Below are 55983 nucleotides of genomic sequence, written 5' to 3'. Positions count from 1 at the left end.
GTACTGGTGACCGGTATCGGCTGGGTACCGCCCTTCGCGGCGAAGAACGTCTTTGAAGATCTGTCGACCTTCGGGGCGACGGCTGATTCGCTGGGAAGTTCCTCGAACCCGGCCCTCGTCCCCGCATCTGAGTTCAAGGGCAAGGTTTACGCTGTTCCGTTGATCGCAGGCCCTAAGCCACTTGCATTGCGTAAGTCGCTTTTCGAGAAGGCTGGTCTGGATCCGTCCAAGCCGCCGACAACAATGGCTGAGATCAAGACCGCTGCCGAGAAGCTGACGGTCAAGGACGGGGCCGGGAACATCACCCAGGCCGGCTTCGACTTCTGGGCCGCTCCCGGCGGATACCGACAGGACTTCGTGGCCCTGCTGGGATCCCTTGGAAAACCGCTCTACAACGGTGATGGCGATGCGCAGTTCGCCGGCTCCGAAGGCGTCCAGACACTTGAGTGGATGAAGAGCATGGTGAACAACGTCCAGAAGTATGGCGCCCAGAACGCGGCCAAGTCCCCGCTGGTCAACACTGGTGAGGCGGCAATGGGGTTCACCGGCGGTTACATCGACTGCTCCGACAAGGGCGTCGGCAAGGCTGTCTGTGACGATCTTGTCTACTTCAACCTCAAGGACAAAGAAGGCTCGATGTTCACCGGCGGACAGCTCGCCTCTGTCGGCAAGACCAGCAAGCTCAAGGCCGCGGCATGGGACTTCATCCAAGAGCTGAGCAAGCCGGAAGCAGAAGCCGACATCGCTGCCCTGAACTTCGCAGTCCCGGCAGCCAAGGACGCCTCGAACTCCGAGGTCGTGAAGTCGAACCCGGCCAGCACATTCGTGGCCGCCAATCTGGGTGATGCCAAGTTCGAAGGCGGAGCGGCAAACTGGCTGGAACTGCGCGGAACATTTGGCACCAGCCTCGATGACGCCCTGCTCGGAAAGAAGTCAGCACAGGACACGCTGACCGCACTGGAGCAGCAGTCCAAGTGAGCACGCTCCAAGAAAAGACGCCTCGGGTGCGCGCGGTACGTGGGGACAAAGCCCACACCGCGCGCCCCAGAGGGCGGAACGGTTCGCGCCTGACCCGTCAGCAGTCCCGGGCAGGTTGGTTGCTGCTGACGCCCGCATTGCTGCACTCTTCGTTCTTCCTCGCAGTTCCGGCCCTGGCCGCCGTCTTCCTGAGCTTCACCAACTACGATTTCTCGGGCGCCTGGCAATTCATAGGTGCCGAGAACTACGTGGAGCTCTTCCAGGACGCCCGCTTCCAAGCTGCGCTGAGAAACACCATCCTTTACACGATCGCGGTCGTTCCCCTCGCCATGATCCTAGCTTTACTCATCGCCCTTGGCCTGAACCAGAAAATCCGTGGACTGGGCTTCTTCCGGACGGTCTACTACCTGCCGGTCGTTACCGCCACCGTCGCTGTCGCGTCCGTGTGGTTGTGGATCTACCACCCAGGCGCCGGCCTGGCCAACGCCGTCGGCAGTCTTTTCGGGATGGCACGATCGGAGTGGCTGAATGACCCCGGAACCGCGTTGCCGGCCCTGATGGCCGTCGGTATTTGGCAGGGCCTTGGCGCCAAGATGATTGTGTATTTGGCCGCACTGCAGGGTGTCTCCAAGGAACTGCTGGAAGCGGCATACCTTGACGGCGCCAACCGGTGGCAGGTATTCCGCAACGTGATCTGGCCAGCTCTCGGCCCGGCCCACTACTTCGTGCTGATCACAGCGATCGTCCAGACCTTCCAGGTCTTCGACCTCGTCTTTGTCATGACCAAGGGCGGCCCCGTCAATTCCACCACGGTACTAACCTTCGATATTTACAACAACGCCTTTGAAGGTCTCCGGCTGGGCTACGCGTCCGCTGAAACCGTCATCATGCTCATACTCGTAGCGGCCTTCATCTACCTGGGCGGTCGTTCGCAAAGGAAGAACCAGGATGCGTAAGAAGAACCTCACGCCCGGCCGAGTGGTCCTGTACGCGGTGTTGCTGCTCGGCAGCGTACTGATGGTCTGCCCGTTCATCTGGATGGTCCTCACCGCGCTGAAGTCCACCGGCGAAGTCAGCACGTTCTCATGGCTCCCCACCGAGTTCCACTGGAACAACTTCATTGAAGCGATGAACGCCGCTCCCTTCCTCCGCTATTTCTGGAACAGCCTGATCCTGACCGTCGGCGAAACGGCCCTGACCCTGGTGTTCTGCACCATGGCCGGGTACGCGCTGGCGAAAGCACCGATCCGGGGCGCGAAGGGCATCATGAACTACTTCATCGCCCTGATGATGGTTCCATTCCAGATCATCCTGGTACCGCTGTTCCTTCTGGTGAAGTCCATCCCCCTGTTCGGCGGAAACGACATCTTCGGCCAGGGCGGTACCGGCTGGTTGAACACGTGGTGGGCGCTGATCATCCCGTTGGCCATCGCACCGCTGTACACGTTCTTGGCTCGCCAGTTCTACGTCACGCTTCCCTCGGAACTTGCCGACGCGGCACGGGTCGATGGGCTCGGCGAGTTCGGGATCTTCTTCCGGATCATGACCCCGCTGATCAAACCGGCGCTGGTCACCATCGGGGTGTTCCAGATCGAAGCGGCCTGGAACAGCTTCCTGTGGCCCTTGATCGTGACGAACTCGGACGAGCTCAGGCCTTTGCAGGTCGGGCTGGCCATCTTCTCCCAAGACCCGTTGAACGTCCAGTGGCCGTATCTGATGGCTGGCGCTACCCTGGCGACCCTGCCCATGATCATTCTGTTCATCTTTGCCCAGCGTCGCTTCGTTGAAGGCATGGCAAGTGCCGGCCTCAAGGGCTGAGACAGCTTCCCCCATCACACAAGGAAACACATGATCACGCCGTCGGCCTCCACCTTGGGAGCGCCCGGAACACCACTGCCCGTTGTGCTCGGCTGGTTCACAGACGTCCAATTCCCCGGTATCGAACTGAGGTTGGCTACCGGCGAACCCGCCGACCCGGAGCTGGACGTTGCGGGCCGCCGAGCACTTCGAAACACGATTGACGCTGCCGGGATGGAAGTCACCTCCATCGCAAGCTACGTCAGGGTCGCTGCAGCCGGTGACGATGAAGCCGTTATCGCCGAACTCATCCATGCAATCGACTTCGCGCGGGACCTGGGGGCAGCCATGGTGCGCGTGTTCCCCGGTGCCGAGACAATGCCTGCTTCATTCACCACCTCACCGGCGTTGTTGGACTCCGTGGTCGAGGTGGACGAACGTGCTGCCCGCCGGCTCACCGCGGTGGCCGGATACGCCGAATCGTTGGGCGTCCTTCCCGTTCTGGAAACGCACGATTCCCATCCCTCCGGCGCGGACATCGCCCGGATCCTTCAGCGCGTCGAGGGAAACGTCGGCGCCGTATGGGACCTTCTGCACCCGTGGCGGGTCGGCGAGACTCTCGCGGAGACCTGGAAGTCGCTGGGGCCGTGGCTTGCCTCGGACCAATGCACGGTGCAGGTCAAGGACGCAGCTCTTCCGGCAAGTGTGCCCGTACTTCTTGGCGAAGGAAATCTTCCCCTTGAGGATTTCGCCCACCTGCTGATCAGCCGGAAGTATCAAGGAGTCCTCACGCTCGAGTGGGAAAAGGCATGGTACCCCGAAGCCCGCCCCCTGGATATGGCATTGAAATCCACCCGTACCTGGCTGGACCGGCACTGGCGAGGAGAAGAAAAGTGAACGCAGCATTGCATAGCAGAGCCCAACCGGCCCCGGCCCTGTTTCGACCGAGAATAGGTCTGGCAATGCAGGATGCCGGCCTGAGGGACGCCCTGTTTTCCAAGCGCCTGCAGGCCCGCCTCGAATCCATCGGAGACTGCGATTTCAGCCACGTCATTCAGGACTTCTCCGACGTCCCGGACAGTGTCCTCAAAGAGATCGACGTTCTTCTCACCGGATGGTTTTCCCCTCGGATTGATGCCCCGGTTCTGGCTCGCATGCCACGCCTGCGCCTCATCACCCACGCAGGCGGAAGCATCAAGGGCCATGTGGCCCCTGAATGCTGGGAGCGTGGCATCGTCGTCACGACCGCAGCGGAAGCCAATGCCCTGCCCGTGGCCGAATTCACCTTGGGTCTGATCCTCATGGCCGGCAAGTCAACCATGGCTGCCAGCCACCTCTATACCAGCCGGCAGGCAAAAATCGACCGCGAACTGGAGTTCCCGGACACCGGAAACTACGGCAGCACGGTGGGAATCGTGGGTGCTTCCACCATCGGTCGCCTGGTCCTGGAGCGCCTCCAGCCTTTCGACTTCGATGTGCTGGTTTACGATCCAACCATTACGGCCTCCGAAGCCGAGCGCCTCGGTGCCCGCCTCGCCGGGCTCGATGAGCTGATGGCGGGCAGCGACGTCGTTTCCCTCCATGCCCCTGCCCTCCCGGAAACGGAAAAGATGATCGGCACTGTCCAGCTGACTGCCATGAAGAACGGCGCCACCCTTATCAACACTGCCCGCGGCGACCTTGTCGATCAGTCCGCGTTGGTCCGCGAGCTGGAGACCGGACGCATCAATGCGTTCCTTGATGTCACCAACCCGGAACCGCTTCCGGCCGGCCACCCCTTGTTCGAACTGCCCAATGTCCTGCTCACCCCTCACATCGCCGGGTCGATGGGCAACGAACTGCACCGGATGGCCGCCTACGCCCTGGATGAAATCGAACGTTTTGCCGCAGGCGAATCCCTGCGATTCCCAGTACAACTCAACGACCTCGCAAGGATGGCCTGACGTGGAAACCAACATGATCACGTGGTCCAACGGAACACTGCACGTAGCACTGACAGCCGGCCCCGATCAGCCCGTGGGCATCACCCACCTTCATCCGGGCGAAGCACCGGCAGAGCCTTCCTCCGCCGGTACTGCACTGGTTGAAATCCTCACCACGGAGGAAGGCCGGGCCAGAGCCAGTCAACGTTACGGCGAATCCGCGCTCGGCAAACGGCTGCGCCATACCGGCCACCGAAGCAGCGTGGACGGCGTGTGGCACACCCTCGAAGTGCAGCAGCGCGACCCGGAGACCGGTGTCGAAACCGTCACTGTTCTCCGGGCTGTGACCGGAGCCAGCGCGCTCCAAGCGAGGACCACGGTGCGAAACACCGGCAAGCATCCTCTCCACCTGCAGGCCGTCACGTCCCTGGCACTGCCGGTTCTCGCCGGCAACCGTGCCGTGATTCCGGACAACCTGCGACTTGCCTCGGGGACCTCCCAGTGGCTTGGCGAAAACCAATGGACCCTCGAGCCCGTTCCTGCCATCCTGCCGGACCTGAATCTGCGCTTCCACGACCAGGACCAGCGCGGCCACTACCTGCGTGCCTCAACCTCCTGGTCAACAGGTGGCCCCCTTCCAACCGGCGCTCTCGTAGACGAGGACGATAACTGGTGCTGGATGTGGCAGATCGAACATAACGGCGGGTGGGCCTGGGAACTTAGCGAAACCCGCCATGCTCTGAACCTGACCCTGCTCGGACCCTCCGATGACCAGCACCAATGGTTGCACCGTTTGCTGCCCCAGGAGTCCTTCACTACTGTCCCCGCCACGGTCGCCCTGAGCAGAACCGGACTCGAGGGTGCCCTGGAGGAAATGACACGTCATCGCCGGGCCCTTCGCGGGAACGCCGCGCTCTTAGGCCCGGCCGTGGTCTACAACGACTTCATGAACACCCTCATGGGAAACCCCAGCACTGAAAAGCTCCTGCCCCTGATCGAGGGCGCAGCCGCAGCCGGCGCGGACGCCTTCTGCATCGATGCCGGATGGTTCGACGATCAGACGGACTGGTGGGATTCCGTCGGCGAATGGGAGCCTTGCGCTGATCGTTTCCCGAACGGCCTGAGCGAAGTCACTGACGCCATCCGCGCCCGGGGGATGGCCGTCGGAATGTGGCTCGAACCCGAAGTTGTCGGCGTCCGAAGCCCCATGGCCCAGAGGCTCCCGTCCGAAGCGTTCCTGCAGCGCCACGGCCAGCGTGTCGTCGAACACGGCCGATACCACCTGGACTTCCGCCACGCAGAGTCCAGGGCACACCTGGATGAGACCGTGGACCGGCTGGTCCGCGACTTCGGCGTTGAATACCTCAAGCTGGACTACAACATCACCTCAGGCCCAGGAACAGACCTCGACGCCGGCTCGGCCGGTGACGGGCTCCTGGGACACAACCGCGCCTATCTGGAATGGCTGGACGGCGTTAAAGCCCGCCACCAACTGACCATCGAAAACTGCGCGTCCGGAGCGATGCGTCAGGACTACGCCCTGCTGTCCCGCCTCGACCTGCAGTCCACCTCGGACCAGCAGGACCTGCTGCGCTACCCTCCCATCGCTGCCAACTCGTTCTTCAGCGTTCTGCCCGAACAGGCAATGCACTGGGCCTACCCGCAGCCGGAAATGACCGACGAGCAGCTCCGCTTTACGCTCGCCACCGGCATGCTCGGGCGGATGTGTCTCTCCGGTTTCGTGGACCGGGTTGACGCCAGTCAACTGGACATCATCCGCACCGCCGTGACCGCACACAAACAACTGCTTCCGGAGATCACCACCTCTGACGCTTTCTGGCCATCTGGGATTCCGGCCTGGGCAGATCAATGGTTGTCCGTCGGGCTTCAGACAGCGAACAGGGACCTGGTCACGGTGTGGAACCGTGGCGGGCCGGCGAGCGAAGCGACCCTCCATCTTCCGCGCTGGGCCGACCAGGAGATTTCGGTTGAATGGATCGGAGCTTCCACGCCGATGGAGACCAAATGGGATGGCTCCGGATACCTTGTACTTTCAGCTCCCACCGGAACCCTGACCGCTGGCACCTTCGCTGTGACTGGCAAGAAGGCCTAGCGGATGTACAGACTGAAAAACACCGTCCGGGACTACGCGTGGGGCTCGACGTCGCTGATGGCCGACTATCTTGGCCTCACTCCCACCGGCAGGCCGGAGGCGGAAATGTGGCTCGGAGCCCATGCTGGTTCGCCGTCGATCGCGCTGACGGGCAGCGGTGACACCAGACTCGATGAGCTGATCGCTGCCGAACCTGAGGCGACTCTCGGCGCCGCGTGCCGGAAAGCCTTCGGCGATCAGCTGCCATTTTTGATGAAGATGCTCGCCGCCGGGTCCCCGCTCTCGCTCCAGGTTCACCCGACGCAGGAACAGGCTGCGGCAGGGTTCGCAGCTGAAGAAGACTCCGGCGTCCCGTTGACCGCCACGCAGCGCAACTACAAGGATCCGAACCACAAACCCGAAATGATCGTTGCCCTGACCGATTTCGAGGCACTGTGCGGCTTTCGTCCGGCAGCCCAAACGGCGGCGATCTTCGACGGGTTGGCAGCTCTCTGTACAACCTCCGCAATCCCGGTTCCGGAGGTCATCGACCAGATCCGGACAACGCTTCGCGGACACGACGAACATACAGCGATCAAATCGGCCTTCAGCCAGCTGATCCGGGGCGGTCCGTCGGTGACCGAAGCCGTCCGCGCTACAGCAGAAGTGATTGCAACAGGTGTTCCTGAGGGCCCGTTCGTATCGGCCCTCAAGACGGCGCATCAGCTCAACGACGCCTACCCTTCAGACCCCGGGGTCCTGATCTCGCTGATGCTTAACAGAGTCTCGTTGCGGCCCGGCGAATCGGTCTACCTGCCTGCAGGAAACACCCACGCTTACCTCCACGGGCTGGGCATTGAGGTGATGGCCTCCTCGGACAACGTCCTGCGCGGCGGACTGACCACCAAATACATCGACGTCGACGAACTCCTGCGGACAGTGGATTTCACGCCCCTGCCCGTTCCGCGGCTCGAACCCGACAGTCCCCGGAACGGCCACCGCGTCTGGAGCCCGCCCTTTGACGAATTTCAACTGCACCGTATCGAACTGCAACCGGGAGCGGACAGCATTGATCTACCGGACGGCACCCCGGCGGTGATCCTCGTCGTGGCCGGCACCAGCACCCTGCACACAGCACAAGCTTCGATGGTCTTGGGCGCTGGGGACAGCGCCTTCCTCACCGCAAGCGAACAGTCAGTCAGCATGACCGCTGCCAGCGACGAACCTGTCGTGGCGTTCCTGACGACCTCGGGTCCCCCATGCTCCACCGGACCTCTGGCCGCCATGTGACCGGGTTCCACACCCCCATTCAAGGACAGCCGTGATTTACACCAAAGACCAAGCCTTCCAGGCACCGATTTCCCCTACCCGCAGCAGCCTCGCCGGAACAGTGATCGGGCTCGATATCGGAGGCACCAAAACCCACGGAGTCCGCTTCCATAACGGCCAGGCGGTGCAGGAAACGATCACGGGCAGCGCCAACGTCCAGAACGTCAGCCTCGAAACCGCCCGGGCAAACCTTGGGGAACTCTTCAGGGAACTCGGGCACAGCCCTGTTGACCGTGTCTGCGTCGGAGCCGGCGGGATAGACACGGCCCATGACGCCGACGAGCTGAGCGCACTGATAGCCCCCTTCGTTCCGGAAGCCCGGATAACCGTGGTCCATGACTCCCGACTGCTCCTGGCTGCGGGGCAGGTCAGCACAGGAGTGGCTGTTATAGCAGGAACGGGCTCCGCTGCCTGGGGCCGGAACCCCCGAGGAGATGAAAGCCGGGCCGGGGGCTGGGGCTATCTGCTCGGGGATGAAGGAAGCGGCTACTGGATTGGCCGCGAAGCGGTGCGCCATAGCCTGCGCCGGATGAATCAAGGCCACCAACCCGACCCGCTCACCCGGGCGCTCCTGAGCGCATCCGACCTGACGGAACCAAGCCAGCTCATTGCCTTGTTCCACTCGATCGGCACAGGCCGCCGCTTCTGGGCCCAGCAGGCCCGATTGGTCGTCGACGCCGCTGAGGCCGGTCATGCGCCGAGCCGGCGCATCCTGGAACAGGCCGGAATCGATCTGGCGGACCTGACCTCCCAGACGCTCTCACAACTCGGAATCTCCGGCCCCGTCATCCTCGGTGGCGGACTCGGCATGCACGTCCCCCGGCTGCAGTCAGCATTCCGTGACGCCTTGGCCAACAAAGGGATTACCGATGTCCGCCCCGTGACGCAGGACCCGGTGTACGGGGTAACCCACCTCCTTTCAGAGCCCGGCAGCTCGTAGCGTTTCGCATATAGGAAGAGGCTGGGTGAGACGGTTTATACCGTCTCACCCAGCCTCTTCTGTTTGGGTCTGAGCTAGCTGGTCTTCAGCAGTACCAGTGCCTGGCGGGCTGCGACATTCGCTGTGGTTCCATTAAGGGATCCGCTCTCGGCCGCTGTGGCGGGAGACCACTGCCCGGGAACATCCAAGGAGGTCTGGACGCTGGAGTCTCCACTGTTGAGGAACACCATGGCTCGTTCTCCGTTGGCGGCGACCAGTTCGAAGGCCTTCAAGGTAGCCGAGCCGGTCCGGTGTTCGATGGTTTCGATCGCTTTGGCGTCCGCGGCCCGGGGGTGCATCAGGACGGTGTGGTCGGTCCCTGCCGCTTGGCCCAGTTGGATCCATTGCTGGTTTTTTTGCGGCCAGTCCCCGGACACGCGTCCGGTGTCCAAGGTGACGGTGGGCTGTGCGGCACCGAGCAGGTGAACATCCAGATCCACGCCCTGGTAGCCGTGGGCCGTGAGCTTACCCGGTGCCTGGTCGACCGAGGTGGTCAGGGTGTGGAGGTTGAACCGGCTCGGGGCTGCGGACTTGATGCGGTCCCAGACCAGGTAGGAGTTGAAGCCGCCTTTGAGCTGGATGACGTTGCGCTGGTAGTCCGTCGCGCCTGGTGTTGCCCCGCCGGTCTGGATGACGTCCACTTTGTCAGAGTAGTAACGGATGGGCGTGGTGACAGTCGGGGCCGTTCCCTGCCAGGTGCCTTCGGTCTGGAACTGGACAACATTGTGCGCGGCCGCGCTGTTGAACCAGACGTTGTCACCGTTGAAGTAGCCTCCGGTGCCTGAATCCAGGGCCAGCGGGACCGACTTTCCCCAGAGCGAGAACCCGGTACGGTCATCGTGGTTATGGCCGAGCGGGCGCGGGGTGTCGGACATGATTAGGTAGTTTTCGTCAGCTGTGCCTCCCTTGTCGCGGAGAATGTCGTAACCGACGCTCTCAATAGCCGAGGATGTCAGGTTCGGGGCCTTGGCCGGCAGTCCTGGGTCGGTGTTCAGCAGCGGCGGCAGAGCCCAGGGGTTGGCTCCGGTGTCGGCTACCGGTGAGCCGGCCCGCTGCCAGGTCCATTGCATGGTGGCTGACAATTCCGGGTCCGATTCCTTGTACAGGGAGGCGTTCCAGCCGAGGATGCGGTACGGCTTCTCGTTGTAGTCCGCGTCTCCGATGGCTGGCATCAGGACGGTTCCAGGAGCTGCGGTGTTGGTCGAGTCCACCGGCGTCTGGACGTTGATCAGGAAGGAATGCATCTTTTTCAGCTTCGGATCGTTGACCATGTCGGTGCCTCCTGCCCGTTTCAGCGCCTGGACGAAGGGCACGAGCCTCACCAACGGAGCCGCGTGGTAGCGGATGGTTTCAGGGAAGGCTCCGTCGTCACCAACGACGTTATCCAGCGTCCAGCGGACTTCTCCTTGGGCGTGGCCCCGGTAAACGGAAGACGAGGTGAGGTTGGGCAGAGCCATGCTGACCATTCCGACGCCGATGGCGCGGTCAAGGTTCCAGTTGGAGATCCGTCCAGCGTCCGTGGAGTGGTCGTAGTAGGCCAGGTTCATCTGGGTGTCCTGCATCCAGCCGAGTCGGTCTGTGAGCCATGCGCGGTCAGTCTCGCTCATCGACTTGGAATTGATCACCAGATCGAGTGCTTGTGCGAAGCCTCCCATGGCGCGGCCGAAGTGGACTGCTCCGTACCCGTCTTCGCCGTTCGGTTTGCCACCTGTTGTCAGGGCGTAGGTCATGCCCCACACGGATTCACCAACCAGGTATTTCAGGCCAAGAATCGCTTTCTTCGCCGCTTCCTCGTTGCCCGTGACGAGAAAGACGTTGGCACTTGCCTGGGTTGCTTCGAACAAGGGCGAATCCCACCGGGTGTGGGTGTCCCAGTTGTAGGCGGGTGCCTTATAGGCAGCACCTACACTCGCTCCCGCATCGTTGGTGCAGGAAACCGTCCATACCAGGCCGGTGCCTTCGATCAGTCCGCGCTGGCTGATCGTGGCGGCCAGCGAGTAGCGTCCGCCCGGCGTGGCAGGCAGTTCCTGTGTAAGGGCCACGGATGCCTTACTGGCGGCCGAAGCACCGGCGTACTGCAAGGACGCGGCATCGGCGAAAGCCCATTCGGTGGTCTTGGTCACCACTGCGTCGGTGGTTCCTGAAGTGGCCGCCCAGCCGCTTGTACCTGATCCGAAGTTTTCAAAGCTGTTGTCAGGGATGGTCAGGGGCTGGTTGTTGGCCAGGGACGTGAGGCTAACCCCGTCGACCATCATCGATCCCTTGCCAGCAAACTCCGCCGAGAGGCGCATCTTCGTGGCCCCGGCGGGGACAGTGTAGATGTTGCTTTGCGCGCGGAGGGGATTGGCCAGGTATGACGGGTCGGTCAGTTGCTGCGTGGTCCATTTGTCCGACAGGGACAGTTGCCGCTGGTACTCGTCCCCCACGACTCCATTCTTCACCCGGTCCTTCAGGGCATTGACGTCTTTGGCGCCCAAGAGCAGGGAGGGGCGTGCGATATTGGGGTTGATGGCGGCATTGATTACTGTGCTCCGGATCAAGGAGATGTCATCGAACCATGCCTGCCCTTTACCGGCGAGGCGGACAAATGCTTTGGCGTCGGTAGCCGCCGCCGGCGGGAAGGCCTGTACCTTTGCGCTACCCCAGTCAGTTGTGCCTTCCACGGGGCCGGTGAGTTGTTCGCTGAGGGTCCGTCCGTTGGCGTCGAGGTATTTCAGGCCGGCAATTGCCTTGGCACCGGTCAGGGCGGTCTTCACCGCGGCCGACAGGTCATATCCTGCGAGTCGTTCGACGGGGAAGGGAGCCGATTCCAACACGGACTGGTCACCCTCGGACTGGTTGATCAGGGTCAGGGAGTTCTTTCCCGCTTTGGCCGTCCCTGAATCCGCTCCGGCGGTATTGCCCTGGGCAACCCCATCAGCGGTCACCTGCCGGGCGATCGAGACGTCGTCAAACCAGGCGGTTCCGCCGTTGTACAGGCGGTAGTCGATTCGGACTGAGACTGCACCGGTTGGAGCTGTCAGCACGGATTCGACGTAGGTCCAGTCAGAGTTGGTCACAGTGTTCTGGACAATTTTGTCCCCTCCCACTGTCTGGCCGTTTGCGTTCCGGAAAATAACGATCGGGCGGATATCCCCCGCCGCGACGTTCTGGCCTTTGACCCAGAACCCGAACCTATACGTTCCGGGTGTGACGGGCGCATAGTTGATCTGCTGCCAGTCCCCGATACTTCCTGGTACTCCGTCGATCCGCAGGGACTTGGACCCGGTGTGCGCCACGCTGGTGTCCCACACCATGGCCGCTTTGGTAGTGGCGTAGTTGAACGTCTTCCAGTTCTCCGGCGTCGAAGCACCCGCTTCGGCCGACGGGTTAGGAACCACCAAAGGCTCCCACTGTGTCGATGCCGCTGTCCAGCCGGTCGGTGCAGCCGGCGCCGGTGCCGTCAGGGTTTCGGCGCCACCGTTCGGCACTAGCTCGCGCCTCTGGCGTACATCGGACGAGACGTCGTCAACGTCAACCGAACCGGCGCCCAGAACCTGCACAAACACCTGCACGTTCTTGGCATCCGAGGGGATGGCCGCCGTCGTGCTCAGCTCAGCCCAGGCGCCGGTCTTCAATGCCGTCGCCCTGGCTACCTGCTGGTTGATCTCCGTGCCGTTCGCCGCCGTAAACCTCACATGCAGTTCTACCCGCGGAGACCCTTCAACAGGGCGGAGCATCGCACGGAAATACACGACGTTACTGGCCTTCTTCAGCTTCACCTCGGGAGAGGACAGGATCGTGGGATCCGTGTCCGATACCGAGGCTATTCGGGCCCCGTATTGTCCCGTTCGCGCGGACGCCGAGTCAGTAAGCGCCGAGCCTGGACCACTGGCCGACCACCCACCGGACAGGGCGGGGATGGCCGCTTCCTCGAAAGAGCCTCCCGGTATCTCCAAGCCGGAGGACACATCGGTCCCCGGCGCTTGCGGCATCGCCGCCGTAGCGGCAGCTGTTCCTGGGCCGATCAATAGGCATAGTGCCAAGGCTCCGCCTAATGGGCGGCATAAGGCTGGGTATCTCAAAGGTGAACCCCTTCGTTCGTGATTCGGGACGATATTCGACGCAGGCTGGCCTAAGCGCATCCAAAACATGACTTGGATCACTGATATCGATATCACAGTAGTGTGGAGACCGCGCCTGGGCAAGGGGCAGTGAATTTAAGTCCTATTGGTTCCGGTCGACGACCTAGTCAGCCCCGTGAGACCTTACCGACTTGGAAAGGACCCCGTGGAATAAATGGAGGTCAATATTGTTCCGGAACCGGAGTCGCCTTCCGGCCCTGGGCCAGCATTTCATCCCGACGTCGCCGCAGGTGTAAGAGGCTCTCCTCCAAAGCGCTCACCTCGCCGAGCCACTGGTGCTGTTTGGCCTCTTCCATACGCTCTTCCGCGTTAGAGGTCATCGCTTCTATCCTGCCGCTTTGAGCCGGGTCGACTTGCAGGAACCGGCATTTGATACAGGCGTGCGCTGAGGGAATGTCCCAGCATGAATGCGTACCAATTCTGAGGAAATGGGACACCGCAGCCCGGCGAACATAGCGGACTACTACAGGGATGTTGTGCCACCGTGGATGTGTCAGGACTCGTGATGCTCTCACGCCTTTGCTGAGCCGTAGCTGTAGTTCGCTCTGAAGTAGGGTCAGGTCGTTTCTCAGTCTGCTGCTCGCGGGCTAAGCCAGAAGTCCCGCCTGGAATTGGGGGAAATCAGGCGGGACAGAAACCTGCCGTACCAGCCCGGCCTCCGGGACGGCTTGCAGTTGATGTAATAAGCGCCTGCCCATGCGGTTGTCTGCACGTCCGTTCGTCGGGGTTCCTAGCGGCTTTCCAAGAAGAAAAGAGGCCGGCACCAGATTGGATCTGGTGCCGGCCTTTCGCCCGTTCATGGTCCTTGCATTCGGTCTAGTCGCGGTAAGCGTGGGCCAGCGTGGATCGTCGCGTGGGCTGCACCGTCCGGTCCTCGGCGGCCTGCTTTTCACGCCGGTCGATAATGACCTCGTTGATGGAGAAGGGGATCAGCACGATCAGGGGCAGCAGGATCCCCTGCCAGAAAGGCCATAGAGACAGCACTAGCGGGAGGAAGGAAGCGACGAACAAGACCTTGTCGACGTATCGATACCACTTCATCTTGTCCGTATCTTCACCGTTGAGTGTTCAAGTTGTAGCCGTTGGTGTTCCGGGCCCTCAGACTTGGCGTGCGCGCAGATTTCCTAGGGCAAGTGACACGGCTGACCAAGCGGCGAGAACCAAGAGGGCTACGAGTGGGTATTGAATAGTTCCCGGGTCAGTGTTGGTGGTTGATCTCGCTGCTGTGAGCAGCGCACCGGGGAAGTATGCGGCTAGTTTCTCGGCCCAGGCGATTCCCATGAGACTGGCTGATGCCAAGACTATGGGAACGCCCCACATGAGACCCATGAAGGAAAAAATTGAGCCCGCCCCGGAACGGGTAAGGTATCCCAGCCCGGTCCCGAATACGGACAACAGTCCTGCCGCCAGCGCAGCTGCTGCTACTGAGCCCCAGAGCTCGGGGTTTAGGATTGTGCGGTCGTAGTCGGAGCCGACGATGAGGGCTGTGATGCCCAGGGAAATGAGGCAGGCCAGGGCTGCGGTGCCGAATGCGATGAGGAAGCCGACGGTAGTTTTGGCCAGAAGAGTCTGCCCGCGTTTTGGCGCGAGGGTGTTGGTGAAGTTGATGCTTCCATGGGTGTATTCGGTGGTGATGGCGAGGATGGCTGCTATGACAAGGAATACGGACCCCAGTTCGACTCCCGCAGTCGGGGCCACGGCCACCGTTTCGGCAATGCTGGTTTGGCTGATGTTTTCGGAGCCGTCCGCGAGGGCCTTGATCGCCCATGCCGTGATGGTACTGGTGGCGATGGTGAGGACGAAACTAAGGATCAGCAGAACTCTGATGGCTGTGAGTGAGAGGTATTTCTTGAGTTCCGCTTGGAGCAGCCAGGCGAAGCGTTGGGGCAGCAGGACCCCGGCGGATGTCAGGCTGATGGGCGCTTGACTGGTTGTTTGGCTAGACATGGCTTGCCACGTCCTCTCTGGCGTTCGTGTGTTGTGTCATCTGGCGGTACACGGATTCCAGTGACACTCTTTCGTTGCGGAGTTCATCCAGGAGAACGCCGGCGTCTCTGGCCTTCGTGAATACTTCGCGTGTGGAGGTGTCGTAGATCGCAAGCCCGTCATTGGTGTTGGGAAGGTGTTCTACGAGGTCTCCGGGAAATGCAGCTGCGAGGCTTCGTGGGTCATTTGCGCGGACGATGACTTTGCTTCGGGCAAGTTTTTGGAGGCCGCTGAGATCGGTATCGGTGAGGATTCTGCCTTGGTGGAGGATCACGATCCTGTCGGCTGTCAGTTCCATTTCGGACATCAAGTGTGATGACAAAAGGATCGCTGAGCCTTCGGAGGCGAGTTTCTGTGCGAGTTCCCGGAACCAGATGATGCCGTCCGGATCCAGTCCATTGATGGGTTCGTCGAAAATGTAATTTGTGGGCCGGCCCAGCAGTGCCAGGCCGAGCCCGAGACGCTGCCGCATTCCCAGGGAGAGTTCCCTGACTCTCCGTCGCGGCACTGAGCCGAGTCCGACTTCTTCGAGCATTGTTTTGACGTTGGCGGAGCTGACGCCGAGGCTCTTGGCCACCACCTCAGCCTGGTGCTGGATGCTGAGGCCGGGAATGAGCCATCTGGTGTCCAGAAGGGACCCAACTGTTCGGAACGGGTTGCTCAGCTGTGGATAAGGGGTTCCATCGATTGATGTTGATCCTGCGTCGGGTTGTTCGAGGCCGAGTATTGCCCTCATGGTGGTCGTTTTTCCAGCACCGTTAGGGCCGAGAAACCCGGTGATTTTGCCTTGTTCGACAGTGAAGGACACGTCCGTCAGGACTTTGTTGGGCCCGTAGGACTTACTGAGGGATTGGACAGTGATCATATGTAGGCCTTGTCTGTACGGACGTCGGGACGGGTGAATGTTCGGGGCCGAGGGCAGGTTCCAGTGCATTCAGCAGCGCTGTTGCCTGCCGGCGTTGTAGCAGGAGGGCAAAGCTCCTGGGCAATTGGCCTCCGTCTTTGAAGGAGACGGTCACTTTGGAGGGCAGGAAGCGAATCGGCGGTTGCGTTGATTTGAGGGCAACAATGTTCCGCGAATCGAAGATCCAGTGCCGGCTTGTCCAGAGCCCCCAGCCCAGGTGGATCTGGCTGTTCACGGCGGAAACTCTAAGGGTCCGGTGTGTGCGGTTTACCGATGCCGCGGTGAGCAGTGCAATAGCCGCGATCCCTCCGTAGCGTGCGAAGGGCACTGAATCTGTTAGGGCGGCAAGCGTTAGGGCCGCTATCAGTCCTATGGACAGTTTGGTCGTCACCAGAACCAACGAAATCCCGACGTTCGACCTGACCGTTATCAGTGGTGACTTCAAGTCGAAACGCGGGAGGTACAGGCGGACGTGGGAGTCAACGTCGCGGCGGGAGAGGACGGGGAACACGATTCTTCGGCGGTTGCTGTCTGTCCTGGAGCGTGAGGTGACGGAAATTCTATGCAGGCCGCTGATCCGCATGAAGAGGTTTTGGTCGATATGGAGGGTATCCACGTCAGAGGTCTTTATCTGGTACTTCTGGGTGGTGAAGAAGCCCCGGGAGACGTTGAGGCTGTCTTCGGCGGATGCTATGCGGAATTTGCTGTAAATGAGACATGTCAGTCCATAGCCGTAGGCCACTGCCACGACGAGAAAGACCGTGAGTACGCCGAGCTGCGCCCCGAGGCCGATCCCGGCATAAACCTTCTCCAGTTCCTGGGGCACAGGGAGCGTGATTACTTCGCCAAGTCGGTTGTAGAGACCGTAAAGCACCGGAACAAGCAGCAGGTACTTGCCATAAGTGATGGATATGGCAAGCATCTTTCCAGGAGTCAGCTTGAAGTCGATGGCTTTGCCCTCGGCTTCAGGTTCCCGGTGTTCTGCGGCCGGGGAGGAGACCTTCTCGGGCTCGGTGTCGGTGGGTGCTTTTGCTTCCGGTGGCGGAAGTGTCACGCCGGTCAGGGTGAGCAGTTCGCTCAGTTGGGGTGATGTGAGGGCATGGAATTCGAGAGCTTCATGCGCCGCCGATTTGGTCTCGATGCTGAGGTGGTGGACGCCGGTTATGCGCTCATACCTGTCTTGTCGGACGTCGGCACCTACGAGTGAAACGAGCGGTACGCGGAGTACATTGCCGAACAAGAGACCGGTTCGGTACACGAGGGTGTTGTCCTCTACTCGCCAACGAACGGAAATCCAGGTCGAGAACAGCAGACTTAGGCGGGTCAAACCGTAGTAGACGCTGAAGATCACGACGCCGGTGTGGACTGCGGCATGATCAAAACGCGAGTGCAGGGTCCAGAGGATCAGTGACATCACCACGGTTGGGATGAGGGCTTTAAACGCCCGGGCGAGAATCAGGCGAGGGCTATTCCGATGCCACATACTGCCCCGCTGAGCGGCTGACCAGGGTCTCTTCGATGTGCTCTATGACATCAGACTTTAGACCCGGCACCGTGAATCGTTCCCCGAGTGTCCCTATTTGCAGAGATTCGAGCCCGTATTTGCGCAGGAGAGGCCCGCGTCGGACGTTCGTGTAGAGCACCTGGTGGTACGGGATCAGAATCCGCCGATACAAAAAACGGCCCGTGTGGATCTCGACACCACGCTCGGTGAGCGCGTACCGGAAATAACGGGCCCGCAGCGGGATCAGCCAAAGAAGGTCAACGGCAGTCAGCGCAACAGTCAGAGCCGCGGCGCAGACGGCCAGAACAAGCACGATGGAGGCCGGCGCCAGATAGCAGAGCAACGCCAGCAGGCAGAGGAAGACGCCCGCTGACGTGGTCGCCGCTGCACGCCAACATGACACGATGCCCGGATCCAACGTGTGGTCAGCCGGGATATCCCCGTTCACCAGCACGCTCCCGGGAGTGAGACGTGTACGGCCAGGCGGTCCACTACGCGTACAGGCAAGTTCCCGGACCTGACAGAGGCGCGAGATGCGGGGCCGCGGTCAACGCCCACAGGTGCAGATGAGATGGAACCGGTGCGCGGCGTGTGGGACGCGCAGGAAGGAAGGCGCTGCAGCGGTAAATCCGCAGGGCAGCAAGAAGCTGTCACGATTACGATCCCCAATTCCTAACGTAAATAGCTAGTCGGAGCCTACACGCACTAAACGGTGAACCAAAACCAGAGGTAAATCCCTAAATATCTCTTATTTCAAAAGTGTCAAGTCAAGCGGTAGGTGGAAAATTCCATGTAACAAAATCGATGCGGCGTCAAGTCATACGGAATTCGTAGAGAAGTGATCCGATGAATGAGGGGAACCTAAAAGGGTTTTACTAATGCACTTGCGAAAGCCGGTTCGATGCTGGTAGCTTCCGTAGTGGCTTGAGTCGAAGAATCGAATTGGGGGGTCGCCGAAGGGTGACATCGATTTTCGAAGGCGCGGTTCTTGTCATTCATTGGGGGATGAACGGCTAATTTCAAAACGGCACTTAGTCCTCCTATCAATCATGACGATAGGAACAAAATGTTTGCAATTCTGCTTCGCGTTGCTCAGGCTGCCGCTCGCTACGGCCAGCGTGTCGTTGACTGGGTTTGGGCTAATTCCAGCCGCATCTACCAGTGGATCCGTGACGGTTTGGCTGTCGACGCCATCATCAACCGGATCCTCGAAATCCTGGGCATCAACTAGTCACGTGTTTGGTCTGGAACTGCAGTCCAGACCTTGATGGGTGGGGGTGTCTCCGACGGCCGCGGAGGCACCGCCACCCATCTACTAGCGCCTCTAACTCAATGACCTGCTCGCATTGACGCTGTCAATCCGGGCATTTTCGCTGTCAAGACGCTTCCGGTAAGACACCTGGCCGGACCACCAAATAACTAGCAGCCCGACCATGACGACAACTGCGCTTATCCACGCCCCTGGCCCGGACAGAATGCCGTTGGCGGCCAGGATCACAGCGGCGATGAGCCAGAGGATCGGAATGATTGCTCCGAGGAACTTTTGCCGGCGGTTTGACAGGATAAACCGGTGCACTGCAGCAATGGCAATGAGGCAAAGAGTGGCTATCGTTGGATTAATGTTGTCCATAATTTCCCCCTGATTGTTTATGGTGCAATTCTATTATGCGCTTGGCAGCATCACGGGTTATGCGTCCTTCGATGGCCATGGCAAAAACTTTCTGTGAGAACTCATCAACGCTCGTGCTCTCGGCTACCTGTATTTTCTCGATGATCTTGTCCAAGCGGCTACGCACTGTCGGGTATGAGACGCCGTATTCAGAGGCCAAGGCCTTAAGGGAGCCGGAGTGAAGAATCATGGATCTGATGAAGCCGAGGTCGCTCTCGCTCAACTCGTCCATCCACGCGTTGGTCTCCATGTGAATAATGTTAAAGCCATCTTTAATATTATTCAAGTCCCGAGTTGTGCCTGCCCACCTCCAAGCAGGCAGGATGTCCTCTGCTCGGCGCAACTATCAGGTGCTGTGGGGTTGCAGGCCCGTGCATGGGTCCAGTGCCGGACCCCGGCTCGACGGGTGCGACATCGGCGGAACCTAGAGTCCATTCGATTTGCGTCGCTCAATGTAGGTCCGGCGTCTCTGATCGGGAATTGTCCCAATTCCAAGGAAGTGGAACACCGAAACCACGGCAGGGCAGCGAGGTCTGCGTAGCGTGATTCCTAGCGAGCAGGAAGGCGCGAGTACATGTACATGTCCTTGCGCTGGCCGCCAATCTCTAGCCAGCTCCTCATCGTCCCTTCCCGTACGAACCCGCTGCGCTCGGCTGCGCGCCAGGAGCCCTCATTCCAAGGCTCGACGTAGAGTTCCAATCGATGAATCCCGGGTTGCGCAAGACCCCAGGCGGCGAGGGCACCTAAAGCAGAGGAAGCAGCTCCCTTCCCCCGATGACTTGGCGCCACCCAATAGCCAATGCTCGCCCGGCCTTGGCTGAGGTTCTTCAGCCACAGCCCGATTTGGCCAACCGCCTGATCAGAGGAGGAATCAGCAATAGCGAAGGAGTACCCGGTGCCATCAACTAAGCGTTGGTGCTGTCTTTCGATGAAGGTCAGAGCTGCCTGGCGTGAACCGCTGGCGGGGACCGTCGTGATGGCAGGAATTAGTGGATCGCTCGAGGCTTCCTGGACCACAGGAACATCGGCTGCCGTAAATGGGCGGAGCCTGTAAGGGGGCGCAACGAGTACAGGCTGCTCCAGAGGATTCATCCTCAGACTCTACGCGGAGCCCCCGGGCAGCGGGGGAGATACCGAAACTGCCACCGTCCCACGTCCAAGGAAATGGGATAGCGTCTTTCCCTTTGGTGGCGACAGGTGATACGTCTGCGCCAGGAGGAAAAAGACAAGCAGAAGGAGGAGGCCTCGGAGGCCTCCTCCTTCTGCTTAGGCGGATCTGGTTTAGAAGAAAACGAAGAGTCCTAACCGAATACGCGATATGCGAGTGTGCGTATCGGCATCAGGGGTTGAACGATGAGCTCTCGTCCGGGGCTGGTGCCGTTATGGGTTTCGACCGCGATCGCATGTTGGTCAGTGTCAGTGAGTGGGGTCCCGGTAGGCATGACGTATATCAGCGGCGCTCTTGGAACTATTCTCCTGGGATCGGGAGAGTTCCGCGGTCAAGCGTCGCTGGCGCCATAGCCGCACTTCATTGATGAAGAACGGGAGGGAACCCCATACGGTGAAGCCGATCTTCCATTCGGGCGTCAAGTCACCGGTGGTCAGCATTATCACCACTCCGAGGATGAGTAACAGCAGGTATGGGACCCTGAAGTTCTTGATGTTCTCTTTCATGGTGGCCCCTATTGGCAGTCGCGTGCGGGCTGGACCGTTTGGCCGCCTCGGCCAGTAACGGGGAATCCATAGCAGGTGGTGGCGTTCAGTCCGTTGGAGGCCCACATTGAGGAGATGTGCCTCATGACGTCTTTCGCTCCGGAGAATCCAACAATTCCGCAGACCATGGCGAAGATACGTCCAGGGATTCCGCCAACCAGCGAAAGCATGCAGCCGCCGCCGGCGCCTGCAGCCAGGATCGTGCCAAGGCTCGCACCGATGGCGTGGGCTTCATAACCCCACATAGCGATGATGGGGTATGGAATCCATTGGATACTCGGATCGGCAACGATGGGGTACTGAGCCCCTTCGGTGTTTACGTGCTGGATTAGTGTCCTGCCAACGATTTCGTAGTTAGTAGCTAGTTTCTTACCGTTCGCATCCAAAGCCCAGGGGGATTTGATGAACGGGTACAGAAGGCTTGACTCGTTGTCTTTGAGAAGTACTGAGCCGTCGGTCTGCAGGGACGGCGTGTAGCCATCCGGGATTTCCAAGTCGAAGAAGGCCTTATCACCGTGCCGTAGAACGGTTATCAGGCTTGATGAATCATCACCGATTTTCGACACGGAATCATCTTCATCCTGCGCCTTGATTGCCACATCAACCTGTTTGCCTGTGGCACCTGTTCCTTCCGGGGCCGGTAGTGCCCCTGCGATCGCCGGAGCGCTTCCGGTAATGGAGTCCTTTGGAACCAAGCCGTCATCGGCCTTTAACGCTTCATTCACGATCGAAACAGCCGAGTCGTTAGTCGCTTCGTTTGCTTCCCCAGGCGACGCCTGCGCTGGTAGGCTCCCCGCGCTGAGGATCAGAGAAATTGCGATAGCAACGCCGGCCGGGCGTGCAAAGCTAAACATCGATTTTTTCAAAAAACTCTCCCCCATGTGCCGGGGCGGGTTGATTCCCGCGCTGCCGGAACTCACACCCTTCACGTTTTTCACGCAGTTGTAAAGTCAAGCGCGTATGAGCGATTGATGGTCCGCTTACGGTACACAATCGCAGTGCAGACGACTTCTGTAGTCAGCGGTGGCGTCTTTTGAAATGGGATGGCTTGCAATATCCACTTTGGGTCTCCCGGTTCTAGAAGCAGCACGCCCTTTCTAGCTCTACGGGATGCGACAGTAACAGCGGACGCTGCCGCACGAGCTGGCTTGGTGTTCCACTTCTAAGGAAGTGGGACATCCGGCTGGGAAGCCCTGAACGCGACCTGACCTCCGGAGACCGCGCCAAGAGAAAGGGCGCTTGACTTGACAAAGGATAGCGGTCACTTGAGACTCAGAACGGCTTCGCGGTGTGATCGCCAACACATTCTTGGGGCGGGTGTGATGCCAGTAATTCACTAAAAATTCTGGGGAAGGAATTACGACATGCGTAAATCACGATTGGCTCTTTCCGGCGCTGCAGCCGCGGGCGCTATTGCAATCTCGGGGCTAGCCACGGCGCCTATGGCCTCCGCCAGTGCAGCGGCTTCGGTGACCGGGTCCTACGCCTACTACAACTCGTCCACTAACGTCCTAACGAGCCGGGACACCCGCGTAGATGGCGTCTCATCTGTGGCGCAGCTCAGGTATGTTTCGAACGGGACTACCTACATTGCGACGCTGACCAACAGTCAGGGAAGCGGCGAGCAGGCCCAAGCTCAAAGCAGCGGCCTGCGAGGGACCGTTTACGTCCGGGCGTGCCTTAACAACCGAAGCGCCGGCACTGGCATCTATGGTTGCTCAGGTTGGGTGGCTTCGGCAGCCTAGGAAGATCAATAAGAGGATGGGGATAACGCACTGTCTATCCCCATCCTCTTATTGTCTAAGTCGCGGCACTGATGGGGGCTATCGACTGACGCACTCATCGCCCCTAGCCCCACCCCCTCAGGCTTCCTCTGAAAACTGAGCGGCCAGCCCCGTAACCTGCCTTGTCCTGGTTCCAAGGACGGGGGACTGGCCTCAGGGTCTGGCAGTGTGGGGTTCGTGGGTTTTCCTTTTGCGGGGGCAGGATGGTGGCATGTTTGAGGGTTTCGAGGAACGCCACATCGACGTCGGGTCGTGCAGTCTGTTTGTCCGTTATGGTGGCGAAGGCCCACCGGTTCTGTTGCTTCACGGGCATCCGCGCACGTCCGCTACATGGCATCGGGTCGCTCCTCAACTGTTGAACGCGGGATTCAGTGTCGTTTGCCCCGACCTCCCGGGTTACGGACAGTCGAGCAAACCGGCCCCGACAGTGGACCATGCAGCCCATTCAAAGCGCGCGACCGCCCGGCACATGGTCGCACTTATGGCGGAACTGGGTCACGAGCAATTTAGGCTCGTGGGACATGACCGGGGCAGCTACACTGCGCTGCGACTGGTCTTGGATTATCCCGGAACGGTCTCCAAGGTCGCCCTGCTCGATTGCATCCCCATCAGCGAGCATCTAGCCAGGGCCGATGCGAGGTTCGCTACAAAGTGGTGGCATTGGTTCTTCTACGCCCAGCCAGATATCCCGGAACGGGTGATCATGGCAGATCCGGACAGCTGGTATGGCGGGAGCGCGGCGGCAATGGGGCAGGAAAACTACGATGAGTGGCGCAGGGCGATCCATAACCCGGACACGGTGCGGGCCATGCTTGAAGATTACCGGGCGGGCGTGACCATCGACCGGCAGCATGAGGAAGCCGACAGGCAGGCGGGAAGGGCAGTTACCGTGCCCCTGTTGCTGCTCTGGTCGCTCCGGGACGACCTTGTAGATCTCTACGGCGATCCGCTCAGGGTCTGGGAGCGGTGGGCGATCGATGCTCGCGGCTACGGCATCGATTCAGGGCACCACATGGCCGAGGAAGTCCCGGACGAGTTATCCTCCGCCTTGCTGGGATTCCTTTAACTGCACCGTTCCGTTCTGCAACTGAAAAGAAGGCTGGAACGAAATGGCACATCCGACTGCACCGCCAATATCGGGTGACGAGCCTGTCTTGTAACTAACGATGATCACCGATCTCGAAACACTTAGTCGCAAGTCTCGCCGGGGTTCAGAATGGCAAGCTGCGCAGGGGAGCAGAGCTACATCAGTGAGACGTCTCTTTATCCCAAGGGTTACGAGATGTGAGCTACCGCCAGGTCTCATTGGCTGGTTAGACTCGGGCGGTGAGAGCTGCCGCAATTTTGGCGTTTCCTCGCCGCTGCTTCAGGGCGCTCCTGTCATTGCGGGGGTTGCATGAGTCGAAACTCATTTCCATCCAACTCTCATTGTCACGGGTTCTCTACCGGAGGAGACTGAGGCGACGGCATCCCATCTCGGACCGCCTGCGAGGCCACCCGGCTGCGGGGCCTCACAGTAGCTTGTAGTGGCCTGGTGGATCAATGAGTTCCATGACACCCATCGAAAAGGCCGCTCAGCGGTCACGCCATCTCTTGCCCTTGCTGACTATCGCACTGATTGGATGTCTCGGCGGGTGCGAGTATGAGTCCGACGACGCATCCCTGCCGTCTGCCAGTTCTCCGATGACGGAGGCTCGCACGGTCCCGCCGCTGCCTGAGAGTCGCGACCCTCGCACGGTCCCGCCGCTGCCGAAGAGTGGCGATATCGACGCCGGCACATATCTAGTCCCCGTCGACGGCTACAAGGAGCCTTTCGAGATCACCGTTCCAGGCGGCTGGTCTGCTCTCGACGGCAATAGCCTGGGCAAGGATGACCCGGATCACCCGGCTGAATGGGCCGTCCACCTGACCCTTGGGTCCGCGTTCTATGTGTCGATGGACGCATGCAACTGGAGGGGTGCCCTTGCCGATGTCGGTCCTGCGGACTGGGCCTTCACTAGGGCTATGGCGGCGCAGTCATCAACGGCAAGCACTCCTCCTGTCAAGATCATGGTGGGCGATTACCCCGGCTTCGAGTTCGACCACTCGGTCGAGGGCGACGTGGACATCCCGGCCTGCGACAGTGGCAAGTTCTGCATCCACTCAGAAATGCAGTACCACTGCACACACTGGTACTCGACTCAGAATGAACACGAGACCTACCGGGTGGTCGACGTGGAGGGCCGACGGGCTGTCGTTGCGGTGGGCTATATCGACGAATCGATCAATCCGGAGCTGATAAGAGAGGCGCGCGCCGTTTTCGACTCGATCGTGTTCAGGTCCTTCAAGTGACCAGCTGATCCGATAGGCGATCCCGCCCGCGGTCTCCGACTCCTTCTCTGAACTCACCGGGGTGTCTCATAGGCTCTGTGTCTCGAAACGCTGGGGTTTCGAGGCGAGTTCGAGCGGGCGCCGGAGGAGGTTGCCTGCTGGCCCCGCACTAGCCCTGGGTGAGTGATTCGAGGCGACACGGAGCGGCGCAAGAAAACCGCCATTTATCGCCAACATTCACATTCTCGCGACTCCTGACTGATGGGGGAGTGTCCCGCTAATGGTGTCCCACTTCTAAGCGGCTTAGGGGCGCTGCCGCGCCGAACGCGGATGCTGCACGCGTCCAGATGGTGCTGGTGGGTTAGAGGTTGGTGCCGCCGGTGGCGTCGATCTTCTGCCCGGTGATCCAGCGCGCTTCGTCGGAAGCAAGGAAAGCTACGACGCTTGCGATATCGTCGGGCTGGCCCACTCGACCCAGGGCGCTGCTGGCAGCTACCCCGGCCTGGGCTTCGTCGTTTCCGCGGAGCCAACCAGCGTTGATGTCGGTGTCCACGACACCCGGAGCGACCGAATTCACCGTGATTTCCCTGGGCCCGAGGTGTTTGGCGAGAGTCAGGGTAAAGGCCTCAATCGCGCCCTTGGTGAGGGCGTAGCCAATGATTTCCGGGAACGCTATGCGGGTCACGCCGGAGGAGATGTTGACGATGCGGCCCCCGTCAGCGATCCGGGTCAGCCCTTCCTTGACGATGAAGTAGGGTGCGTTGACGTTAACGGCCTGCTGGGTTAGGAAATCTTCCCGGCTGAAGTCTTCAATGGCCCCGCGCAGGGTGACCCCGGCATTGTTCACGAGGACGTGGATCGGCTGGTTCAAGGCGCCGGCTTCTGCAGCGGCTTTGTCGTAGGCGGCCCAAAAATCCTGTGCTGCGGTGTCGGCTCCAAGGTCTGCCTGGAAAGGGAAAGCCTTTCCTCCCGCAGCTTCGATTGAGGCCACCACCTCGGCGGCCGCCTTCCCGTCGTGTCCGTAGTGGACAGCAACAGTCAGGCCTGCGGTGGCAAGGCGGGAGGAGATTGCCGCACCGATCCCTCGGCTGGCTCCGGTCACAACGGCGATGTGGTCTTTGTGTGTTTCGCTCATGAATGAGATACTTACATACGTTTAGCGATCACTACAAGAAAGATTTCGAAAACTTATTGTGGCGCTGACCACAGCATGAAAAACCACTCTCGTGGAGGCAGCCGGAATAGATGCCGGCTGCTGGGGGCTCTTCTTGAGAGGAACGACGAGAGGACGACGATGTCAGGAAAAGCAGGCCAAGGCCGGAAATTCAATATCGACGACGCCCTGGAAGCAGCCACTTTGGTCTTCTGGGACAGCGGATACGAGGGCACCTCCTTGGCGGAGCTCACAAAAGCCATGGGCATCAACCCACCCAGCCTGTATAAGGCCTTCGGCTCCAAGGAAGACCTCTTCTTCTCCGTCGTGGACCACTACAACGCAACCCACGGAAGCTTCATGTCCACCGCGTTCGCAGAAGAAGAGAGCGGCCTGAAACTCATGCGTCGGCTGCTGATAGAAGCCGCCGACCACTACCCGTCAAAGACATTCCCGGGAGGCTGTCTGGTGATCAGCTCCGCCGTCGCGGTCACCTCCGCGAACCGCCACGTCGCAGAACGATTGTCCAAAATGCGCAACGACAACATCCTGGCCATGGCAGAAGTACTGACCCGGGACCGCGAAGCAGGCCGGATCTCCAAATCCACCGACACCCATGCAATGGCAGCCTTCGTCGGCGCGACACTACAAGGAATGAGCCAGCAAGCCCGCGACGGCGCAAGCAATGAGGACCTCCTCCGCATCGCCCACTACGCCATCACCGCCATCGGGGCCTAACAAGCGACACGGCCAGACGCCACGCGGCCAGTCCAGACCGCCGGGGTGCAGCAAGGGCGTGAAGCCAGCCCGCCACCACTCTGAAGAACTCCGGCAACCCGTGAGCGTGTCGGCTTCCCCAGGATCGTCCCAGCCACGGTTCCACTTCCAAGGAAGTGGAACGCCTGATCAGACGGTTGGAAGTGGGTGGACTGCGCCTGCCTCAATAGCCTAAGCGCCGCACCGGCATCTGCGGTTGCTGCTCAGGAGGCGGCCGACTTGCTCAGTGGGTTGTCCGGCGAGGGTTCTCGAGGGCCTGAAGGAACACTGAACAAGGGCATGAGCCACTGAATCAACGGTCCGATCAGAAACGCTTCGGCCACGGTACCGATCCCGAGGGTCCCGCCCAGCAACCAGCCGGCTGCGGCAACTGTTACCTCGATCAATGTGCGGCAAGTGCGGATTGACCAGCCGGTCCGCTGCGCCAGGCCGGTCATCAGCCCGTCCCGTGCACCTGGGCCGAAGGAGGCCCCAAGGTAGCAGGCGCTGCCGACGGCCAGGAGCACCAGCCCCCCGGCAAGATAGACGACTTGCCAGAGGAGTCCGTTGGCTTGAGGAATCAAAGGTATCGACAAGTCGACGAAGGCGCCGATCAACACGGCGTTCGCCAGAGTGCCCCAACCCGGGCGCATCCTCAGGGGGATCCATAGGAGGAGCACGAGAAAGCTGACCGCGATGATGACCATTCCGGTGCTGATTCCCGTCAGCCGGCCCAGACCTTGATGAAAGATGTCCCAAGGGGAGATTCCAAGTCCAGCTTTGATGAGGACGGCGATGGAAAAGCCGAAGAGTGACAGGCCTGCGAGTAATTGAATGATTCTGCGTACCAACATCACACCAGCCTCCCCCAAACTGGCTCTGAAATATGTAGCCAGTTTGGACCTCTGGCTACCTCCAGATTCACGCCCCTGTGGATCTCATAAGGCACCCGTATGCCTGTCAGCGGTTGAAACCTCGGGAGCCGTGTCCACACGGGACATTCCGTTGATCAGGGTCACCAGAGAATCGCCATGCGTCAGTTGAGGATGGTGCCCGGCGCCCGTCACCGTGATCAGCTCAACATTTGGAAGTGACTCGAGCTGCTCAACTGCTCCTGGGGTGATGGGGTCCTCGCTTCCCACGATGATGCGGACCGGGCCGCTGAAACGCCCCAGCGCTTCCCGTAGTTCAGCACGCCATTGCTTGGAGCCCGCCAGGGCGAGATGCTTGGCCACCCTCTTGGCGCTGCTTCGCTTGAGGTCACTGAGGCTGGACGTGAGAGCAGCGGCGCTGGCTTCTGATCCGGTCAGCTGGCGTGACAGCCGTGCGGCGTCAATGTGTCGCAAGTAGGTGGTTGCCAGCGGCCATAGTTTGGCCGAAATACCCATCGGGGCTTGAAGGAAGAACGGTGCGATCAGCGTGAGGGACTTGACCTGTGCCGGGAGCTGGTAAGCCGCCAATACTGCCGCAGCCGCACCAATGGAGTGGCCGATGAGGTCAACGGGTTCGCCGTCCAGTAGAGCTGGCAGCCACTGTTCCCAGTCCTGAACGCCTGTTCCACTGCTGAGGCTGAGTCCGGGCAGGTCGACGACACGCGCGCCGATGCCCGACGCCACGGCTGCCCACGTGTCTGCATTGACCGGCAAGCCGGGAAGGACAACACGGCTGGACCCGGGTACGCCGAGCTCGAATGTGCGCAGACCGCCGACGTCGACGAATCGACGACCGTCAGACATGTCGGCGCCAAACCGATGAGCGGCCAGATGGTCGGCCCACCGCTCCACGGACACCAGAACATCCGGCATCTGAATCCCGTGTTTGTGGGCGAACTCGACGGCGGACTCTGTCGGATAGCGGTCGGCGGACATGAAGGTGAGCGTCTCGGGATCCGCTTTGGTGATCCGCTGCGGGAGCCGCTTGATGATCCCGATCGGCATCCTTAGCCGTGGGACGTTGACGCCGAGGTGCCGGCCGACATGGGTCAGGAGGTCTGCCAGCGGCGGGGTGGCGTCGTCGAGAATCCAATACGCCTTGCCTGCAGCAGCAGGATCGACCGCTGCTGCCGTCATGAAGGCTGCCAGATAGTCGACCGTGACCACCGGGAGGAACGTCGAGCCGTTTCCGGGCAGTGCGGCTACGGTGCCGTTCCAAATCTGCTCGATGGTGGTGGCCAGCCCGATGAGCTGGTCGGACTCCCCGGTCACGCTGTCGCCGATCAGGCTGGAGGGATTGACGATGGTCCAAGGGACTCCACCCTCCAGGGCCCGGGCCTGGAAGACGGCGTCGGATTCCACCTTGGAGGCTTCGTAGGCGCCAAGTTCCTTGTAGACCGCTGCGCGGTGGTCCTCTGTCCATGGAACGGTTTTAGGGTCCTGTCCGCCGACGCGGTAGCCCGACACATGGACGACGCGCTGCAGGTTGGGGAGGTCCCCGGCGAAGTCGATCAGCTTCTCGACGATGCCGACGTTCGCACTGCGTGCCTCTTGGGCGGTCATTCCGAATCGGTAGGACCCGGCGCAGTTGTGGATCTCGGTGATGGACGGGAATGCCGAGGGCCCGCCCGCGATGATCTCGGGAGCATCGAAGTCGACAATGGTCGTTCTGATGCTCCGTGTCAGACCATGCTCCTTGGCCCATCGCTCGACACCCGCTCCGGACTCGGCGGTCCGAACTGCCGCTGTGACGTTCGCGCCAGCTTTGGCGAGGGACAGGACGAGGTGTCGGCCGACCATTCCTGATGCCCCGAAGACCAGGGCGTGACGGGGGTTTTCGTGAGGCGTCATCGTGTCCCGCCAACCGTCTTGCAGCGCTGGTTGATGAGTTCCGCCACGACGTCAGCGGCCGATAACAGGGGTTGGGTGCTTTGCATGGCGCGGGAGACGATCACCGCCCCCTCAATCGTCGATACAACAACGGTTGCCAGAGACCGGGCTTCCTTGGCGTCAACGCCGCTGGCCTCGAGGAGCGCGGACGTCGGGGCGATCCACGCCTCGAAGGCAGCGGCACACGCCTGTCTCAGCCGCTCACTCTCTGCGCCCATCTCCAGGGTGACCACGGAAACCGGGCAACCCAGTCGGAAGTTGCTCTCGCTGACGATGGTGGCCAAAGCCTCAATCGCGGCCCGGGCAGCCTCAGCCGCGCTGCCGGCGGAAGTTGCTGCCTCCGCAATGAGCGTTTCGAACTGCTTCGCGGCGAGCTCGACCGCTGCGATGCCCAGGCCCTCCTTCCCGTCGGGGAAGTGGAAATAGATGGACCCCTTGGGAGCTGCGGCGTGTTCGATCACAGCATTCAGCCCGGTGCCGCTGTATCCGCTGGTCTGGATGAGCTGGAGCATGGACTCTGCGAGCCGTGCTTTTGTCAGGTTTCCTTTTGAGGCCATGGAAAAATAATAGACTGGTCTACATATTTTGCAAACTCTCAAGAAGCCAGTCTTCGTGAAACGCCAAGTGCCGCCGTCGTACTTCTTGTAAAAGTACGACGGCGGCACTTGCCGTATGCGGGTGGGTGACCGCTAAGCGGTCTGCCCGGCGTGCTGGCCCTCGGAGATCTCCTCGACCACCTTGGCGTTGAACGCGGGGAGGTCGTCCGGGGTGCGGCTGGTGACCAAGCCCTGGTCCACCACCACTTCCTCGTCGGTCCAGTTGGCGCCGGCATTCTTCAAATCCGTCTGGAGTGTGTGATACGAGGTGACGTTGCGGCCCTTGATCACGCCGGCGTCGATGAGAATCCACGGGCCGTGGCAGATGGATGCCACCGGCTTGTGCTGCTCAAAGAAGGCTCGAGTGAAGTTCTGCGCATCTTTGTCGACGCGGAGATGATCGGCGTTCACGACGCCGCCCGGAAGAACCAGTGCGTCAAATTCGGAGGCATCCGCGTCGGCGACTGCGAGGTCGACGTCGAACGTGTCACCCTTTTCCACGCCGTTAAAGCCCTGGAGCTTTCCCTTGGAGGGAGCTACGAGGGTGGGCTCGCCGCCGGCATCCTTGACCGCCTGCCATGGGCTGGTGAGTTCCACCTGCTCCACGCCGTCCGTCAAGAGGAATGCGACCTTCTTGCCTGCGATGTTGTGTTCTGACATTGTTCCTCCTCCATTGCGCGGCGGGGTGCTTTTGAAGCGCGGGCCGCCACTGTGAGAGTTGTTTGTCTGACCTGCTCAAGCCTAGGGAATGCAGCTTTACTAAGCAAGCTGACTAATTTGCCGTCGCATCCGCTACTTGCTTACGTATCGAATATCGATAGAATCAGGTTGTTGTTCGATAAAGGAGTGTCCATGGGAAAGCTGACGATCCTCGCCCTGCGCATAGTGATCGCGATGGTATTGGCGGGTTCGCTGTTCGTGCAGGTACGGATGGTGCCCCTGCTTTCCAACGACCTAGTGGAGGCGGGTGCGCCTGATGGGCCGCGGATTGCGTTGCTGGTCATCGTGGTCCTGGGAATTCTGTGTGTCCAGGTGGTTGCGGTCTGTGTGTGGCGGCTGCTGACGATGGTGCGGCGTGGGACGGTCTTTTCGCACGGAGCGTTCCGTTTTGTGGACGTGATTTTTGGTGCCATCGCTGCCGCAGCAGTGCTGATGTTTGGCATCGCAGTGATCCTGGCGCCCGGCGATATCGCACCGGGAGTCGTCATGCTGATCTGTGGCGCAGCGTTGATGATCGGGGGAGTGGCGCTGTTGGTGCTGGTGCTGCGGACCCTCCTTGCGCAGGCCGTTGCCCGGGACGTTGAGGCGGCCGGGTTGCGGGCCGAGCTCGACGAGGTGATTTGATGCCGATCATCGTGGACATTGACGTCATGCTGGCCAAGCGCAAAATGCCCGTCGGGGTGCTCGCCGAGAAGGTAGGCATCACCCCGGCGAACTTGGCCGTACTCAAGAACGGTCGTGCCAAAGCCGTGCGTTTTACTACGCTCGAAGCGCTGTGTGAGGTGCTGGAGTGCCAGCCGGGGGACCTGCTGCGGTGGGAGTCTGCTGATCGCTCGCATACCGCAACCCCATCTGCCGGCGGGCCTCATCCAGCAGTTCCATCGACCCAACCGACTCCGCTGGAGTCATGAACGGGCTCTCGGTCAGCCCGGATTGCAGGCAACGCGTCACCTCACGCAGCTCGTAACTGAATCCGTGTCCGAGCACCTCGAATTTCTCCGTCCGCGGCGTGCCGATGCGTGACTGAATAGTGAGTTCGGCCGGATTGAAAAGCGGAGCAGAGGACCGCAACCAACCTTCCGTGCCTCCCACTGTTATTACACTGGGGCATTCCGCGCCGATGGAGGTGATCAGCTGCGCCTGCGCGCCGCTCTGGTAGTTCAAGGTGAGGGAGTTCTGCAGGTCCACCCCCTCAGGAGTCAGGACTCCGGTGGCGACCATGTTTCGAGGCTCACCGAAAACTCCCAGCGCCCACGTCAGTGGATACACGGCGAGGTCCAGCAACGCTCCACCGCCTGCGGCCGGGTCCCAGATCCGCGCTGTGGGATCGAAGGCGGGCACGAAACCGAGGTCAGCCTGGAGCCAGCGCGGCTCCCCGATCTCCCCCGACTGCAAAATTTCGACCGCGCGGCAGAAACTGGGCAGGAACCGGGTCCACACTGCCTCCATCAGGAATAGTCCACGCTTCCGGGCGAGATCCGCCAACTCCCGTGCCTGTATGGCGTTCATGGCGATGGGCTTTTCGCACAGGACATGCTTCCCCGCCGTCAGCGCGGCCAGCGCGACAGCATGATGCTGCGCATGAGGCGTGGCGATGTAGACGACGTCGACGGCGGGATCGGCCAGCAGCCGTTCATAGCCCGGCGTATCTCCGACATCCGAATAAGACGCTGCAAAGCCGAACTTCCCGGCAAAGCTGTGGGCCGACGCCTCCGAGCGCGAACTGACCGCCTGGAGAACGGCGTCCTCCAAGAGCGCGAGGTCTTGCACCACGCGTAAGGCGATGGAGCCCGTGGCCACAACTCCCCAGCGGATGGGACGGCCTGTCGCGACGGAAGGCGCGACGGTGCTGACGGGAGCAGGAAGCATGGAAGAGCCTTTCAAGGCACGGGCTAAAGCTAGACGGAATCGCGGATCACGATCGACGTTGGCATCCTGTTGACGCGTTCCGCCGGCTTGCCCTCGATCAGGTGAACCAGGGTCTCGGCCATTTTCTTGCCGAGTTCAACAATCGGGTGATGCACGGTGGTGAGGGCGGGGGTGACGGAGGTGGCAAAGGAATCGTCATCAAAACCCACGACGGCGATGTCCTCCGGGATGCGCAAACCCCGCCCTTGAATGGCGGTGTATGCGCCGGCAGCCATCTGGTCGTTCGCTGCAAAAACGGCGTCAACAGGCACGCCGCGGTCCAACAATCGATGCATGGCTTTGGCGCCCGAGGCCAACGTGAAGTCGCCCTCCTCCACCAAACTTTCCCCAAGACCTGCCTCCCGCACAGCGGTCCTCCACCCCGCCAGGCGATCCAGGCCCGGGGGCATATCTTGCGGACCGGCAATAGTTGCAACGTTCTTTCGGCCGCTCTGCGTCAACAACCTGGTGACCTCGTAGGCCGCCTGCTCATTGGCAACATCCACGTAATAGCTTTCCTTGCCACCTACCAAGGGGCGTCCTGCGAACACCATGGGAAGGGACCCCGAGAGGTGCGTCCAGGAGTTGTCGCCGCTGTGGTGCGACACCACCAGGACGCCGTCCACGTTGCCTCCGAGCAAGAAGCTGCGGGTTTTCTCCGGCTTCGACTCCGAGGAGATCACCATGTTCAGGGTGTACTCCGTGTCGGTGAGATACAAGGCGATGCCCTGCACCACCGAGGCGAAGAACGGATCCGCGAAGACCTTGGATGTCGACTCCGGAACGATGAGCGTGACCGCGTTTGCCCTCCGTTTGGCCAAGGAACGGGCAGCGCGGTTGGGCGTGTAGTCGAGTGCGAGGATGGCTTTCCTCACGGACTGCGCCATTTCCGGGTCCACACTGGGGCTGTCGTTGACCACGCGGGACACGGTGGCCCGCGACACCCCGGCCAAGGCAGCCACCATTTCAAGGGTGGGTACCGGCCGGGGGCCGCTGGTGTCCTGCGTCATGGTCATCTCCGGAACGTAAGAAAAAGTATGCCTCTGAAGGCTACTTTAGGCGTTCACTGTGGCCGTGGCAGAAGCCTTGGCTGAGGCGATGACCCGGGAATAAGCCAGTCCGCTGTCCTTCACCGTGCGCTCAAAGGTGTCGTAATCCACGCGAACCACCCCGAAGCGTTTGCCGTAACCCCAGGACCACTCAAAGTTGTCCAGGAGTGACCACACAAAGTAGCCGCGCACATCGGCGCCCTGGTCCAGTGCCTCGCCCACGGCCGTGATGTGATCCAGCACGAACTGGGTCCGCTCGACATCATGGACCGCCCCGTCAGGACTGACGACGTCGTCGTAAGCGGCACCGTTTTCGGTGATGTACAGCGGGGGCAGCGTGGGGTATTCCTCGCCAAGACGCACCAGGAGCTTCCGAAGCCCGTCCGGGTTGACCTCCCAGTTCATGGCAGTGCGCGGCAGGCCGCGGCTGGGGAATGCGATGTCCTCCGAACCGATCCAGCACGACGACGTCGGGCGGGTTGCGCCGCCCGAGTGGCCGTCGCCGTGTTCATCAGTGGGGTGACCACTGATGAGGTCATCGTGGTAGTGGTTGACGCCCAGGAAATCGATGGGAGCGCCGATGATCTCCAGGTCGCCGGGCTTGATGACGTCCCGGATGCCGAACTGCTCAAGGTCGTTGAGCGTGTCCTCCGGGTAAACGCCACGGAGGATCGGATCAAGGAAGATCCTGTTCTGCAGCGAATCGAACCGGCGCGCGGCGTCGAGGTCTACGGGATCGGAAGGATCCCGCGGGATGGAGTTGCTGAGGTTGAGCGTGATCCCCAACTGCTGGGCGCCGCGGCTCCGCAGCTCGTTGACCGCCAGGCCGTGGGCGAGGTGCTGGTGGTGGATCGCTGCGACGGCTGCTTCCGGCTCTTGACGGCCGGGAGCGTGAACGCCGGCCGCATAGCCCAGGAGTGAGGAGCAGAACGGTTCGTTGAACGTAGTCCAGTGCTGAACACGGTCACCCAGTGCTGAATAGACATCGTTCGCATAGTCGACGAAGCGGTAGGCGGTGTCGCGGTTGGCCCAGCCGCCCTTCTCCTCCAGCGACTGCGGGAGGTCCCAGTGGTAAAGGGTCAACCAAGGGAGGATGCCGGCGTCGAGCAGCTCATCCACCAAGCGGGAGTAGAAGTCCAGGCCGACGGCGTTCGCGGAACGGCCGCCAGGCCGGACACGGGACCAGCTGGTGGAGAACCGGTAGGAATCCAGGCCCAGCTCCTTCATGATCCTGACGTCCTGGGGCATGCGGTGGTAGTGCTGCACCGCGTCCTTCAGCGTCTCGCCGTTGGCAATGGCACCCGGAATACGGGCGAAAGCATCCCACACGGAATCTTCCTTGCCGCCCTCGTGGCTGGCGCCTTCCACCTGGGCTGCGGCGGTGGCCGAGCCCCAGAGGAAGCCCTTGGGCCACTCCCTGTTAAAGGGGGTGACCGCTGGGTGGTTTGTTGCTTCGAATGGCATTAGCCCTTCACTGCTCCTTGCATGATTCCGGAAATAAGTTGACGGCCCGCCAGGACGAAGAGTGCCAGCAGCGGAAGTGTTGCCATGACGGCGCCGGCCAGGACGATCGAATAGTCCACGTACCGGGCCGACTGCAGTTGGCTGAGCGCCGTCTGCAAGGTGGGGTTGCCGGCGTCGAGCACCAGCAGGGGCCAGAGGAAATCAGTCCATGCCGTCATGAACGTGAAGAGGCCCAGGATTGCCATGGCCGGACGCGCGGCCGGCAGTGCAACATGCCAAAAAGTGGAGATCATGGACGCGCCATCCATACGTGCCGACTCGATGAGCTCGTCCGGGATCACGTCCACCAAGTACTGCCGCATGAAGAAGACACCGAACGCTGTGACCAGGGTAGGGATCACGACGGCGCCGATCTCACCTGTCCAGCCCAGCGTGCGCATCAGCATGAACAGCGGGATGATGCCGAGCTGCGTAGGGATGGCCATGGTGGCGATCACCGCAACCATCAGCCAGTTGCGGCCGCGGAAGCGCAGCTTGGCGAACGCGTATCCGGCCAGGGTTGAGAAGCCCACCACCGAGACGGTGATGATGCCCGAGATCAGGACGCTGTTGCCGAGCGCCAGCCAGAATGGGACGGTGTCGAAGACCTCCCCAACGTTGGTCCAGAAGTTGCCACCAGGGAACAGCGGCGGCCAGGTCTCCCCGAGGGCTTCGTTGGAGCGGCTGCCGATGATCACGGACCACCACAGCGGGTAGGCGGAGGCCAGGAAGAACGCCAGCAGCAACCCATAGGTGAGGAAGCCGGGCCGCCGGCCGTTGCCAAAGAGTGCTTTCCTAGCGGTCAGGGCTCGGGAGGTCTGCTGCGGAGCCGGGGTTTGTGGCCGGTTTTGCGTGAGGGTCATTTCCCGCTCCTCGGGGTTGAGTCTGGTGCCGCTGCCGCCTGGGCGGTGAGGCCGGCGTCGTCCGCTTTTGTATTCGCAGCGGAGGAACGCTTCCGACGGCGGCGGCTGGCTGCTCCGCGATCATCGCCATTGGTGGCGATACGGCGTGAGATCAGCCAGTTCACGATGCCGAAAAGCAGGATGATCAGAAACAGGAGCCAGGCGATGGTGGAAGCCTTGCCGAAGTTCTGCCGCTGGAAAGCCATCTCCCACAGGTACAGCACGGTGGTCTGGAACTGGCGTGCCGTTCCGCCGGCTGCTACGGGATCGAAGAGCCTTGGCTCGGTAAAGATCTGCAGCCCGCCGATGGTGGCCGTGACAATGACGAACACCATGGTGGGCCGGATGCTCGGCAGCGTGATGCTGAAGAAGCGGCGGACGGAGCCGGCGCCGTCGATTGCTGCGGATTCGTAGATATCGCGCGGTACTGACTGCATGGCGGCCAAGAGGATGAGCGCGTTGTAGCCGGTCCAGCGCCAGTTCACCATGGTGGCGATGGCGATGTGGCTGGGAAGGGTGTCGTTCTTCCACATGATGGGATCGATGCCGAAGCTGGACAGGATGTTGTTGATGAGGCCGTACTGCTCGCCGAACATGTTGGTGAAGATCATGGCGACCGCCACGGGAGTCACAACGTAGGGGAGCAGGATGCTCATGCGCCAGAAGGTCTTGGCGCGCAGGTTCTGGTCCAGCACCGCGGCGATGATGGTGGCCATGATCAGCTGGGGGATGGTGGAAATCAGGAAGATGCTGACAGTGTTGAACAGGGAATTCCAGAAGAACCTGTCTTGAAGAACCTCAGCGAAGTTCTGGAATCCCACGAATTCGCCCTGGCCTTTGAGCAGGTGCCAGTCGAAGAGGGAGACGAAGAAGGTGTAGCCCAGGGGAAAGAGGCCTACCAGGGCAAACAGGATGAAAAACGGGGCGATGTAGAGGTACGGGGACGCCTTCATGTCGAAGACGTTGAGGCGTTGCCGGAACGACGGTTTCGGTTTGGTGGCAGCCGTTCTACCGGCGGCCGGGCGGTTCAAGGTGGTGGTCATGGTCGGGTCTCAGACTCTGTGAGGGGGCCTCCGGTTTCCCGGAGGCCCCACGGCCGGGTGCTGCTAGTTGTTGACCACGAGGTCGTTGAGGAGCTTGACGGCTTCATTCCAGGCTTGATCGGCGTTGCCCTTGCCCGAATCGAGCATCTTGAGGGCGGGTCCGAAGACGTTTTCCTGGATCACAGAGTCATCCGGACCCTTGAACTGGGCGATGACACCTTCTGCGCGGGACTCAAAGATGGCGCCGTAGGGAGCGTTGTTGAACAGTTCGTTCGGCTTTGCTGCTTCCACGATCTTCGCCTGTGCTTCGAGGGTGCTCGGGAAGTTGTTCGCTGCAGCGGACTGCTTGATCTGCTGTTCAGGTGCGGTGAGCCATGCTGCCAGCTTGGCTGCTTCAGCGGGGTGCTTGGAGCTCTTGGGGACCGAGAGGAAAGCGCCGCCCCAGTTGGAAGCACCGCCGGGGAAGACGTCGGCTACGTCCCAGCCGCTGGCTGCCCCTCCGCCTGCTGACTCGAGCTGGCCCTTGATGGTGCCGAGCATCCATGCCGGGCAAACGTGCGTGGCGAAGGAGCCGTCCACGAATGCCTTGCCGTTACCCCAGTCGAACTGGGTCTGGTTGGAGGACAGGCCATCGGCAGTGCCGGCAGCGAGCATGTCGAACTTCGCCCGCATTTCCTTGTTGCCCTCGACGTTCAGCTTGCCGTCCTTGGTGTAGTAACCCTCGTCCATCTGGTTGACCATGGAGTTCCAGACGAAGCCGGACTGGTCATACCAGGCTTTGCCTGTGGCCTCTTTGTACTGGCGGCCGAGCTTGAAGTACGTTTCCCAGCTTGCATCCTTGCCGCCGAACAATTCCGCGACCTTCTCACGGTCGCTCGGCAGGCCTGCTGCCTCGAAGAGTTTGCCGTTGAAGCACAAAGCCTGCGGTCCAATGTCCGTGCCGTAACCGATCACACGACCATTGGGGTCTGTGCCCTGCTTGAACTTCCAGTCCACCCAGTTGCCCTTGATGTCCTCGGCGCCGTGCTCCTTGAGGTCCACAAACTGGTCCGAAACCTCCATAATGGAGCCGAGCCAGCCCTCCTCGATGGCCGTGACGTCGCTGAGTCCGGAGCCGGCGGCCAGCTTAGTGAACGCATCGGTCCGGGCGTTGGAACCGCGATCGATGTTGGTGGCCTCGATGGTGACTCCGGGGTTCTGCTTCTCATATTCGGCGTACAGGTCGTCGTATCCGAAAGTGCCGAAGGTGGTCACGGTCAGCGTGACGGGATTGTCTGCGCTCGCCGCTTTGTCGCCTCCGCCGCTGCAGCCGGCCGCCACGAGGGCAAGAGAGGCTACGCCCGCCAGGGCAGTGAATTTCCTTAGTCGCGAAAACTCCACGATCACTCCTTTGTGTGTTCGAGCGACCGTACGCCTATGGCGAGAGAGCGCTCTCTGGGATGTGGGACCAATGTATGTGCTGCAAGTCACGTACGTCAAGAGAGCGCTCTCTGGAGTTGGCTCTGTGTCTTCGTGCGTCGGTGCCGCCGAGGGGTGAGCTCTCATGCTGCCGAGGGGTTAGGTCTCGGGGTCATGGAGGGTTCTTATTGCCGAAAGCTCACCCCTCGGTGGGCACGCTCCGCCCATAGTTGATGCCCACGAGTCCTCGACCCGTACGGTTGACCCGCGGTCGCGGTCATATGCCACCGGTGTTAGCGTTCGAGGGTGCATTCTGTTGACAATGGGGCGGGGACCCCAATCCTGATCATCCACGGATTCTGTGTCGATCATCGCCTACTGCTGGGGCTCGACCCCGTGTTCGATGCTCATGGTCAGTGGCGGCGGGTCTACGTGGACCTGCCGGGCATGGGCCAATCCGCGGCAGGACCCGAGATCGATAGCGCGGATGCCGTGGCCGAAGTGGTGGTCTCCTTTGCCAGGAAAACCTTCGGTGCCGAAAGGTTCGCGGTCCTCGGAAACTCCTTCGGTGGCATGATCGCCCGTCACCTGGTGGCCGAATTCGGGGAGCAGGTTCTTGGCCTGGCGCTCCTTTGCCCAGTGGTCATTGCGGATCACGGGTCCCGAACCCTGCCTGCCAAGACAGTGCTCCAAGCAGACCCGACCCTACTGGCGGCCTTGGAACCCGCGGACGCGGCCGACTATGAGGCCATGGCCGTGGTCCAATCTCCCGAGAATTGGTTTCTTTTCCGAGACGCGGCCCTGCCGGGGTTTCGCGTATTCGATCAAGCCGCGATCCAACGGATCTCGAGCAACTACACACTCCGTGCCGAGCCGGAAAGTCGCTTCGCCAACTTTCAAGGACCCGCGCTGATTCTCGCCGGTCGTCAGGACCATGTGGTGGGGTTTGAGGACCAGACTGCGCTGGCGCGCAGCTATGCACAGTCCACCACCGCCGTCCTGGATCGAGCGGGTCACAACGCGCACCTGGACCAGCCGGAGCTAACGGCTGCCCTCCTTTGGGAGTGGCTTGGCCGGGTGGAAAGGTCCATGGGACGCGAGGCCGCGGACTGACGCCTTCAGCTTAACCACGACGGCGGTCTTCGCCCGAGCATTCGGTGAGGACCGCCGTCGTGGTTCAGCTAGCCACGGACATCACGCGTGCTGAACTTGAATCCTGCAAAGGCTACGAGGCCGGCCGTCCAGGTGAACGTTACTATCGCTGCGGTGAGAGTACCCAGGTCCGCGTCCGGGTAGGACCCTGTAACCAAGCCTGGGTCGAACAGCAGAACCCCGGCCACGGTGGGGAGATAGGCAAAGGCCGGAGTCAGCAGGAGCAACATCAGCGACAGTTGTGACACCACAATGAGAGTAAACAGCGGGATCAGCGTCTGCTTGAGCAAGACGCCAAGGGCGAAACCTATGAGGGCTATGGCATCCCAGAAAGCTATGGCACCGACCCAACGGAGAATAAGGCTTGCCGGAATGGTCCCGTTGATCACGGAAAGCTCCCCAAGTCCGGATTGAGACAGCACGCTCAACAGCGGGATGGTCACAACACCCAGCAGTGTGACGAACACTGTCAACGCAGCGCACTTGGCCAAATACAGGCGCTCGCGGTTCGGCACTGCCACCAGGCTGGTCCGTAGTTGGCCCGACACGTACTCACTTGATGCGGAAATGACGCCAATAACAATGATTCCAATCAGTCCCAGGGCAACCCAATCGAAGCCGACCGTTTCCGGACTCGCGCCAGGAGCCAGCCCCGGGTCATTGGTTCGGAGCGCGTCCCCAACCGGCCCCGCTTGGGACCACCCGATGAGGACGACGATGAGCCACGTCAGGGCTGCGGTGATCCACAGAGACCTTAAAGTGATGAGTTTTGTGAGTTCGGCACGGAACAGGCTGGGTTTACTGGCGGTGGCCACGAGTGAACTCATGCGGCGTTTCCTTTGGTCGCATTGCCGGTCCAATCGAAGTAGGCGGCTTCCAGGTCGTGGTGACCTGCTACCAGATCGCTGGCGTTTCCGGATTGAACAATGCGGCCACCGGAAATGACGACGATGTGGTCAGCGACGTGCTGCACCTCATTGATGAGATGGCTGGAGATAAGGACCGTCTTACCGTTGGCGGCGAGGGTCCGGAGCAGTTCACGGATCCAGCGGATTCCTTCCGGGTCCAGGCCGTTAGTGGGTTCATCAAGAACAATAACGTGCGGATCGCCGAGGAGGGCCGCGGCGATTCCGAGTCTCTGGCCCATACCCAGTGAGTAGGCTCCCACGCGCTTCCGGGCGGCGTCCGAAAGCCCGACGAGCTCCAGAACTTCACGGATCCTGGAAAGCGGAATGCCGTTGGATTGAGCCATCCAGATGAGATGGGCCTTTGCCGTGCGGCCCTTGTGGGCTCCTGAGCCATCGAGCTGGGCTCCCACCGTCCACAGGGGAGCGGTGAGGTCCTGGTAGGGCTTTCCTTCAATGAGAGCGGACCCGCTGTCCGCCCGGTCGAGGCCTAGAAGCAGCCGAAAAGTTGTGGACTTGCCGGCGCCGTTCGGACCGAGGAAGGCGGTGACTTTCCCGGGCTCGGCCGTCAGCGAGACGTCGATGATTCCGTCCGACTGCCCGTATTTCTTGCTCAAATTCTTGATCTCGATCATTGTCTGGTCTCCTTGGGTAGTCGATGTCACTTAGCGGCGAACCGGCTGGCGGCGAAACAGAAGATGCGCGGTGATCAGCGCTGCGGCCACCCAAACCGCGAGGACCACCCCACCCGTCGCGGGCCCTAAGTCGCCCGGCGTAGGAGGCGGAAGCTGGTAGAGCTGGGCTCCCGCCTGATCCGGCAGAAACTTGGCAAGGGGTGTGATGTTCACCAGGTAGGTGGAGACAATGAGGGCCATCGCCAAGACCGTGCCCATGGCCGCCAATCCGCTGCGCAGGACCACCGACAATGCGTAGGTGAATACGGCGATGAGGACCCAGTAAAGGATCACGCCCCAAAGGACTCCGGATGTGGCTTGTGGAGTCGCTGCTATCTGGCTGCTTTCGGCTGTGCAGTCGATGGCCACGCAACGAATCCCTGCCGACCCGAACACGCTCAGGACAGCCGTGATAAATGCAGCGGCGACGACCACGACTGCTTTGGCTGCCAACACGGCGCTTCGCTGCGGGAGGCTGATTAAGGTGCTTCGGAGAGAACCGCTGTCCGATTCCTGGTGCATCGACCATGCCGCAAGGAGAATTACCCCGATCTGCCCGTAGTGAAGGATGACCAGAAAAGCGGTTCCTCCTAAGAGTCCGGCTGCCTCTTCCGGCCTGCCAGCCCTATGTGCGGCCGCGATGAGGTTCGTTAGTACCCAGGACAGAAGCACTGCCAGCATGACAGTTCCAACCATGGTGTTGAGGCAAAGCCGCAGGGTGAGGAGCTTGGTGGTTTCGGCCCTGACGGCGCGGGCCATGGTGGTTCGTGACCCCGGCCGCACGCCGAAGGTCGCTATGGAAGATGCTGGCATAACTCAAGTCAATCCGGCTCAGCACTACTTGTCTGTCTGCAGGTGTCGACAGTCGTGGCACCCACTTAGACGGTCGAAGGACCCACCAGTCCGCCCTCGTAGGCGATGACAACGAGTTGGGCCCGATCCCGTGCGCCTAATTTCGTGAGGATTCGACTCACGTAAGTCCGCACAGTGGTTCGCGTGAGGAACAAGGCGGCCGCAATCTCGTTGTTGGATGCGCCTTGTCCGATGAGGGTCAAGGTCTCGCGTTCGCGGACGGTCAGTTCGCTGATACGGTCGTGTGCGGCCGGTTGCAGGGTGAAGCGGTCTATGAGACGGCGAGTGATCTCCGGGGCGAGTAGGGCGTTTCCTTCATGGGCGGTACGGATTGCCTTGAGGATGTCCGGCAGAGGGGCGTTCTTCAGGAGGAAGCCTGATGCTCCGTGGCGGAGTGCTTGGTAGACATAGTCGTCCATATCGAAGGTGGTCAGCATGACCAGCCGGGTGCGTGACTTCCGGGAGGCCAGCATGCCTGCAGCCTCAAGCCCGGTCATTCGAGGCATTCGAACATCCATAAGCGCCACGTCGGGTTGATGCTGGATGATGGCATCCACTGCCTCTGCACCGTCGGCAACCACGGCGGAGACGGTCATGTCCGGCTCATCGCCGATCAATAAGCGCAGTGACGTCCTGATGTGAGCATCGTCGTCTGCGATGAGAACACTGATCTCATTCATCGGGTTTCCACCCTCCCTGCAGTTCCCGGCAGTGAAACAGCCACGCGGTATCCACTGGCATCCCGTCCTGCGTCGAAGGTTCCTCCCAATAACTGAGCCCGTTCACGCATTCCTGTGAGTCCGTGACCGTTCTTGGAAGCCAAAGCTGCCCCCGGGCCGTCGTCGAGGATGATGATTCTCAGGTGGTCGCCCTCGGTCCTGATAGTGATCCGGCAGGTTTGTGCTCCGGAATGACGGATCACGTTGGTGAGGGCTTCCTGAATGATGCGGTAAGCCGTGGTTCGCTGCGCAGCGGGAAGATCCCCGGCGCCTTGATCGGCGTCGATGTGGACTGATATGCCGGCCCGTATGGCCGGCCGGGAGAGTTCCTGCACCAATTCCACGAGTCTTCCCGGTGGGGCCTCATCAGCAGTTTCATCACGTTCCTGAAGCATCAGGACGTGCAATTCACCCAACGCATCCCGGGCATCGGACTCAATTCCTTGCAAGGCGGACCGTAGATCGTCGGTGGTGGATGATTTCACATGCGCTACGACGCCGGCCCGCACTCCGATCCCTCCCAGGGTGTGGGACAGAACATCGTGGATATCGCGGGCGAGGCGGAGCCTTTCCTGAGCCCGGGCATTGCGCTCGGTCTCGTACCGCATGCGTTGAGTGCGGATGCCCAGGACCCATGCCGCACCGATGATGACAGCGCCCAGGATGACCCCCCGAATGCTCGCTTCGGCGCCCTCGGCGGACACCAGAAGCAACCATGCGAACAGAAGAACTTCCAGCGCGACCAGCCACGTGGGAAACAAGCGGGTGCCGAATCGCTCCGCGGCGACGTAGAGACAGAACCCGGTGACCAGGAAAGGATCCTCCGTCATTCCGAAGGCCCATCCCACCGCCGTCACAACGCCGGTCCACACGGCTGCAAGCCAAGGAAACCGTGACCGAAGGCAGAGACCCAGGACAAGCAGTGCGCCAAGGACCAGTTGAACAGGCCTGCCAGGTGGTTCCGGGGGAGCAACGGTGATCCAAAGCCCCGCCACCACAATGAGGCCGATCAATCCGTTCAGCAGGGCGGGGGCGATCGTCCTGCGGAAAACGGAAGAGCGGGCCTGTGTCACAGTCAGTACCCCAACTGCTCCCGCAGTGCCGTGAGTTGGTGCGACGACTCCACTGCTTGCTCGTGGTCAACGGACACCAGCGCCTGAACCAGGACATCACTGAGCACAATCGATGGCAACGCCTCAGTGGTCATGCCGGTGGGTGTGTGTGGAGCGAGGATCACGGCGTCGGACAGGTCGTGCAGGGCGGAGTCGGGTTCGTCCGTCAGTAGAACGGTTGACGCACCAACTGAACGTGCTCGCTTAAGCAGCACCTCGACGTCGACCGTTACACGTCCCGGCGCGAAGACGACCACCACGTCCTGGTTCCCAAGTTGGAGCAAATCATCCGCGAGCCGGAAGCCGTCGCTGGAGATGCACCTGGCCCGCCGGCCGATCCTGTTACAGCGCAGGGCCAGGTTGAGGGCGGCAATTCCGGACGCGCCCACACCGTAACTGACAATCGTGGAACCTCTCATGAGGAGTTCGACGGCGGGAGCGATCGCCTTCGCCGGGTCGGCGCTGGAGGCGAGTTCCAGCCTGTCCTTGGCCTCGGACCACACGTTGTGCCAGATGTCTTCGATGCTGGCACCCATGTGGTCGATGCGCTGTTGCATGCGAACTTCCGGCGCCACCGTTGAGGTGAAGGGGGTGGCGATGTCTCTTTTGAGTTCCTGCAATCCGGAGTATTCCAGCGACTGAACCGTTCGGACCACCGTGGCGCTGCTGGTCCCACTCTCGGCGCCGAGCTCCTGCGCGCTCGCGTAGAGAAGACGCTCGGGAGAGCTGTTGGTGAGGAACGTGCTCACTGTCCGCTCGGCCTTGGAGAGCTTGTCCCAATGCTCGCGGACACGACCACGCAGGTTAATCATGCCCTGATTTTTCGTAACGTCTGTTACAGAAGTCACATTGGATGTATTGTTCATTCTAAAGAAGCCCTCACTTGTAACGGTTGTTCCAAAGATACCCCTTCCCGCCGCGGATGACAGTGAGCCCCAACCGAATGAAAGGCCCTACGGATATGAGCAACACATCCTTGCGGATCGTGGAGATCTCCGGACCTCCCCTGGAGCGGGGGAGGCAGTACGGAAACGCTGCCGCAGACCTGATCACCAAAGCCATCGATTTTTACACCGAAGCGTTCCAACAGCAGACGGGACTGACCTGGGAGCAACTGCGCGGGCGGGCCGAGCGCTGGATGGGGCTGTGCACTGACACTGCGCCGGATCTGGTCACGGAAATGCGCGGCATCGCCGAAGGCAGTGGCCGGGACGTCCTGGACATCATGGTGCTGAACCTTCGCGGTGAAATCATCTACGACGCTGGCTTTGCCAAGGCGCCTGAACCCGAAGAGCGCGACAACGTGGACGGGTGCACTTCCTTTGTACTGACCGATGGTGCATCCGGTGATGGCCACATGTACGTCGGCCAAAACTGGGATTGGCGCCACGGCGCACAGGACACCGTGATGATCCTGCGGGTTATTCAGGACCCCAAGCCCACGCTGATCATGCAGGTTGAGGCAGGCCAGATTGGCCGGCACGGAGCGAACTCCGCCGGCATTGCCCTCAACGCCAACGGATTGGGTGGCCGGTTCAACGACGAACTCGGGATGCCGCAGACCTTCATCCGGCGCATGGTGTTGGATCAATCAGAACTTCCGGATGCGTTGAACACGCTCTTCCGCCAGAAGCCCCACATCGCCAGCAACGCCGTGCTGTCCCACCGCTCCGGATTCTCCATTGACGTGGAAACCACCCCGGGAAGCAACGGTTGGATGTACCCGGACACATCCGGGGTGCTGGTGCACGGAAACCACTACGAAGCTTTCATGCCAGTACAACTGGCAGCCACTTACCGTCCGGTCTCCGTGGATTCCCTCTTCCGGGTTCCACAAGCGCGACGGGGGCTGGAACGGGTCCGCACCGCCACAAGCACCGTGCACTCCCGCGAACTTATCAAGTCAGCGATGTCGGACCACCTGGGTTACCCCGAATCCGTGTGCACCCACCCTGACGAGCGCCGCCCCCGTGTCCGACAGTGGTCCACGTTGCTCTCAAGCTGTGTTGACCTCACAAGCGGTGACTACCTGGTCACCAACGGAACCCCGTGCGACCACCACTACGAACAAATGCCCTGGAACCTCTACGACGGGCCCGGTTCCGCCCACGACTCCCTCAACCCCACCATTGCAGAGGTATCACTGTGAAACGCAACGATAGATTCAAGCCTTTTGCCCGGACCGGCGTGATCGCCGGTGCAGCCGCCTTCACTCTGGCGATCAGTGCCTGCAACGCGGCAGGTCCGCAAGCCCAGAGCACCCCCACCGATGTTTCCTTCGGCCCCACCACCTCTGAAGCTGCAGGCCCGATCGACTCGTTCACGTGGATGATCACCCAGGAGCCGGCAACGTTCGATCTGGACAAGGACAGCGGTACGGCCGAGAACACCATCATGTCCAACGTCTGCGAACGCCTGATGAAACTCCAGCCAGACCTGACCACCACGCCTCATCTGGCAGAGAGCGCCGAATGGACCTCGGACACCACGGTGGTGTTTACGCTCCGGAAGGACGTGACATTCCACGACGGCACTCCAATGACCGCCGATGACGTGCTCTGGAGCATGCAGCGGCATGCAGCAAAGGGCGCCGACGAATCAGACGAATACGCCAACGTCACCGACATGGCCAAGACGGGCGAAAACCAGATCACCGTCACCCTTAAGCAACGCGACGCCATCTTCCTCCAGGCCATGGCCGGTAACGGCGGTATCGTCCTGAACCGCAAGGTTGTTGAAGCCCAAGGCGCCAACTTCGGGTCGCCGTCGGCTCCTGACGCCTGCTCAGGTCCCCTCAAACTCGAGAAGTGGTCGGCAGGTTCCAACATCACCCTCACCAAGGCCGCTGACTACTGGGACGCTGACAACGCTTCCCTGACCAGCGCCGTGACTTTCCGCTGGGCTGACGACAATGCGATCGTGAATGCCTTGACCAGCGGCGAAGCCCAAGGTGCCTACTTGGACAGCCCTGCCACGGCCGGACCGCTGCAGAAGAGCGACAAGGTCCAGATCGCCCAAGGGCCGTCCACCAACGTCTGGTCGCTCATCGCCACCGAGCGCGGAGCTTTGAAGGACGAGCGGATCAGGCAGGCATTGTCGCTGGCCCTCAACCGGCAGGGTGTAGCCCAGGCAGCATTTGGCGGGCTGGCCAAACCCTGGAAGACGCCGGTGGGTCCGGGCGCTTGGGGCTACGAAGAGCCCACGTTCAGCAGCGCCTACGATGCATTGACCGGCGCACCCGCGCAGCCGTCCGAGGAAGACCTGGAGAAGGCGAAGAAACTGGTGCAGGAAGCCGGCGTGCCCGCGGAACCGATCGTTGTTGCCAACAGCGGCGACTCCATCAGGAACGTCATCTCCAGCGCACTGGTTGAAGCAGCACAGAAGATCGGCCTCAAGGCTGAAATCGTCACGATCCCGCGCCAGCAGTACGGCGACTTCTACTCGGACGCCTCCTTGCGAGCCCAGGCTGATCTCTTCTCCGACGAGTACTACATCTCCAAGAATGACCCCGTGGGCTTCTACAAGAACGGAGCCTCCACGGCGAAGGTCAACTTCGTAAAGTTCGCGGGTGATGGCTACGACGACAAGGTCAAACAGGCCCAGGCAACTACCGATGATGCGGCCCGCGCCAAGCTCGCCATTGAACTGGAGAAGCAGTGGACCGACGCCGTGGTCTGGATCCCTGTGGCTCACACACCGGCAACCATCGCCATGGCCAAAGACATCACCGGAGCACCGTCGTCGGCATCGTTCCTCTACTACCCGTGGGCCGCGGACGTCGGCAGCAGCAAGAAGTGACGCCATGATCCGTGCAGCAACCCGCATCGCGGGAATGATCCTGACCTTGGTGGTGAGCTCGTTCGTCATCTTCGCCGCGATGTATGCGGCGCCAGGGGACCCGGTCACGTTCCTGATCGGCAATCCGGAGAACATGACGCCTGAGCGCGTTGCCGAAGTGAAGGCGCAGTACAACCTGGATCAACCGCTCATTGTTCAATACGGGCTCTGGGCATCCCAGGCCTTTGTAGGCAACCTCGGCACGTCGTTCCAATATCACCAGCCAGTGGCTGAGCTGATGGCCACCCGGCTTCCGGCAACACTCGCGTTGGTGGCCATGGCGTCAGTGTTGTTCATCGTGGCCGGTGTTGGCCTGGGTGTTCTCTCCGCGCTGCGCCAAGGCAAGCGCACGGACTCCACCATCACCGCGGCCACCACCCTTGCGGCGTCGGTTCCGTCCTTCGTGATCGGCCTGCTGCTGGTGTCCATCTTCTCGGTCCAGCTGGGATGGTTTCCCGTCTCGGGCGCTGGCGAAGGTTTTCTGGACCGGCTGCACCACCTTGCGCTGCCAGCAGTGGCACTGGCTGTTGGCGCCGTCGCAATTGTCAGCCGGGTGACCCGCCAATCCATGGTGGAGCAAATGTCCATGGACCACGTGGAGGCGGCCCGCAGCTTCGGGCTGGCGCCCGCCAAACTGATCCGCCGGCACGTTCTCCGCAATGCGTGGGGACCCATCCTCACCATGGTGGCGCTTGTGGTGGCCAGCATGCTGGCCGGAACGGTCGTCGTCGAGAGTGTCTTTGGCATTAGCGGCGTCGGCAAGCTGCTGGTGGATGCCATCAACACGCACGACTTCCCCGTGGTGCAGGCCGTGCTCCTCTACATGGTCATCACGTACATGGTGGTGACCACCCTGGTGGACCTGGTCCACCCGCTGCTTGATCCGCGCATCAAGGCAAAGGACAAGAAATCATGAGCTCCCTTTCGACGTCCACGCTGGCGTCCACCCCGGTTATCGGCAGGAAGAAGCGCGACGTTGCCTACCTTCTGAGCCTCGGCTTCCTCATCGTTGTGGTTGTTGCCGCTCTGCTTGCACCGTGGGTGGCCCCGTACGCCGCCAACGCCGTGGACTTCACCGCGATCTGGCAGGCGCCGGGTGCAGCGCACCTGCTCGGTACTGACCAGGTTGGCCAGGACTTGTTCTCCCGGCTCATCCACGGCGCCCGCGAATCGTTGCTCGGACCCCTTGCACTCTTGGCGCTGGCTACGGTGTTCGGGGTGACGATCGGAACGGTCGCGGCCTGGAACGGTGGCTGGATCGATGTCCTCCTGGCGCGCATCACCGATGTCATGTTCGCCTTCCCCGGGCTTTTGTTCGTGGTTTTGGTCATCGCCGTCTTTGGCAAAGGACCCGCGACGGCGATTGTCGCCTTGGCGCTCGCCTACGCACCGGTGATCGCCAAGTTCACGAGGTCGCTGGCGCTGGCCGAGATGGCCCGCCCATATGTGGATGCCTACCGCGTGCAGGGTGTGGGCGGATTCTTCCTGTGCGTCCGCTACATCATTCCCAACCTGACGCCACCGCTCCTCGGGTACCTCGTGGTGCTGTTCGGCGAAGGCCTCATGAGCCTCGCGACGCTCAGCTTCCTGGGGTTCGGCGCACAACCGCCCAGCTCCGAGTGGGGACTCATGGTCCAGGAAGGCCAGTCCGGCATCATCCAAGGCCACATCTGGCCGACACTGGTTCCCGGCGCCGCCATCGCCGCCGTTGTGGTGGCCGTCAACGTGGTGGGCGTGCGGCTGTCCGACCGCCTGAACTCACGGTTTGAGAGGTAGGAAAATGCTGCTCGACATAGACAATCTGAGCCTCACCATCACCACGAATGGCCTCAGCCACCAAATCCTGGACCAGGTGAGCCTCTCCGTTGACGCCGGGGAAGTGGTGGGCCTGGTGGGCGAGTCCGGTTCCGGTAAGTCCACCACCGCGCGAGCCGTGCTGAGGCTGTATCCCGAAACGGCCGGCGTCGACGGTTCCATCATGGTGAGTGGGACGGAAGTCCTGTCCGCCTCCAAAGATGAGCTCCACCGCGTTCGATCGTCCGAAGCCGCGATGATCCATCAGGACCCGCGGGCGGCGCTCAACCCGGTGCGGCGGATCGGCGACTCGCTGACTGAGCGGCTGGTCCACGTGCTGGGTGTCAGCCGTTCGGATGCTGCCGCGGCTGGGCTGGAACTCCTTGCCGCTGTGGGGATCCGGCAGCCTGAAGAGCGGATGCGCCAGTACCCGCACGAGCTCTCCGGCGGCATGCTTCAGCGGGTTGTCATTGCCGCGGCGCTCACCGGACAGCCAAAACTGCTGCTGGCAGACGAGGCCACCAGCGCGCTGGACGTGACTACCCAAGCCGAAGTCCTGGCGATCCTGCGAGACCTTCAGACGCAGCGCGGCCTGGGAGTTCTCCTCATCACCCACGACCTCCACCTGGCAGCCGCGTACTGCGACCGCGTGTACGTGATGTACCGCGGGCGGATCGTGGAGGAACTGCGCGGCAACGACCTCTTCCACGGGGCGCAACACGAATACACCCGCCGGCTGTTGTCGGCCGTTCCCGCAATCGGCCACCTCCCCAATACAGAAAGCAGGGCATCATGAGCGAGCACGTCCTCGAGGTCGACGGGCTGCAGAAGGCGTTCCGCGTGGGTGCGGGCAACGTTGTAGCCTGCAACAACGTCAGCTTCGCCATTCCGCCGGGCGGTTCCATGGGGCTGGTGGGGGAGTCGGGGTCCGGCAAGAGCACCATCGCCCGCATGCTGGTGGGACTTGAAACGCCCGACGCCGGCACTATCCACGTGCGGGGACGGCAGCTTGGGACGCGGGAACGGGGACGCGCGGCCCGCCTGCGGCGTGCCAAGGAAATCCAGATGGTGTTCCAGGATCCGTACGGCTCATTGGACCGGCGGCTGACCGTGGCACAGTGTTTGGATCAGGCGATGCGGTTGCATGGGGTTTCTGGTTCTTCGCGTGTTGCTGCGCTGTTGGATCAGGTTGGCTTGCTGGCGAAGCATGGTGACTCCAAGCCGCACCAGCTCAGCGGCGGTCAGCGGCAACGCGTGGCGATTGCCCGGTGCTTGGCCATTGAGCCGTCGGTGATGGTGTTGGACGAGGCTGTGTCCGCGCTGGATGTTTCGGTGCAGGCCCAGATCCTTGCCTTGTTGAACGAGATCCGGGCGTCTTCCGGGATCGCGCTGTTGTTCGTGAGCCACGACCTCGCCGTGGTTTCCGAGGTCACGGACGACGTGCTGGTTATGTACCGGGGGTCGATCCTCGAGCAGGGACCCACGGGCCGGGTGCTGAATGCGCCGGAGCACAGCTACACGAAGCTGCTCATTTCCTCAATGCCGGGGCCGGGATGGGATCCGAAGGACGTGCTGCAGAGGCGGGCGGCGTTCGAGGCGGAGGTGGGGGTGTGAGGGTATTGCCTTTGCCGGATTCTTGTCCGGAATCCGGGGACGCGGATTGTCCGTTTTGCTCGGGGCCGGAGACGGACTGACATGACGCTAGCTGGTCGAGAAGTTGCTATGAGAGCTGAACTTTCGCTTCAAGGTAGCCGTCATGTCTGACCGAAGACCCGCGAGACCAACTGCCCGTTGGAGCCGTAGGTCTCAGTCCAGCCGTTTAGCGTCGTTGCACGGAATCCCATGTCCACGCCTTCAAAGGACGTCCAGGGATCTTCCATATCGTGGGGTTTCACAAGCGCACCGCCCGAGAGTGACACTGAGCTCGGGTTCCGTTCAGAGCCACGAAGGACAACTGCGCAACGGTTGCTCGGCGGCCACTCCGTTACCACGTCGTCGTAATACACGAATTCAAGGCTCGCCAGATAGCCGTCCTGGTCGAGGAGGCAGAGCACTGACGACGGGACGCCGGTGGGGTGGCTAAGCTCTTCCAGCTCAGCTGGCAAGAGGCGGGTCCAAGGTGCACCTGGAGCCTTTGTTCGATCGACTTGGATCGCGATCGAAGGGCAGCCGCAAATGCAGTCCGATTCGACTCCGATGATGTTCATTGCCTGCTTGCGAAATTCGCTGACGCCCTCGAACTCCATGGAAAGAAGTCGGTTGAGGATTTCCAGCTCAGTGTCATTGATGGGACGCATGACTTAGCCTCGCAGTACCCCTACTTCCCCTTCTTCCCCGTCCGCTTAGCCGCAGCGTTCATCGCAGACTTCACCGCAGGCGGCAGCCCCGCCGTCTCGGTCTCCGGCTCGGCCACAGTCCCGCGCCAGCGAGCCAGACCCTTCATGCCGTGGTAGATCACCAGGGCAGCAGCGGAACCAAGGGCAATGCCCGTGAACTTCAGCTCGCCAATGGTCCAGGTGTAGTCAGCAATGCCGATGATCAGTGCCACAGCGGCCGTCGTCAGGTTGATCGGGTTGGAGAAATTGACCTTGTTCTGCACCCAGATCTTCACGCCGAGCACGCCGATCATGCCGTACAGCATGGTCGCGGCGCCGCCCAGGACGCCCGGCGGTACGGTCGCAATCAGCTCGCCGAATTTCGGGGAGAAGCTCAGCAGGATGGCGAAGACACCGGCAACCCAGTAGGCCGCCGTCGAGTAGACCTTTGTGGCGGCCATGACGCCGATGTTCTCCGCATATGTCGTGGTACCGGAACCGCCGCCGAACCCGGCAAGAACCGTCGCGGCGCCGTCGGCCATCAGCGCGCGGCCGGAGACGCCGTCGAGGTTCTGGCCCGTCATCGCGGCCACTGACTTCACGTGCCCCACGTTCTCAGCAACGAGTACCAGCACAACCGGCACGAACAGACCCACCACGCCGATGTGGAATTCGGGCGTCTGGAACAGCGGCAGGCCAATCCACGCGGCGGCGTCCATCTTTTCGTAGTTGACCTCGCCCCGCATCATCGCCACGAGGTAACCCACCACAACGCCCACCAAGATGCTCAGTCGCCCCAGAATCCCGCGGAATAGAACGGAAACCAGGATGATCGTGACCAAAGTGATCAGTGCGGTAACCGGTGCGAGATCGAAATTCGCCTTGGCAGCCGGGGCAAGGTTCAGGCCGATCAATGCCACGATGGCGCCGGTGACGATCGGCGGCATGAGCCGGTTGATCCATTCGGCGCCGAACTTCTGGACCACCGCACCGATAAGCGCCAGGACGACGCCGGCCAGCACCACGCCGCCCAAGGCGCCACTCACGCCGTACTGCTGCTGGGACGCCATGATCGGGGCGATGAACGCGAAGCTCGACCCCAGGTAGCTGGGCACGCGGCCCTTGGTGATCACCAGGAACAGCAGGGTGCCGATACCCGAGAAGAGCAGGGTGGTGGCCGGAGGCATGCCCGTGATGATGGGGACCAGGAAGGTCGCGCCGAACATAGCCACCACGTGCTGCATGCCGATGCCGATGGTCAGGGGCCACGCCAGCCGCTCGTCGGGTGCCACCACGTGGCCGGGCCGGACGGACTTGCCGTTGCCGTGGAGCTTCCATTTCATGCCGAGCATGCTCATGGCGGGGCCTTCCTCAGAAGAGTGTTGGGATTCGGTGCAACATTACCGCCATTGCGGGGCCCGCTCTACGCGCCTCGCGCGGTGAATAACGCGCCAAGCGGGCCTCACAACGCAAAGAAACGACACGCGGAGTCACGCTGTGTGCTCAACGTCACGGGCCGTCACGGGAAGAGGACAACGGAAGTTGAAGTTGCAACCATGGAAAGCAGAAGTGCCCGGCCGGCTCAGGGTCAGGCCCAGCGAAAGGTTCACCAAATGACGATTGCCCACGAAGAAGCAGTCATTGACGCCGCAGCAGTCGACGCCATTTTTGCCGAAGCCCGCACCGCCAACAGCTTCGCCGGTGAGGTCACCGAAGAGCAGGCCCGCGCCATCTACGAGCTCACCAAGTTCGGCCCCACCGCTTTCAACTCCCAGCCGCTCCGCGTGACCTACGTCCGCTCGGATGAGGCCCGCGCCAAGCTGGTGGAAACCCTCTCCAACGGCAACAAGGCCAAGACCGCCTCCGCCCCGCTGGTCGCCATCCTCTCTTACGACACCGACTGGCAGGGTCAGTGGGACAAGTTCCTGCCCGCTTACGGCGCGCCCAAGGCCATGTACGACGCCGATCCCGCTTTCGCCGCTGCTACGGGCAACAACAACGCTCATTTGCAGGCCGGCTACTTCATTCTGGCCGTGCGCTCGCTCGGATTCGCCGCCGGCCCGATGACCGGTGCCGACTTCTCCGCCATCGACGCCGAGTTCTTCCCGGCCGGCGACCAGAAGAGCTTCCTCGTGGTCAACATCGGCCAGCCAGGCCCCGACGCCTGGGGCGAAGCCAAGCCGAAGTTCGCATACGACGACGTTGTTCGCACTGTCTAAGACCTCACATCGCAAAAGCGCCCGCTCACAGGAATGTGGGCGGGCGTTTTGCATTGCCGGCGGCTTGAGGCCGACGCTCTTTCATGTCCCTCGGGTTTGAGGCCGACGCTCTTTCATGTCCCTCGGGTTTGCGGCCGACGCTCTTTCAGGTCCCTAGGGTTTGCAGCCAACGCTCTCTCACTCCCGCTCGGGTCGATTTCCCCGATCCCGATGATCTGCCGCTCTGACGACTCAGCGGACGAGTAGGGTCACCGCCACGATCACTACGGCGGCCACAAGCAGCAGTATGAGTAAAACCATGACGTGCCAAGCCTCTAGCTTCATATTCTCCCAGCGTTGCATGTCCTTCCCTCGACCCTAGGGATGTGAGAGAGGGTTGGCCGGAAGCCCGAGGGGTGTGAGAGAGGGTTGGCCGGAAGCCCGAGGGGTGTGAGAGAGGGTTGGCCGGAAGCCCGAGGGATGTGAGAGAGGGTTGGCCGGAAGTCCGAGGGTTGTGAGAGAGGGTTGGCCGGAAGCCCGAGGGTTGTGAGAGAGGGTTGGCCGGCGGGTGGCAAACTAATGCCTATGCGGAACCTCATTTGGGTGGCGTTCACGGAGCCCGTATCTCCGGGGCTGGTTTTTCCGCGCAGCGACTGGCCGCTGCACATCACGCTGTTAAGGTTCGACGTCGGGACTGACGTGAGTGCCGACGTCGCCGGTGTGTTGGCGGACTTGGCCGAAGCACCCGTCAAGGGAGCGCTGGGTGCGCAGCTGCGGGTGGGCGGAGAGGCGGGTTTCGGGCATATGGGGTCCATCCCGGTCAGTCTCATCGAGCACAACCCGCTGCTTCAGGGGCTGCACGAAGAGATTGTCGAGGCAGCAAAAGCAGCAGGCGGGCGCATCGCCACCCCCAACTACATCCTGGACCACTACAGGCCGCACATCTCGCACCACGACGGCAAGCGCCCCAAGTCCGGAGACGTCGTCGTGCTTGACCACGTAGCGCTGGTGGACATGGCGCCCGAAGGTGACCACACCATCCGCCGAGTCCTCAGGCTCTGGACGCAGGACGCGGAAGGCGATTGAAGACGCGGAAACGGGCTGAGGACACTCGAATCCAGGTGTCCTCAGCCCGTTTCGGTGGCGCCAGCAGATATGCGCGTCGCCGGCGTCGCAAGCTGGGCGGAACTAGGCGATAACCCCGTCCACCAGCGCCTTGGCCTCTTCCTGCACCTGCTTCAAGTGGTCCGCGCCCTTGAAGGACTCGGCGTAGATCTTGTAAACGTCCTCGGTACCGGAGGGGCGGGCCGCGAACCAGGCGTTCTCGGTGACCACTTTCAGGCCGCCGATCGATGCGCCGTTGCCGGGTGCCTCGGTGAGCTTGGCCGTAATGTCCTCGCCTGCAAGGGACGTGGCGGTGACATCAGCGGCGGAGAGCTTGCCCAGCTTGGACTTCTGCTCGCGCGTGGCGGCGGCGTCGATGC

Annotated in this window: 55 protein-coding genes and 1 pseudogene (2 of these 56 running past the window's edge); 24 read left to right on the top strand and 32 right to left on the bottom strand. The window is 61.5% G+C overall.

The window, feature by feature from the left end; translation table 11 throughout:
- From WBN73_RS09155 to WBN73_RS09120, 8 genes are all read left to right on the top strand, one after another.
- Window positions 1–978, top strand: the 3' portion of a protein-coding gene (locus WBN73_RS09155; protein ID WP_337340167.1) for an extracellular solute-binding protein. It extends 300 nt beyond the left edge of the window; 978 of the gene's 1278 nt are visible here — the last part of the coding sequence; its start codon lies beyond the left edge, outside the window; its stop codon occupies window positions 976–978.
- A complete protein-coding gene (locus WBN73_RS09150; RefSeq protein ID WP_337340168.1) occupies window positions 975–1934 on the top strand; it encodes a carbohydrate ABC transporter permease in 960 nt (319 codons plus the stop codon). The genes WBN73_RS09155 and WBN73_RS09150 overlap by 4 nt, the downstream gene beginning before the upstream one ends.
- Window positions 1927–2796 carry a carbohydrate ABC transporter permease gene (locus WBN73_RS09145; protein WP_337340169.1) on the top strand — a complete coding sequence of 290 codons (870 nt, stop codon included), beginning with the start codon at window positions 1927–1929 and terminating at the stop codon, window positions 2794–2796. Before WBN73_RS09150 ends, WBN73_RS09145 begins: the two co-directional genes overlap by 8 nt.
- A 30-nt stretch (window positions 2797–2826) precedes the next feature.
- On the top strand, window positions 2827–3672 hold the full coding sequence (locus tag WBN73_RS09140) for a sugar phosphate isomerase/epimerase family protein (RefSeq protein WP_337340170.1): 846 nt from the start codon (window positions 2827–2829) through the stop codon (window positions 3670–3672).
- A 65-nt stretch (window positions 3673–3737) separates the two neighbouring features.
- Entirely contained in the window at window positions 3738–4718 is a 981-nt protein-coding gene (locus WBN73_RS09135; protein ID WP_337340171.1) for a hydroxyacid dehydrogenase, read from the top strand.
- 1 nt (window position 4719) lies between these two features.
- The gene (locus WBN73_RS09130) at window positions 4720–6810 is read left to right on the top strand and encodes an alpha-galactosidase (protein WP_337340172.1); all 2091 of its coding nucleotides are present in this window, start codon (window positions 4720–4722) and stop codon (window positions 6808–6810) included.
- Window positions 6811–6813: 3 nt separating this feature from the next.
- A complete protein-coding gene (gene manA / locus WBN73_RS09125; protein WP_337340173.1) occupies window positions 6814–8079 on the top strand; it encodes a mannose-6-phosphate isomerase, class I in 1266 nt (421 codons plus the stop codon).
- A gap of 34 nt (window positions 8080–8113) precedes the next feature.
- Window positions 8114–9058, top strand: a complete 945-nt coding sequence (locus WBN73_RS09120) for an N-acetylglucosamine kinase (RefSeq protein ID WP_443193256.1) — start codon at window positions 8114–8116, stop codon at window positions 9056–9058.
- A 74-nt stretch (window positions 9059–9132) separates the two neighbouring features.
- On the opposite strand, the gene WBN73_RS09115 is transcribed toward WBN73_RS09120, so the two are convergent.
- The 7 genes from WBN73_RS09115 to WBN73_RS09085 all read right to left on the bottom strand — a co-directional run bounded on the left by WBN73_RS09115 (window position 9133) and on the right by WBN73_RS09085 (window position 18063).
- Entirely contained in the window at window positions 9133–13107 is a 3975-nt protein-coding gene (locus WBN73_RS09115; protein ID WP_337340175.1) for a carbohydrate binding domain-containing protein, read from the bottom strand.
- Window positions 13108–13382: 275 nt separating this feature from the next.
- Window positions 13383–13541: a hypothetical protein gene (locus tag WBN73_RS09110; RefSeq protein ID WP_337340176.1), complete on the bottom strand. Its 159-nt coding sequence runs from the start codon at window positions 13539–13541 to the stop codon at window positions 13383–13385.
- A 496-nt stretch (window positions 13542–14037) separates the two neighbouring features.
- A complete protein-coding gene (locus WBN73_RS09105; RefSeq protein ID WP_207595652.1) occupies window positions 14038–14262 on the bottom strand; it encodes a hypothetical protein in 225 nt (74 codons plus the stop codon).
- A 57-nt stretch (window positions 14263–14319) separates the two neighbouring features.
- A complete protein-coding gene (locus tag WBN73_RS09100; protein WP_337340177.1) occupies window positions 14320–15168 on the bottom strand; it encodes a hypothetical protein in 849 nt (282 codons plus the stop codon).
- Entirely contained in the window at window positions 15161–16072 is a 912-nt protein-coding gene (locus WBN73_RS09095; RefSeq protein WP_207595654.1) for an ATP-binding cassette domain-containing protein, read from the bottom strand. Before WBN73_RS09095 ends, WBN73_RS09100 begins: the two co-directional genes overlap by 8 nt.
- The gene (locus WBN73_RS09090; RefSeq protein WP_337340178.1) at window positions 16047–17525 is read right to left on the bottom strand and encodes a PH domain-containing protein; all 1479 of its coding nucleotides are present in this window, start codon (window positions 17523–17525) and stop codon (window positions 16047–16049) included. Before WBN73_RS09090 ends, WBN73_RS09095 begins: the two co-directional genes overlap by 26 nt.
- 52 nt (window positions 17526–17577) lie before the next feature.
- Window positions 17578–18063: a PH domain-containing protein gene (locus WBN73_RS09085; RefSeq protein WP_207595656.1), complete on the bottom strand. Its 486-nt coding sequence runs from the start codon at window positions 18061–18063 to the stop codon at window positions 17578–17580.
- Window positions 18064–18681: 618 nt separating this feature from the next.
- Between WBN73_RS09085 and WBN73_RS09080 the strand changes: the two genes are divergently transcribed.
- Entirely contained in the window at window positions 18682–18846 is a 165-nt protein-coding gene (locus tag WBN73_RS09080) for an aureocin A53 family class IId bacteriocin (protein ID WP_207595657.1), read from the top strand.
- Between the two features lie 93 nt (window positions 18847–18939).
- Here the strand turns inward: WBN73_RS09080 and WBN73_RS09075 are convergent, their stop codons facing one another.
- The 5 genes from WBN73_RS09075 to WBN73_RS09055 all read right to left on the bottom strand — a co-directional run bounded on the left by WBN73_RS09075 (window position 18940) and on the right by WBN73_RS09055 (window position 21935).
- Entirely contained in the window at window positions 18940–19245 is a 306-nt protein-coding gene (locus WBN73_RS09075) for a hypothetical protein (RefSeq protein WP_207595658.1), read from the bottom strand.
- The gene (locus WBN73_RS09070) at window positions 19232–19534 is read right to left on the bottom strand and encodes a DUF2089 family protein (RefSeq protein ID WP_207595659.1); all 303 of its coding nucleotides are present in this window, start codon (window positions 19532–19534) and stop codon (window positions 19232–19234) included. Before WBN73_RS09070 ends, WBN73_RS09075 begins: the two co-directional genes overlap by 14 nt.
- Before the next feature lie 299 nt (window positions 19535–19833).
- Window positions 19834–20376, bottom strand: coding sequence for a GNAT family N-acetyltransferase (locus tag WBN73_RS09065; RefSeq protein ID WP_337340179.1), 543 nt, complete (start codon window positions 20374–20376; stop codon window positions 19834–19836).
- 324 nt (window positions 20377–20700) lie between these two features.
- Complete coding sequence (locus WBN73_RS09060; RefSeq protein WP_207595661.1) at window positions 20701–20958, bottom strand: hypothetical protein; 258 nt, start codon at window positions 20956–20958, stop codon at window positions 20701–20703.
- An 8-nt stretch (window positions 20959–20966) separates the two neighbouring features.
- Complete coding sequence (locus WBN73_RS09055) at window positions 20967–21935, bottom strand: hypothetical protein (protein ID WP_337340180.1); 969 nt, start codon at window positions 21933–21935, stop codon at window positions 20967–20969.
- Window positions 21936–22361: 426 nt separating this feature from the next.
- Here WBN73_RS09055 and WBN73_RS09050 point away from each other — a divergent pair, with 426 nt between their 5' ends.
- The 3 genes from WBN73_RS09050 (at window position 22362) to WBN73_RS09040 (ending at window position 25112) form a co-directional block, all read left to right on the top strand.
- Window positions 22362–22742, top strand: coding sequence for a hypothetical protein (locus tag WBN73_RS09050; protein WP_207595663.1), 381 nt, complete (start codon window positions 22362–22364; stop codon window positions 22740–22742).
- A 250-nt stretch (window positions 22743–22992) separates the two neighbouring features.
- Window positions 22993–23847: an alpha/beta fold hydrolase gene (locus WBN73_RS09045; protein WP_337340181.1), complete on the top strand. Its 855-nt coding sequence runs from the start codon at window positions 22993–22995 to the stop codon at window positions 23845–23847.
- 476 nt (window positions 23848–24323) lie between these two features.
- On the top strand, window positions 24324–25112 hold the full coding sequence (locus WBN73_RS09040) for a hypothetical protein (RefSeq protein WP_337340182.1): 789 nt from the start codon (window positions 24324–24326) through the stop codon (window positions 25110–25112).
- Between the two features lie 340 nt (window positions 25113–25452).
- Here the strand turns inward: WBN73_RS09040 and WBN73_RS09035 are convergent, their stop codons facing one another.
- Window positions 25453–26226 carry an SDR family oxidoreductase gene (locus WBN73_RS09035; RefSeq protein ID WP_207595665.1) on the bottom strand — a complete coding sequence of 258 codons (774 nt, stop codon included), beginning with the start codon at window positions 26224–26226 and terminating at the stop codon, window positions 25453–25455.
- A gap of 159 nt (window positions 26227–26385) precedes the next feature.
- On the opposite strand from WBN73_RS09035, the gene WBN73_RS09030 reads away from it, so the two are divergent.
- Complete coding sequence (locus tag WBN73_RS09030) at window positions 26386–26982, top strand: TetR/AcrR family transcriptional regulator (RefSeq protein ID WP_337340183.1); 597 nt, start codon at window positions 26386–26388, stop codon at window positions 26980–26982.
- Between the two features lie 242 nt (window positions 26983–27224).
- On the opposite strand, the gene yczE is transcribed toward WBN73_RS09030, so the two are convergent.
- The 4 genes from yczE to WBN73_RS09010 form a co-directional block, all read right to left on the bottom strand.
- Window positions 27225–27854 (bottom strand): membrane protein YczE, encoded by a 630-nt coding sequence (gene yczE, locus WBN73_RS09025; RefSeq protein ID WP_207595667.1) that lies wholly within the window; start codon window positions 27852–27854, stop codon window positions 27225–27227.
- A gap of 84 nt (window positions 27855–27938) precedes the next feature.
- Entirely contained in the window at window positions 27939–29783 is a 1845-nt protein-coding gene (locus tag WBN73_RS09020; RefSeq protein ID WP_337340184.1) for an alpha/beta fold hydrolase, read from the bottom strand.
- Window positions 29780–30379, bottom strand: a complete 600-nt coding sequence (locus WBN73_RS09015) for a TetR/AcrR family transcriptional regulator (protein WP_337340185.1) — start codon at window positions 30377–30379, stop codon at window positions 29780–29782. Before WBN73_RS09015 ends, WBN73_RS09020 begins: the two co-directional genes overlap by 4 nt.
- 132 nt (window positions 30380–30511) lie before the next feature.
- Window positions 30512–31078, bottom strand: coding sequence for a type 1 glutamine amidotransferase domain-containing protein (locus WBN73_RS09010; RefSeq protein ID WP_280625520.1), 567 nt, complete (start codon window positions 31076–31078; stop codon window positions 30512–30514).
- Window positions 31079–31270: 192 nt separating this feature from the next.
- Here WBN73_RS09010 and WBN73_RS09005 point away from each other — a divergent pair, with 192 nt between their 5' ends.
- Window positions 31271–31762 (top strand): DUF2975 domain-containing protein, encoded by a 492-nt coding sequence (locus tag WBN73_RS09005; protein WP_207595671.1) that lies wholly within the window; start codon window positions 31271–31273, stop codon window positions 31760–31762.
- On the top strand, window positions 31762–32049 hold the full coding sequence (locus tag WBN73_RS09000; RefSeq protein ID WP_337340186.1) for a helix-turn-helix domain-containing protein: 288 nt from the start codon (window positions 31762–31764) through the stop codon (window positions 32047–32049). Before WBN73_RS09005 ends, WBN73_RS09000 begins: the two co-directional genes overlap by 1 nt.
- Before the next feature lie 166 nt (window positions 32050–32215).
- Here WBN73_RS09000 and WBN73_RS21440 read toward each other — a convergent pair.
- The 6 genes and pseudogenes from WBN73_RS21440 to WBN73_RS08970 all read right to left on the bottom strand — a co-directional run.
- Window positions 32216–33007, bottom strand: a pseudogene (locus WBN73_RS21440) (Gfo/Idh/MocA family protein); the annotation flags it as partial.
- Between the two features lie 29 nt (window positions 33008–33036).
- The gene (locus tag WBN73_RS08990) at window positions 33037–34056 is read right to left on the bottom strand and encodes a LacI family DNA-binding transcriptional regulator (RefSeq protein WP_207597414.1); all 1020 of its coding nucleotides are present in this window, start codon (window positions 34054–34056) and stop codon (window positions 33037–33039) included.
- 45 nt (window positions 34057–34101) lie between these two features.
- Window positions 34102–35559: a GH1 family beta-glucosidase gene (locus tag WBN73_RS08985; RefSeq protein WP_337340187.1), complete on the bottom strand. Its 1458-nt coding sequence runs from the start codon at window positions 35557–35559 to the stop codon at window positions 34102–34104.
- A complete protein-coding gene (locus WBN73_RS08980; protein WP_280625528.1) occupies window positions 35559–36461 on the bottom strand; it encodes a carbohydrate ABC transporter permease in 903 nt (300 codons plus the stop codon). The genes WBN73_RS08985 and WBN73_RS08980 overlap by 1 nt, the downstream gene beginning before the upstream one ends.
- Window positions 36458–37543, bottom strand: coding sequence for a carbohydrate ABC transporter permease (locus tag WBN73_RS08975; protein WP_337340188.1), 1086 nt, complete (start codon window positions 37541–37543; stop codon window positions 36458–36460). The genes WBN73_RS08980 and WBN73_RS08975 overlap by 4 nt, the downstream gene beginning before the upstream one ends.
- 63 nt (window positions 37544–37606) lie before the next feature.
- On the bottom strand, window positions 37607–38923 hold the full coding sequence (locus WBN73_RS08970; RefSeq protein WP_207595676.1) for an ABC transporter substrate-binding protein: 1317 nt from the start codon (window positions 38921–38923) through the stop codon (window positions 37607–37609).
- Window positions 38924–39247: 324 nt separating this feature from the next.
- Between WBN73_RS08970 and WBN73_RS08965 the strand changes: the two genes are divergently transcribed.
- Complete coding sequence (locus WBN73_RS08965; RefSeq protein WP_337340189.1) at window positions 39248–40054, top strand: alpha/beta fold hydrolase; 807 nt, start codon at window positions 39248–39250, stop codon at window positions 40052–40054.
- Between the two features lie 68 nt (window positions 40055–40122).
- On the opposite strand, the gene WBN73_RS08960 is transcribed toward WBN73_RS08965, so the two are convergent.
- From WBN73_RS08960 to WBN73_RS08935, 6 genes are all read right to left on the bottom strand, one after another.
- On the bottom strand, window positions 40123–40920 hold the full coding sequence (locus WBN73_RS08960; protein WP_280625536.1) for a hypothetical protein: 798 nt from the start codon (window positions 40918–40920) through the stop codon (window positions 40123–40125).
- On the bottom strand, window positions 40917–41633 hold the full coding sequence (locus WBN73_RS08955; RefSeq protein ID WP_207595679.1) for an ABC transporter ATP-binding protein: 717 nt from the start codon (window positions 41631–41633) through the stop codon (window positions 40917–40919). Before WBN73_RS08955 ends, WBN73_RS08960 begins: the two co-directional genes overlap by 4 nt.
- A 30-nt stretch (window positions 41634–41663) precedes the next feature.
- On the bottom strand, window positions 41664–42485 hold the full coding sequence (locus tag WBN73_RS08950; RefSeq protein ID WP_337340190.1) for a hypothetical protein: 822 nt from the start codon (window positions 42483–42485) through the stop codon (window positions 41664–41666).
- A gap of 65 nt (window positions 42486–42550) precedes the next feature.
- Window positions 42551–43204, bottom strand: a complete 654-nt coding sequence (locus tag WBN73_RS08945; RefSeq protein ID WP_337340191.1) for a response regulator transcription factor — start codon at window positions 43202–43204, stop codon at window positions 42551–42553.
- The gene (locus WBN73_RS08940) at window positions 43201–44316 is read right to left on the bottom strand and encodes a sensor histidine kinase (protein ID WP_337340192.1); all 1116 of its coding nucleotides are present in this window, start codon (window positions 44314–44316) and stop codon (window positions 43201–43203) included. Before WBN73_RS08940 ends, WBN73_RS08945 begins: the two co-directional genes overlap by 4 nt.
- A gap of 2 nt (window positions 44317–44318) precedes the next feature.
- Window positions 44319–45167 (bottom strand): MurR/RpiR family transcriptional regulator, encoded by an 849-nt coding sequence (locus WBN73_RS08935; RefSeq protein WP_337340193.1) that lies wholly within the window; start codon window positions 45165–45167, stop codon window positions 44319–44321.
- A gap of 149 nt (window positions 45168–45316) precedes the next feature.
- Here WBN73_RS08935 and WBN73_RS08930 point away from each other — a divergent pair, with 149 nt between their 5' ends.
- Genes WBN73_RS08930 through WBN73_RS08905 form a run of 6 tightly spaced genes read left to right on the top strand, consistent with a single transcriptional unit; the run spans window position 45317 to window position 51600 of the window.
- On the top strand, window positions 45317–46504 hold the full coding sequence (locus WBN73_RS08930; RefSeq protein WP_207595684.1) for a C45 family autoproteolytic acyltransferase/hydolase: 1188 nt from the start codon (window positions 45317–45319) through the stop codon (window positions 46502–46504).
- Complete coding sequence (locus tag WBN73_RS08925; RefSeq protein ID WP_337340194.1) at window positions 46501–48153, top strand: ABC transporter substrate-binding protein; 1653 nt, start codon at window positions 46501–46503, stop codon at window positions 48151–48153. The genes WBN73_RS08930 and WBN73_RS08925 overlap by 4 nt, the downstream gene beginning before the upstream one ends.
- Before the next feature lie 4 nt (window positions 48154–48157).
- Window positions 48158–49108 carry an ABC transporter permease gene (locus WBN73_RS08920; RefSeq protein WP_337340195.1) on the top strand — a complete coding sequence of 317 codons (951 nt, stop codon included), beginning with the start codon at window positions 48158–48160 and terminating at the stop codon, window positions 49106–49108.
- Window positions 49105–49968, top strand: coding sequence for an ABC transporter permease (locus WBN73_RS08915; RefSeq protein ID WP_207595687.1), 864 nt, complete (start codon window positions 49105–49107; stop codon window positions 49966–49968). The genes WBN73_RS08920 and WBN73_RS08915 overlap by 4 nt, the downstream gene beginning before the upstream one ends.
- A gap of 4 nt (window positions 49969–49972) precedes the next feature.
- The gene (locus WBN73_RS08910; RefSeq protein ID WP_337340196.1) at window positions 49973–50782 is read left to right on the top strand and encodes an ABC transporter ATP-binding protein; all 810 of its coding nucleotides are present in this window, start codon (window positions 49973–49975) and stop codon (window positions 50780–50782) included.
- Window positions 50779–51600, top strand: coding sequence for an ABC transporter ATP-binding protein (locus WBN73_RS08905; RefSeq protein WP_337340197.1), 822 nt, complete (start codon window positions 50779–50781; stop codon window positions 51598–51600). Before WBN73_RS08910 ends, WBN73_RS08905 begins: the two co-directional genes overlap by 4 nt.
- Window positions 51601–51740: 140 nt before the next feature.
- On the opposite strand, the gene WBN73_RS08900 is transcribed toward WBN73_RS08905, so the two are convergent.
- Both WBN73_RS08900 and WBN73_RS08895 read right to left on the bottom strand, forming a co-directional pair.
- On the bottom strand, window positions 51741–52283 hold the full coding sequence (locus WBN73_RS08900) for a hypothetical protein (RefSeq protein ID WP_280625629.1): 543 nt from the start codon (window positions 52281–52283) through the stop codon (window positions 51741–51743).
- Between the two features lie 20 nt (window positions 52284–52303).
- Window positions 52304–53659: a uracil-xanthine permease family protein gene (locus WBN73_RS08895; RefSeq protein ID WP_337340198.1), complete on the bottom strand. Its 1356-nt coding sequence runs from the start codon at window positions 53657–53659 to the stop codon at window positions 52304–52306.
- 255 nt (window positions 53660–53914) lie between these two features.
- Here WBN73_RS08895 and WBN73_RS08890 point away from each other — a divergent pair, with 255 nt between their 5' ends.
- Both WBN73_RS08890 and WBN73_RS08885 read left to right on the top strand, forming a co-directional pair.
- Window positions 53915–54520, top strand: a complete 606-nt coding sequence (locus WBN73_RS08890; protein ID WP_337340199.1) for a malonic semialdehyde reductase — start codon at window positions 53915–53917, stop codon at window positions 54518–54520.
- A 564-nt stretch (window positions 54521–55084) separates the two neighbouring features.
- Complete coding sequence (locus WBN73_RS08885; protein WP_207595693.1) at window positions 55085–55585, top strand: 2'-5' RNA ligase family protein; 501 nt, start codon at window positions 55085–55087, stop codon at window positions 55583–55585.
- Between the two features lie 102 nt (window positions 55586–55687).
- On the opposite strand, the gene pgm is transcribed toward WBN73_RS08885, so the two are convergent.
- Window positions 55688–55983, bottom strand: the end of a protein-coding gene (pgm, locus tag WBN73_RS08880; RefSeq protein ID WP_337340200.1) for a phosphoglucomutase (alpha-D-glucose-1,6-bisphosphate-dependent). It continues 1366 nt past the right edge of the window; the window shows 296 of its 1662 coding nt (coding positions 1367–1662); its start codon lies off the right edge, out of view; it ends in the stop codon at window positions 55688–55690.

This window comes from Paenarthrobacter sp. CCNWLY172, from assembly GCF_037402035.1.
Taxonomy (GTDB): Bacteria; Actinomycetota; Actinomycetes; order Actinomycetales; family Micrococcaceae; genus Arthrobacter.
The sequence above is the reverse complement of the archived record's forward strand: the minus strand, read 5'-3'. Positions and strand labels throughout refer to the sequence as shown.

Excerpts from the sequence above, each read along its gene's own strand:
- WBN73_RS09145 (WP_337340169.1), top strand. The coding sequence starts at position 1,927 with ATGCGTAAGAAGAACCTCACGCCCGGCCGAGTGGTCCTGTACGCGGTG.
- WBN73_RS09140 (WP_337340170.1), top strand. The coding sequence starts at position 2,827 with ATGATCACGCCGTCGGCCTCCACCTTGGGAGCGCCCGGAACACCACTG.
- WBN73_RS09135 (WP_337340171.1), top strand. The coding sequence starts at position 3,738 with ATGCAGGATGCCGGCCTGAGGGACGCCCTGTTTTCCAAGCGCCTGCAG.
- manA (WP_337340173.1), top strand. The coding sequence starts at position 6,814 with ATGTACAGACTGAAAAACACCGTCCGGGACTACGCGTGGGGCTCGACG.
- WBN73_RS09110 (WP_337340176.1), bottom strand. The coding sequence starts at position 13,541 with ATGACCTCTAACGCGGAAGAGCGTATGGAAGAGGCCAAACAGCACCAG.
- WBN73_RS09105 (WP_207595652.1), bottom strand. The coding sequence starts at position 14,262 with ATGAAGTGGTATCGATACGTCGACAAGGTCTTGTTCGTCGCTTCCTTC.
- WBN73_RS09100 (WP_337340177.1), bottom strand. The coding sequence starts at position 15,168 with ATGTCTAGCCAAACAACCAGTCAAGCGCCCATCAGCCTGACATCCGCC.
- WBN73_RS09095 (WP_207595654.1), bottom strand. The coding sequence starts at position 16,072 with ATGATCACTGTCCAATCCCTCAGTAAGTCCTACGGGCCCAACAAAGTC.
- WBN73_RS09090 (WP_337340178.1), bottom strand. The coding sequence starts at position 17,525 with ATGTCACTGATCCTCTGGACCCTGCACTCGCGTTTTGATCATGCCGCA.
- WBN73_RS09080 (WP_207595657.1), top strand. The coding sequence starts at position 18,682 with ATGTTTGCAATTCTGCTTCGCGTTGCTCAGGCTGCCGCTCGCTACGGC.
- WBN73_RS09075 (WP_207595658.1), bottom strand. The coding sequence starts at position 19,245 with ATGGACAACATTAATCCAACGATAGCCACTCTTTGCCTCATTGCCATT.
- WBN73_RS09070 (WP_207595659.1), bottom strand. The coding sequence starts at position 19,534 with ATGGAGACCAACGCGTGGATGGACGAGTTGAGCGAGAGCGACCTCGGC.
- WBN73_RS09065 (WP_337340179.1), bottom strand. The coding sequence starts at position 20,376 with ATGAATCCTCTGGAGCAGCCTGTACTCGTTGCGCCCCCTTACAGGCTC.
- WBN73_RS09060 (WP_207595661.1), bottom strand. The coding sequence starts at position 20,958 with ATGAAAGAGAACATCAAGAACTTCAGGGTCCCATACCTGCTGTTACTC.
- WBN73_RS09050 (WP_207595663.1), top strand. The coding sequence starts at position 22,362 with ATGCGTAAATCACGATTGGCTCTTTCCGGCGCTGCAGCCGCGGGCGCT.
- WBN73_RS09045 (WP_337340181.1), top strand. The coding sequence starts at position 22,993 with ATGTTTGAGGGTTTCGAGGAACGCCACATCGACGTCGGGTCGTGCAGT.
- WBN73_RS09040 (WP_337340182.1), top strand. The coding sequence starts at position 24,324 with ATGAGTTCCATGACACCCATCGAAAAGGCCGCTCAGCGGTCACGCCAT.
- WBN73_RS09035 (WP_207595665.1), bottom strand. The coding sequence starts at position 26,226 with ATGAGCGAAACACACAAAGACCACATCGCCGTTGTGACCGGAGCCAGC.
- WBN73_RS09030 (WP_337340183.1), top strand. The coding sequence starts at position 26,386 with ATGTCAGGAAAAGCAGGCCAAGGCCGGAAATTCAATATCGACGACGCC.
- yczE (WP_207595667.1), bottom strand. The coding sequence starts at position 27,854 with ATGTTGGTACGCAGAATCATTCAATTACTCGCAGGCCTGTCACTCTTC.
- WBN73_RS09020 (WP_337340184.1), bottom strand. The coding sequence starts at position 29,783 with ATGACGCCTCACGAAAACCCCCGTCACGCCCTGGTCTTCGGGGCATCA.
- WBN73_RS09015 (WP_337340185.1), bottom strand. The coding sequence starts at position 30,379 with ATGGCCTCAAAAGGAAACCTGACAAAAGCACGGCTCGCAGAGTCCATG.
- WBN73_RS09010 (WP_280625520.1), bottom strand. The coding sequence starts at position 31,078 with ATGTCAGAACACAACATCGCAGGCAAGAAGGTCGCATTCCTCTTGACG.
- WBN73_RS09005 (WP_207595671.1), top strand. The coding sequence starts at position 31,271 with ATGGGAAAGCTGACGATCCTCGCCCTGCGCATAGTGATCGCGATGGTA.
- WBN73_RS09000 (WP_337340186.1), top strand. The coding sequence starts at position 31,762 with ATGCCGATCATCGTGGACATTGACGTCATGCTGGCCAAGCGCAAAATG.
- WBN73_RS08990 (WP_207597414.1), bottom strand. The coding sequence starts at position 34,056 with ATGACGCAGGACACCAGCGGCCCCCGGCCGGTACCCACCCTTGAAATG.
- WBN73_RS08985 (WP_337340187.1), bottom strand. The coding sequence starts at position 35,559 with ATGCCATTCGAAGCAACAAACCACCCAGCGGTCACCCCCTTTAACAGG.
- WBN73_RS08980 (WP_280625528.1), bottom strand. The coding sequence starts at position 36,461 with ATGACCCTCACGCAAAACCGGCCACAAACCCCGGCTCCGCAGCAGACC.
- WBN73_RS08975 (WP_337340188.1), bottom strand. The coding sequence starts at position 37,543 with ATGACCACCACCTTGAACCGCCCGGCCGCCGGTAGAACGGCTGCCACC.
- WBN73_RS08960 (WP_280625536.1), bottom strand. The coding sequence starts at position 40,920 with ATGAGTTCACTCGTGGCCACCGCCAGTAAACCCAGCCTGTTCCGTGCC.
- WBN73_RS08955 (WP_207595679.1), bottom strand. The coding sequence starts at position 41,633 with ATGATCGAGATCAAGAATTTGAGCAAGAAATACGGGCAGTCGGACGGA.
- WBN73_RS08950 (WP_337340190.1), bottom strand. The coding sequence starts at position 42,485 with ATGCCAGCATCTTCCATAGCGACCTTCGGCGTGCGGCCGGGGTCACGA.
- WBN73_RS08945 (WP_337340191.1), bottom strand. The coding sequence starts at position 43,204 with ATGAATGAGATCAGTGTTCTCATCGCAGACGACGATGCTCACATCAGG.
- WBN73_RS08935 (WP_337340193.1), bottom strand. The coding sequence starts at position 45,167 with ATGATTAACCTGCGTGGTCGTGTCCGCGAGCATTGGGACAAGCTCTCC.
- WBN73_RS08930 (WP_207595684.1), top strand. The coding sequence starts at position 45,317 with ATGAGCAACACATCCTTGCGGATCGTGGAGATCTCCGGACCTCCCCTG.
- WBN73_RS08920 (WP_337340195.1), top strand. The coding sequence starts at position 48,158 with ATGATCCGTGCAGCAACCCGCATCGCGGGAATGATCCTGACCTTGGTG.
- WBN73_RS08915 (WP_207595687.1), top strand. The coding sequence starts at position 49,105 with ATGAGCTCCCTTTCGACGTCCACGCTGGCGTCCACCCCGGTTATCGGC.
- WBN73_RS08910 (WP_337340196.1), top strand. The coding sequence starts at position 49,973 with ATGCTGCTCGACATAGACAATCTGAGCCTCACCATCACCACGAATGGC.
- WBN73_RS08905 (WP_337340197.1), top strand. The coding sequence starts at position 50,779 with ATGAGCGAGCACGTCCTCGAGGTCGACGGGCTGCAGAAGGCGTTCCGC.
- WBN73_RS08900 (WP_280625629.1), bottom strand. The coding sequence starts at position 52,283 with ATGCGTCCCATCAATGACACTGAGCTGGAAATCCTCAACCGACTTCTT.
- WBN73_RS08895 (WP_337340198.1), bottom strand. The coding sequence starts at position 53,659 with ATGAGCATGCTCGGCATGAAATGGAAGCTCCACGGCAACGGCAAGTCC.
- WBN73_RS08890 (WP_337340199.1), top strand. The coding sequence starts at position 53,915 with ATGACGATTGCCCACGAAGAAGCAGTCATTGACGCCGCAGCAGTCGAC.
- WBN73_RS08885 (WP_207595693.1), top strand. The coding sequence starts at position 55,085 with ATGCGGAACCTCATTTGGGTGGCGTTCACGGAGCCCGTATCTCCGGGG.